The 42,554-nt window shown below is 71.7% G+C and carries 38 protein-coding genes, 1 tRNA gene and 1 pseudogene; 20 read left to right on the forward strand and 20 right to left on the reverse strand.

Annotated elements, in window-relative coordinates:
* The first annotated feature begins 276 nt into the window (after positions 1–276).
* Together AC0AIB_RS23475 and AC0AIB_RS23480 are read left to right on the forward strand one after the other, a co-directional pair.
* A complete protein-coding gene (locus AC0AIB_RS23475; RefSeq protein ID WP_328340505.1) occupies positions 277–891 on the forward strand; it encodes a superoxide dismutase in 615 nt (204 codons plus the stop codon).
* Positions 892–896: 5 nt separating this feature from the next.
* On the forward strand, positions 897–1,157 hold the full coding sequence (locus tag AC0AIB_RS23480; protein WP_328340503.1) for a superoxide dismutase: 261 nt from the start codon (positions 897–899) through the stop codon (positions 1,155–1,157).
* Here the strand turns inward: AC0AIB_RS23480 and AC0AIB_RS23485 are convergent.
* Positions 1,114–1,322: pseudogene (locus AC0AIB_RS23485) on the reverse strand (hypothetical protein); the annotation flags it as partial. The gene AC0AIB_RS23480 and the pseudogene AC0AIB_RS23485 sit on opposite strands and share 44 nt — an antisense overlap.
* A 480-nt stretch (positions 1,323–1,802) precedes the next feature.
* On the opposite strand from AC0AIB_RS23485, the gene AC0AIB_RS23490 reads away from it, so the two are divergent.
* Positions 1,803–3,188 (forward strand): glycoside hydrolase family 6 protein, encoded by a 1,386-nt coding sequence (locus AC0AIB_RS23490; protein ID WP_465097495.1) that lies wholly within the window; start codon positions 1,803–1,805, stop codon positions 3,186–3,188.
* Positions 3,189–3,315: 127 nt separating this feature from the next.
* On the forward strand, positions 3,316–3,990 hold the full coding sequence (locus AC0AIB_RS23495) for a formylglycine-generating enzyme family protein (protein WP_465097496.1): 675 nt from the start codon (positions 3,316–3,318) through the stop codon (positions 3,988–3,990).
* 81 nt (positions 3,991–4,071) lie between these two features.
* Here the strand turns inward: AC0AIB_RS23495 and AC0AIB_RS23500 are convergent, their stop codons facing one another.
* The 4 genes from AC0AIB_RS23500 to AC0AIB_RS23515 all read right to left on the reverse strand — a co-directional run bounded on the left by AC0AIB_RS23500 (position 4,072) and on the right by AC0AIB_RS23515 (position 10,802).
* Positions 4,072–5,178 (reverse strand): serine hydrolase domain-containing protein, encoded by a 1,107-nt coding sequence (locus AC0AIB_RS23500; protein ID WP_328340497.1) that lies wholly within the window; start codon positions 5,176–5,178, stop codon positions 4,072–4,074.
* A 183-nt stretch (positions 5,179–5,361) separates the two neighbouring features.
* Positions 5,362–8,988: a methionine synthase gene (gene metH / locus AC0AIB_RS23505; protein WP_328340495.1), complete on the reverse strand. Its 3,627-nt coding sequence runs from the start codon at positions 8,986–8,988 to the stop codon at positions 5,362–5,364.
* 135 nt (positions 8,989–9,123) lie between these two features.
* Positions 9,124–10,494: a cytochrome P450 gene (locus AC0AIB_RS23510; protein ID WP_328340493.1), complete on the reverse strand. Its 1,371-nt coding sequence runs from the start codon at positions 10,492–10,494 to the stop codon at positions 9,124–9,126.
* Positions 10,495–10,520: 26 nt separating this feature from the next.
* Positions 10,521–10,802, reverse strand: coding sequence for an acyl carrier protein (locus tag AC0AIB_RS23515; protein ID WP_328340491.1), 282 nt, complete (start codon positions 10,800–10,802; stop codon positions 10,521–10,523).
* Positions 10,803–10,887: 85 nt separating this feature from the next.
* Between AC0AIB_RS23515 and AC0AIB_RS23520 the strand changes: the two genes are divergently transcribed.
* Complete coding sequence (locus tag AC0AIB_RS23520) at positions 10,888–12,174, forward strand: type III PLP-dependent enzyme domain-containing protein (protein ID WP_328340489.1); 1,287 nt, start codon at positions 10,888–10,890, stop codon at positions 12,172–12,174.
* On the opposite strand, the gene AC0AIB_RS23525 is transcribed toward AC0AIB_RS23520, so the two are convergent.
* The gene (locus AC0AIB_RS23525; protein WP_328340487.1) at positions 12,146–12,880 is read right to left on the reverse strand and encodes a formylglycine-generating enzyme family protein; all 735 of its coding nucleotides are present in this window, start codon (positions 12,878–12,880) and stop codon (positions 12,146–12,148) included. The genes AC0AIB_RS23520 and AC0AIB_RS23525 overlap by 29 nt on opposite strands.
* Positions 12,877–13,707: a formylglycine-generating enzyme family protein gene (locus AC0AIB_RS23530; RefSeq protein WP_328340485.1), complete on the reverse strand. Its 831-nt coding sequence runs from the start codon at positions 13,705–13,707 to the stop codon at positions 12,877–12,879. The genes AC0AIB_RS23525 and AC0AIB_RS23530 overlap by 4 nt, the downstream gene beginning before the upstream one ends.
* A gap of 265 nt (positions 13,708–13,972) precedes the next feature.
* On the opposite strand from AC0AIB_RS23530, the gene AC0AIB_RS23535 reads away from it, so the two are divergent.
* From AC0AIB_RS23535 to AC0AIB_RS23555, 5 genes are all read left to right on the forward strand, one after another.
* Positions 13,973–14,926, forward strand: coding sequence for an LLM class oxidoreductase (locus AC0AIB_RS23535; protein ID WP_328340483.1), 954 nt, complete (start codon positions 13,973–13,975; stop codon positions 14,924–14,926).
* A gap of 230 nt (positions 14,927–15,156) precedes the next feature.
* Complete coding sequence (locus AC0AIB_RS23540; RefSeq protein WP_465097497.1) at positions 15,157–16,185, forward strand: radical SAM protein; 1,029 nt, start codon at positions 15,157–15,159, stop codon at positions 16,183–16,185.
* Positions 16,185–16,652 carry a methylaspartate mutase subunit S gene (glmS, locus tag AC0AIB_RS23545; protein ID WP_465097498.1) on the forward strand — a complete coding sequence of 156 codons (468 nt, stop codon included), beginning with the start codon at positions 16,185–16,187 and terminating at the stop codon, positions 16,650–16,652. Before AC0AIB_RS23540 ends, glmS begins: the two co-directional genes overlap by 1 nt.
* Positions 16,639–18,042: a hypothetical protein gene (locus tag AC0AIB_RS23550; protein WP_328340477.1), complete on the forward strand. Its 1,404-nt coding sequence runs from the start codon at positions 16,639–16,641 to the stop codon at positions 18,040–18,042. Before glmS ends, AC0AIB_RS23550 begins: the two co-directional genes overlap by 14 nt.
* Positions 18,039–19,292 carry a glutamate mutase L gene (locus tag AC0AIB_RS23555; RefSeq protein WP_328340475.1) on the forward strand — a complete coding sequence of 418 codons (1,254 nt, stop codon included), beginning with the start codon at positions 18,039–18,041 and terminating at the stop codon, positions 19,290–19,292. Before AC0AIB_RS23550 ends, AC0AIB_RS23555 begins: the two co-directional genes overlap by 4 nt.
* 3 nt (positions 19,293–19,295) lie before the next feature.
* Here the strand turns inward: AC0AIB_RS23555 and AC0AIB_RS23560 are convergent, their stop codons facing one another.
* Positions 19,296–20,594 (reverse strand): ATP-grasp domain-containing protein, encoded by a 1,299-nt coding sequence (locus AC0AIB_RS23560; RefSeq protein WP_328340473.1) that lies wholly within the window; start codon positions 20,592–20,594, stop codon positions 19,296–19,298.
* 159 nt (positions 20,595–20,753) lie between these two features.
* Between AC0AIB_RS23560 and AC0AIB_RS23565 the strand changes: the two genes are divergently transcribed.
* A complete protein-coding gene (locus AC0AIB_RS23565) occupies positions 20,754–22,094 on the forward strand; it encodes an MFS transporter (protein WP_465097499.1) in 1,341 nt (446 codons plus the stop codon).
* A gap of 186 nt (positions 22,095–22,280) precedes the next feature.
* The gene (locus AC0AIB_RS23570) at positions 22,281–23,468 is read left to right on the forward strand and encodes an ATP-grasp domain-containing protein (RefSeq protein WP_328340469.1); all 1,188 of its coding nucleotides are present in this window, start codon (positions 22,281–22,283) and stop codon (positions 23,466–23,468) included.
* Between the two features lie 9 nt (positions 23,469–23,477).
* On the opposite strand, the gene AC0AIB_RS23575 is transcribed toward AC0AIB_RS23570, so the two are convergent.
* The 6 genes from AC0AIB_RS23575 to AC0AIB_RS23600 form a co-directional block, all read right to left on the reverse strand.
* On the reverse strand, positions 23,478–25,043 hold the full coding sequence (locus tag AC0AIB_RS23575; RefSeq protein WP_328340467.1) for an AMP-binding protein: 1,566 nt from the start codon (positions 25,041–25,043) through the stop codon (positions 23,478–23,480).
* A gap of 83 nt (positions 25,044–25,126) precedes the next feature.
* On the reverse strand, positions 25,127–26,287 hold the full coding sequence (locus AC0AIB_RS23580) for a GNAT family N-acetyltransferase (protein WP_328340465.1): 1,161 nt from the start codon (positions 26,285–26,287) through the stop codon (positions 25,127–25,129).
* 267 nt (positions 26,288–26,554) lie between these two features.
* On the reverse strand, positions 26,555–28,186 hold the full coding sequence (locus AC0AIB_RS23585) for a serine/threonine-protein kinase (RefSeq protein WP_465097500.1): 1,632 nt from the start codon (positions 28,184–28,186) through the stop codon (positions 26,555–26,557).
* 295 nt (positions 28,187–28,481) lie between these two features.
* Positions 28,482–29,042, reverse strand: a complete 561-nt coding sequence (locus AC0AIB_RS23590; protein WP_465097501.1) for a hypothetical protein — start codon at positions 29,040–29,042, stop codon at positions 28,482–28,484.
* Between the two features lie 106 nt (positions 29,043–29,148).
* Positions 29,149–29,685 carry an alpha/beta fold hydrolase gene (locus tag AC0AIB_RS23595; protein ID WP_328340459.1) on the reverse strand — a complete coding sequence of 179 codons (537 nt, stop codon included), beginning with the start codon at positions 29,683–29,685 and terminating at the stop codon, positions 29,149–29,151.
* Between the two features lie 9 nt (positions 29,686–29,694).
* Positions 29,695–29,883, reverse strand: coding sequence for a hypothetical protein (locus tag AC0AIB_RS23600; protein ID WP_328340457.1), 189 nt, complete (start codon positions 29,881–29,883; stop codon positions 29,695–29,697).
* A 433-nt stretch (positions 29,884–30,316) separates the two neighbouring features.
* Between AC0AIB_RS23600 and AC0AIB_RS23605 the strand changes: the two genes are divergently transcribed.
* Positions 30,317–30,820 (forward strand): DUF3159 domain-containing protein, encoded by a 504-nt coding sequence (locus tag AC0AIB_RS23605; protein WP_328340455.1) that lies wholly within the window; start codon positions 30,317–30,319, stop codon positions 30,818–30,820.
* Here the strand turns inward: AC0AIB_RS23605 and AC0AIB_RS23610 are convergent.
* The 4 genes from AC0AIB_RS23610 to AC0AIB_RS23625 are packed head-to-tail and all read right to left on the reverse strand — an operon-like array spanning position 30,817 to position 34,043.
* Positions 30,817–31,059, reverse strand: coding sequence for a winged helix-turn-helix transcriptional regulator (locus AC0AIB_RS23610; RefSeq protein ID WP_442930584.1), 243 nt, complete (start codon positions 31,057–31,059; stop codon positions 30,817–30,819). The two genes, AC0AIB_RS23605 and AC0AIB_RS23610, sit on opposite strands and share 4 nt — an antisense overlap.
* Positions 31,052–32,230: an SGNH/GDSL hydrolase family protein gene (locus AC0AIB_RS23615; RefSeq protein WP_465097502.1), complete on the reverse strand. Its 1,179-nt coding sequence runs from the start codon at positions 32,228–32,230 to the stop codon at positions 31,052–31,054. The genes AC0AIB_RS23610 and AC0AIB_RS23615 overlap by 8 nt, the downstream gene beginning before the upstream one ends.
* A 59-nt stretch (positions 32,231–32,289) precedes the next feature.
* A complete protein-coding gene (locus AC0AIB_RS23620) occupies positions 32,290–32,892 on the reverse strand; it encodes a response regulator (protein WP_465097503.1) in 603 nt (200 codons plus the stop codon).
* Positions 32,889–34,043, reverse strand: a complete 1,155-nt coding sequence (locus AC0AIB_RS23625) for a sensor histidine kinase (protein WP_465097504.1) — start codon at positions 34,041–34,043, stop codon at positions 32,889–32,891. Before AC0AIB_RS23625 ends, AC0AIB_RS23620 begins: the two co-directional genes overlap by 4 nt.
* A gap of 107 nt (positions 34,044–34,150) precedes the next feature.
* Between AC0AIB_RS23625 and AC0AIB_RS23630 the strand changes: the two genes are divergently transcribed.
* From AC0AIB_RS23630 to AC0AIB_RS23655, 6 genes are all read left to right on the forward strand, one after another.
* Positions 34,151–35,032 (forward strand): ABC transporter ATP-binding protein, encoded by an 882-nt coding sequence (locus tag AC0AIB_RS23630; protein WP_328340448.1) that lies wholly within the window; start codon positions 34,151–34,153, stop codon positions 35,030–35,032.
* Between the two features lie 26 nt (positions 35,033–35,058).
* Positions 35,059–35,778 carry an ABC transporter permease gene (locus tag AC0AIB_RS23635; RefSeq protein ID WP_328340445.1) on the forward strand — a complete coding sequence of 240 codons (720 nt, stop codon included), beginning with the start codon at positions 35,059–35,061 and terminating at the stop codon, positions 35,776–35,778.
* Between the two features lie 511 nt (positions 35,779–36,289).
* Positions 36,290–37,465, forward strand: coding sequence for a metallophosphoesterase (locus tag AC0AIB_RS23640; RefSeq protein ID WP_328340443.1), 1,176 nt, complete (start codon positions 36,290–36,292; stop codon positions 37,463–37,465).
* Positions 37,466–37,899: 434 nt separating this feature from the next.
* Positions 37,900–37,975: transfer RNA gene (locus AC0AIB_RS23645), tRNA-Arg, on the forward strand.
* Positions 37,976–38,200: 225 nt separating this feature from the next.
* Entirely contained in the window at positions 38,201–38,686 is a 486-nt protein-coding gene (locus AC0AIB_RS23650; protein ID WP_328340441.1) for a hypothetical protein, read from the forward strand.
* Between the two features lie 33 nt (positions 38,687–38,719).
* A complete protein-coding gene (locus tag AC0AIB_RS23655; RefSeq protein WP_465097505.1) occupies positions 38,720–39,694 on the forward strand; it encodes a zinc-binding dehydrogenase in 975 nt (324 codons plus the stop codon).
* Between the two features lie 62 nt (positions 39,695–39,756).
* On the opposite strand, the gene AC0AIB_RS23660 is transcribed toward AC0AIB_RS23655, so the two are convergent.
* Positions 39,757–40,353, reverse strand: a complete 597-nt coding sequence (locus AC0AIB_RS23660) for a ClpP family protease (RefSeq protein ID WP_328340437.1) — start codon at positions 40,351–40,353, stop codon at positions 39,757–39,759.
* Between the two features lie 136 nt (positions 40,354–40,489).
* On the reverse strand, positions 40,490–41,152 hold the full coding sequence (locus AC0AIB_RS23665; RefSeq protein WP_465097506.1) for a helix-turn-helix domain-containing protein: 663 nt from the start codon (positions 41,150–41,152) through the stop codon (positions 40,490–40,492).
* 172 nt (positions 41,153–41,324) lie between these two features.
* On the opposite strand from AC0AIB_RS23665, the gene AC0AIB_RS23670 reads away from it, so the two are divergent.
* A complete protein-coding gene (locus AC0AIB_RS23670; protein WP_328340433.1) occupies positions 41,325–42,341 on the forward strand; it encodes a potassium channel family protein in 1,017 nt (338 codons plus the stop codon).
* Positions 42,342–42,554: the final 213 nt, after the last annotated feature.

A 42,554-nucleotide genomic window follows, 5' to 3' on the forward strand; every position in this document is an offset into this window, starting at 1 on the left:
CCCCCCCCCCCCCCCCCCCCCCCCCCACGACGCTGTCTACCCACCTCCCGGTCCGCTGCCGGTCCCGGTGCGCCGTTCGCGCCGGTGTCCCTCGTGGCGGCGGAGCACCGGGAGCCGAGGCGACCTGTGCAGGCCCATCCGCGTCGGGCCTTATTGCCAAGATATGGCAACTGCGGAATAGTGGCAGCAGTGGCGGGCGTCCGGGCGCGCGATGATCCGACCTCGCCCGGGTGTCCGCCCCGCCCCGCCACCGACCGACGATTCCGAGGAGTTGCTGTGGGCCTCTACTCGCTGCCCGACCTGCCGTACGACTACGGGGCGCTGGAGCCGGCCATGTCCGGCGAGATCCTGGAGCTGCACCACGGCAAGCACCATGCGGCGTACGTGAAGGGCAGCAACGACGCCGTCGAGCAGCTCGCCGAGGCCCGCGACAAGGGTGACTTCGCGGCCTTGGTCGGGCTGGAGAAGACGTTCGCGTTCAACCTGTCCGGGCACGTGCTGCACTCGATCTTCTGGAACAACCTCTCCCCGGACGGCGGTGGTCGCCCCGACGGGGAACTGGCGGCGGCGATCGACGAGCACTTCGGCGCGTTCGAGGGCTTCGCCGGGCAGTTGTCGGCGGCGACCAAGAGCGTGCAGGGTTCCGGCTGGGGAGTGCTGGCCTGGGAGCCGCTGGGGCGGCGGCTGATCGTGGAGCAGGTCTACGACCACCATGGCAACGTCGGGCAGGGCTCGACGCCGCTGCTGGTCTTCGACGCCTGGGAGCACGCCTACTACCTGCAGTACCGCAACGTCCGTCCGGACTACGTCGACCGGCTGTGGGGTCTGGTCGACTGGGCCGACGTCACCGCCCGCTTCGACGCCGCCCGCGCCCAGCCGCCGAAGCGCTGACCGGCGTGACCGGTCCGGTCCCGGTCGCCGCCGACCTCGTCCAACGCGCCGCCGGGGTCATCGCCGCGCGCCGTCGCGGTGACCTCGCCGGCGCGGAGACGCTGCTGGCCTCCTTCGACTCCGAAGCGGCCCGCACCCTCGGCTTCTACCTGCTCGCCGACCTCGCCCTCGGGCTGGTCCGGGCGCACACCGGCGAATCCCTGGACGACCTGGTACGGCAGCTCACCCTGCTCGTGGCCGACCCGTCGCCACCGCCCGCCCCCTGAACCGCCCCGGTCGCGCCGGGGCGGTTCGTCGTGGGACGACCAGTCCCGCCGGTTGTACGAAGATCGATCGGCGGGCCACCGCGTTCCCCTCGGCGTCGAGCCGGTGGCCGTCGAGCCGGATCCAGCCGTCGCAGGTGGCCAGTCGAGCACGCGGATCACCCGGAACCGCTGGGCCGGGTGGCGACCAGCACCTCGGAAACTTGCCAAGGAAGCTTCAAGATCGCATTGCGATCAGTTGCACTCTCCCGGGGTGTCGTCTGCATTCCGGCAATTTGATCATGGCTGGGGCCGGGGGCGGACCCTCGGCGCGACGCCGGGCCGCTACCGGGCCGGGCCGGTGCAGCAGGTGGGTGAGGACCGCGAGCATCCGGCGGCCGGCCGGGGGCCTTCGACCCCGCCGGGATCAGGGGGCGGCCGGCAGGTCGGTGGTCGGGCGGCTGCTCGTGCGGGATCAGCCGTCGTGCCGCAGAGGGAGATCGGCAGGCATCCGCTGCTTCGGGTCGGAGGCCAACGGGAGTGCAGCGGAAACGTCCCCTGCCTATCGACAAGTCCACACACCTTGGCAGCAGCGTGTGCCTCGGCTACCGTCCATGGAAACGCTCCCATGAACTCAGACACATCTATGTGATGAGGAGGAAACACGACGTGGCTATCCTCTCCCGGCGTCGCAGATCGGTGGCCGCCAGTGTGGCCGCCGTCGCGGGCGCCACCGCTGCCGCCGTCTGCTTCGCCGCCGGCGGCGCTTCCGCCGGCACCATCTCCGGCCCGCTCTACCGAGACCCGAGTTCGGCGGTCGTCCGTTGGGTCGCCGCGAACCCCGGCGACTCGCGTGCCGCCGCCATCCGCGACAAGATCGCGAGTCAGCCGCAGGCCCGCTGGTTCGCCAACTTCAACCTGTCGACCGCGCAGGCCGAGGCCGCCGAGTTCATCGGCGCCGCCAACGCGGCGCAGCAGATTCCGGTGCTGGCGATCTACCAGATCACCAACCGGGACTGCGGCGGGGCCAGCGCCGGTGGAGCGCCGGACCTCAACCAGTACCAGACCTGGGTGTCCAACTTCTCCCGGGGGCTGGGCAACCGGACCGTCATCATCATCCTGGAGACCGACTCCCTCGCCCTGCTGACCTGCCTGAACAGCAACGAGATCAACGCCCGCAACCAGGCGATCTCGACGGCCACCCGGACTCTCAAGTCGGCCAACCCCAACGCCAAGGTCTACCTCGACGCCGGCCACTCCACCTGGAACAGCGCCAACGAGACCGCCAACCGGCTCCGGGCGGCCGGCGTGCAGTACGCCGACGGCTTCTTCAGCAACGTGTCGAACTTCAACCCCACCTCCAGTGAGGCGAACTTCGGCCGGGCGGTCATCTCCGCTCTCAACGGCATGGGCATCTCGGGCAAGCGCCAGGTCATCGACACCAGCCGCAACGGCGGTGCCAGCGGGGACTGGTGCGGCGACGACAACACCGACCGGCGCATCGGGATGTACCCGACGACCAACACCAACGACAACAACATCGACGCGTACCTCTGGGTGAAGCCGCCGGGGGAGGCGGACGGCTGCCGCTACACGGCCGGGTCGTTCCAGCCGGACCTGGCCTTCAGCCTGGCCAATGGCGCGCCCAACCCGCCCACCACCACGCCGCCTACCACGGCTCCCCCGACCACGGCTCCCCCGACCACGGCCCCGCCGACGACCGCTCCGCCGACCACGGCTCCGCCCACCACGCCGCCGCCGGCGGGTAACGGCTGCTCCGCGTCGGTGACGGTCAACCAGTGGTCCGGTGGCTTCACCGCGAGCGTGACGGTCACCGCCGGCGCCACCGCCCTCAACGGCTGGACCGTGACCATCACGCTGCCCGGCGGCGCCGCCGTCACCAGCGCCTGGAGCGCACAGTCCAGCGGCAACAGCGGCACCGTCCGGTTCACCAACGTGAGCTACAACGGCCAGGTCGGTGCCGGGCAGTCGACCAACTTCGGCTTCCAGGGCACCGGGACCGGCCCCGGCGCGACCGCCACCTGCGCGGGCTGACCCCGACCGGCGGGACGGGCCCGGCGCGGAGGACCACTCTCCGCGCCGGGCCCGTCCCGCGTTACCGGACGATGCCGTGGCAGAGCCCCGTACCGGTGGCGGGTGTCCCGGGTACGATCGTCCGATCATGAGCGATGGGCCGTACACCGAGATGGTCCGGATTCCCGCCGGCCAGGTCACGCTGTCGGACCGCCGGACCCAGCGTTCCTGGGAGGTGGGCCTCGGGGCGTACGAGATCGCCGCCTGTCCGGTGACCCAACGGTGCTACGCCGAGGTCACCGGCCGGTGGCCGAGCGTCGCCACCGGCGACTCGCTGCCCGTGGAGAGCGTGTCGTGGTGGGACGCCGCCGAGTTCTGCAACGCGCTGTCGGCACGCGACGGCCTGACCCCGGCCTACCGCCTGCGCGCCGCCGACGAGCATGCCGGCTGGGACACCGCCGCCGACGGCTACCGGTTGCCGACCGAGGCGGAGTGGGAGTACGCGTGCCGCGCCGGAACCGCCGGCCCGCGCTACGGCCCGCTCGACGACATCGCCTGGTACCGCGGCAACTCCGGCGAACGCCTCCACGAGGTGGGCGGCAAACTGCCCAACGTGTGGGGCCTTCACGACATGCTCGGCAACGTCTGGAACTGGTGCTGGGACGTCTACGACGCCGAGGTCTACGGCAGCTACCGGGTGCTGCGCGGTGGTGGCTGGTTCGACGAGCAGTGGAGTTGCCGGGCGTCCGTCCGTCGGCGCAGCCACCCGAGTCTGCGCATCGACGACGTGGGGTTCCGCGTCGCCCGGTCCGTCGGCCGCTGAGGCCACCGCCACGCCCTGCCCGGCCGGTGAGTGCACCGGAAGGACACCCTCCGCGGCGCCTGGCCCCGACGACCGTCGGGGTCAGGCGCCCTGCGGTGACTGGACCGCAGGCCGGTGGATTTCCAGGTCGGCGTAGACGGCCTCGACCAGGGCGTGCCGGCGGGTGACCGTCGGTACGTCGGCCAGCCGCCCGTTCCAGTACATGGCCATCACGAGCTCGGCGTCCGGATCCACCACCAGGCTGGAGGTGTTGCCGCCGGCGTGGCCGTAGGCGCGGAACGAGCAGGCGCGACCCAGCAGATGGGGCAGGGTCATGAACCCCAGACCGTACGCGAAGTCGGTGTCCGAGAGGGCGCTGCGGACCGTGCCGGGCCAGTGCGTCGCCGTCAACGCCTCGATGGTGGCCCGCCGGGCGACCTCGGTGCCGTCGGCGGCCCGGCCGGTGAGCAGCGCCTCGCCGACGCACCGCAGGTCGCGCATGCTGCCCCAGACCCCCGTGCCGGGCAGCGGCAGCCGGGCCGCCATGACCATCTTCTCCAGCCCGACGGCCTCCTCCGGCGAGGCGACCGGCGCGACCGGCGGCGCCACGTCCCCGTCGAGCCCGAGGGTCGCCGAGATGCCGAGCAACGAGAACATGGACCGGTAGCTGTCCCCCGGGGCGGTCCCGTCGATGGTGGTGAGCAGCCGGTCCAGCACGAACCAGTTCGTGATCGGGTTGTAGCTCATCGACGTGCCCGGCCGCTGCTGAGTCTCGGCGGCGCAGACCACCATCCAGACCAACGCCTGCGCCTGATCCCAGTCCGGCAGCTCCTGGCCGTCCGTGTCGAGCATGAGCAGGGGGTCCGGCACACCCGTGGTGTGGGTCAGCAGGTCCCGCACCCGGACGGCGTCCTTGCCGCCCTCGCCGTACTCGGGAAGGTGCGCGGCGACCCGGTCGTCGAGGCCGAGCAGGCCGCTCTCCCAGGCACGGGCGAAGGCCAGCGCGCCGAGCGGCTTCGACGAGCAGGTCCAGGGCACCCACGTGTCCGGGGTGAGCGGCGAGCCCAGCCCGTCGTCGCCGACGGCGATGTCGTGGCGGACGCCGGCGTGCGAGATCGACAACTGGACACCGGTCTCGACGCCGTCGGCGATCTCCTTGTCGAACAGCGTGCGGAGGTGGGGAAACGACTGGAGCGTGTCGTCGGACACGGCGGTTTCCTTCCGGACGGGAGGCTGTGGTCGACGTGTGGACATCGACGTGACCGGATGCCCCAGTCTAGACGTCGACAGCCCACCGGTTGAGGTCCACAGTAGGTCCGCCATCGATCACGGTGTACCCCGTGTCGATGATCGGACGATGATCGGCGTCGTTGCCGAAACCGTCCTGGCGGTTCACTCCGGCTCGTAGGCGAGGTTCGGTCGGAGCCAGCGCTCGACCTCGGCACGGTCGACGCCACGCCGGGCCGCGTAGTCGTCGACCTGGTCCCGGTCGATGCGGCCCACTGTGAAGTACCGCGACCCGGGATGCGCGAAGATCAGCCCGCTGACGCTGGCGGCCGGGGTCATGGCGTAGGACTCGGTCAGCTCGATCCCGAGGGCTTCGGCGTCGAGGAGCCGGAACAGGTCCCGCTTCTCGCTGTGGTCCGGGCTGGCCGGGTAGCCCAGCGCGGGCCGGATGCCCCGGAACCGCTCGGCGTGCAGGTCCTCGAGGAGCGGATCCGCGTCGGGCTCGAACCAGTCCCGCCGGGCACGCAGATGGATGTGCTCGGCGAACGCCTCGGCGAGCCGGTCGGCGACCGCCTTGACCATGATGGCGCGGTAGTCGTCGTTGTCCTTCTCGTAGCGGGTGGCCAGTTCCTCGGCGCCGTGGATGGCGACGGCGAAGCCGCCGAGGTGGTCGCCGGCCGGCGCGACGTAGTCGGCGAGGCAGCGGTTGGCGCGACCGGTCGGCTTCACCGTCTGCTGGCGCAGCATGGGCAGCCGTACGGCGGGGTCGTCGAGGACGATGTCGTCGCCCTCCGTGTGGGCCGGCCAGAAGCCGTAGCAGCCCCGGGCCTGCAGTGACCCGGCTGCGGTGATCTGGTCGAGCAGGGCGTTGGCGTCGTCGTAGAGCTCCCGCGCCACCGGCTGCTCCAGGATCGCCGGGAACTTGCCCTTGACCTCCCAGGCGAGGAAGAGGAACTGCCAGTCGATCATCGCGCGCAGCGTGTCGAGGTCCGGCTCGACGGTGCGCACGCCGGTGAACGCGGGCACCGGCAGATCGTCGAAGGGCACCTGCTCCCGGTTCTCCCGGGCCCGCGCCAGGCTCAGCAGTGGCTGGCGGCGGGCGGCGTGCTGCTCGCGCAGCCGCTCCTGTTCGGTGGCGTTGGTCGCTGCGAGCTGCCCGGCGCGGACCGGGTCGAGCAGGTTCGACACCACCCCGATCACCCGCGACGCGTCCAGCACGTGCAGGGTCGTGGCGTCGTACGCCGGGGCGATCCGGACCGCGGTGTGTTGCCGGGACGTGGTGGCCCCGCCGATCAGCAGCGGAAGCCGAAGGCCACGACGCTGCATCTCGGCGGCGACGGTGACCATCTCGTCGAGCGACGGGGTGATCAGCCCGGACAGGCCCACCACGGCGGCACCCTCCGCCACGGCGGTGTCCAGGATCTTCGCGGCGGGCACCATCACCCCGAGGTCGATCACGTCGTAGTTGTTGCAGCCCAGCACGACACCGACGATGTTCTTGCCGATGTCGTGGACGTCGCCTTTGACCGTGGCGAGCACCACCCTGCCCCGACTGTGCCCGGCGGAGACCCGCCCCTCGCGCTCGGCCTGCTCGCGTTCACGCTGCAGGTGCGGCTCCAGGAAGGCCACGGCCCGCTTCATCACCCGGGCGCTCTTGACCACCTGGGGGAGGAACATCTTGCCCGATCCGAACAGGTCGCCGACCGTCCGCATCCCGTCCATCAGCGGGCCCTCGATGACGTCGAGCGGCCGGCCCAGCGCCTGCAACGCCTCGTCGGTGTCGGCCTCGACGAAGTCGACGATGCCGTGCACGAGCGCGTGCTCCAGCCGGTCGGCCACCGGAGCGTCCCGCCAGCCGAGGTCCACCTCGCGTCGGGCACCGGACCCGCTGACCGTGGCCGCGAAGGAGACCAGCCGGTCGGTGGCGTCGGGACGGCGGTCGAACAGCACGTCCTCGACCATGGTGAGCAGGTCGGCCGGAATGTTCTCGTAGACCGCGAGCTGACCGGCGTTGACGATGCCCATGTCGAGCCCGGCGCGGACGGCGTAGAAGAGGAACGCCGAGTGCATCGCCTCGCGGACCACGTCGTTGCCCCGGAACGCGAACGACAGGTTCGAGATGCCGCCGCTGATCCGCGCACCCGGGCAGCGCTGCTTGATCAACGGAAGCGCGTCGAGGAACGCCTTCGCGTACCCGTTGTGCTCGGCGATGCCGGTGGCGACCGCCAGCACGTTCGGGTCGAAGATGATGTCCTCCGGCGCGGTCCCCACCTCGCTCACCAGTAGGTCGTACGCCCGGCCGCAGATCTCGACCTTGCGTTCGGCGGTGTCCGCCTGCCCCTGCTCGTCGAAGGCCATCACCACCACGCCGGCGCCGTGCTCCCGGATGAACCGGGCCTGCCTGAGGAAGGCCTCCGGACCCTCCTTGAGGCTGATCGAGTTGACCACCCCCTTGCCCTGCACGCAGGTGAGGCCGGCGGCCAGCACACTCCACCGGGAGCTGTCGATCATGATCGGGATCCGGGCCACCTCGGGCTCGGTGGCGATCAGGTTGAGGAAGGTCGTCATCGCCTGCTCGCTGTCGAGCAGATCGGCGTCCATGTTGACGTCGAGCAGGTTCGCCCCGCCGCGTACCTGCTCCAGGGCCACGGCCACCGCGCCCTGGTAGTCGTCGGCCTCGATCAGCCGCCGGAACCGGGCCGACCCGGTGACGTTCGTCCGTTCCCCGATCATCACGAACCCGGTGTCCGGCCCGACCACGAACGGCTCCAGGCCGCTGAACCGGGTGGCCGGTGCGCTCGTGGCCGGCTTGCGGGGGGTGAGCCCCTCGACGACCTCGGCGACCGCCGAGATGTGTGCCGGCGAGGTGCCGCAGCAGCCGCCGACGATGTTCACCATGCCGGACCGGGCGAACTCGCCGAGCAACTCGGCGGTCTGCTCCGGGGTCTGGTCGTACCCGCCGAACGCGTTCGGCAGGCCGGCGTTGGGGTGGCAGGCGACGAAGGTGTCGGCGAACCGGGCCAGCTCCGCCACGTGCGGCCGCATCTCCGCGGCGCCCAGCGAGCAGTTGACCCCCACCACCAGCGGCTCGGCGTGTTCGATCGACCGCCAGAACGCCTCCACCGTCTGGCCCGACAGCGTCCGCCCGCTCAGGTCGACGATGGTGACCGAGATCCACAGGGGCAGGTGCGGCGCCACCTCGCGGGCCGCGGCGAGCGCCGCCTTGGCGTTGAGCGTGTCGAAGATGGTCTCGATCAACAGCAGGTCGACGCCACCCTCGGCGAGCGCGGCGATCTGCTCCGCGTAGGCGTCCTTGACCTGCTCGAAGGAGACCGCCCGGTAGGCGGGGTCGTCGACCCGTGGGGACAGCGACAGGGTCACGTTCATCGGTCCCACCGAGCCGGCCACGAACCGGCCGCCGACCTCGTCCGCCGCCTGCCGGGCCAACTGCGCGGCGCGCAGGTTCATCTCACGGACGTAATCCTCCAGACCGTAGTCGGCCTGGCTGATCCGGGTCGCGGTGAACGTGTTGGTGCTGGTGATGTCGGCCCCTGCGGCGAGGTACCGGCGGTGCCCGTCCAGCACCACGTCCGGCCGGGTCAGGTTCAGCAGGTCCGGGTCGCCCGTGACGTCCCGCGGGTGATCGGTCAGCAGGTCGCCCCGGTAGTCGGCAGCGGTGAGCCCGGCGTCCTGGAGCATCGTGCCCCAGGCACCGTCCAGCACGAGGACCCGCTGGGACATCAGGTCGCGAAGGGCCGGGGTAACGCTGTCACGGACGGACGACTGACTCATTCGACACCTCGGTTGGTCGCAGACTCCGCAGATGGGGTCGGGCCCATCGGCGAGAGGCACCGCCGCCTGCCCGGCTGGCACGGGACGGGCGCGAACCGGGTCAGGCCCCGGGGGGCCCCGAACGGGGCAGCGGCATCAGCCTCTGGCGCATTCTACGCTCCGCACCGTGACCGGTACGCCTCCCCGGGGCCACATGGTGGCCACGCCGGTGGGCTCGACCGGTGGCCCGGCGAGCGACAACTGCGTACAGCGGGCGAGTTCCGCGATCAGTGCCCGTAACTCCAGCTCAGCGAACGCCCAGCCGATGCACTTGCGGTAACCGCCACCGAAGGGAACGAAGCTGAACGGGTCGGGCTCCCGATGGTCAGGCGCGTCACGATTCCATCTTTCGGGACGGAAGGTCAACGGGTCGGCCCAGTGCCGGGGTAACCGGTGGGTCACGTACTGGGAATAGAGGACCTTGCTGCCGGCGGGGATCAGCTCACCGGCGAACTCGACGTCGGTGATCGTGGAGCGCCCGGTCAGCACGCCGGGAGTGTAGAGACGCAGGATCTCCGACACCGTCCAGCCCACGTAGGTCAGGTCGCCCAGCAGGGCGGCCGTCAGCGGCTCGTCGCCGGCGACCCGGCCCACCTCGGCGCGCACCCGGTCGTACACCTCGGGATGGCTGAGCAGGGCGTACACCGCCCAGCCCGCGGCGGAACTGCTGGAGTCGTACCCGGAGGCGATCAGGCTGATCACCTGGTCGCGGATCTCCAGGTCGGCGAGGTGGTCGCCGTCGTCGGCGGAGGCGGCGAGCAGCGCGTCGAGGACGTCGCCCCGGTCCTCGGGCTCGGCGCGGCGCTTGGCGACCTCCGCCCGGACCAGCTCGTCGACCCGACCCCGGGCGGCCATCGCCCGGCGGTACGCGGTGCCGGGCAGGTCGTGGTCGAACCGGAGGAACGGCGAACGGTTGATGTATCGCAGCGCCGTCTCGAGTTCCCGGCCGATCTGGTCGGTGTGGGCCTGGAGCCGGTCACCGAAGAGCGACCGGATCGCGATCCGCCGGATGCAGGAGCGTACGGCGTCGAAGGCGTCGACCGTGCCGCCCACCTGCCAGCTCCCGATCATGCGATGGATCTCGTCGACCATCACCGGGACGTAGCCCTCGATCCGTCGGCGGACGAACGCGGGCCGCACCAGGGCACGTCGCCGCCGGTGGTCCTCTCCGTCGCTGACCACCATGGCGCGCGCGCCGACCACCGGGATCAGCAGACTGAGCACGTCCCGGGAGAGGAACCGGGGCCGGGCCGGATTGTCGGTCAGCAGCAGTTGATTGGCCTCGGCGCCGAAGAGCAGCACGTAGCGCTGCGGACCGAACCCGAAGGCGCACACCGGCCCGTAGCGCTGGTGCAGGTCGAGCAGGGCGTCGTAGGGGCGCCCCAGCAGGCCGCGGACGTACCGCAGGTGACCCGGCCCGCTCGGCCCCGGCAGACGCCGCCGTCGATGCTCGGTCGAGACGGCCACGCTCCCCGCTCCTCTCCGTGCTTCCGTTACGCCGACCGCACCATCGCGGTGACCACCGCTTCAAGAGCAGCGAAAGTCGCGAATGTCTCGCGGACGAGAAGATTGGCGGGGAACTCCGCGCCGAAGGTCTCCTCGATATCGATCACCAGATCGATTGCCGACAGTGAATCGAGGCCAAGATCTGGTAGGGGGACGCTGGTCCAGTCGGTGCCCTCGGGGATTTTTCGCAAATGATTGGCGAGCACCGCCTGAAGCCTGTCGCGGACTGCCGTCTCCGTCGCCTGCACGTCGCCCATGAGCTCCTGCATTTTCTCGCTCGTCGCCCGGGAAAACCGGCCGAACTGCCTGAAATCAGCCGTCGCGGCTCATGAACTCCCGGCTACAGTAACGCACGTGAGCGAGCCGCTGGAAGACCTGCGACCGTCGATCGACCATTCATCGGAGTCGGCTTTGCGGCACCTCGCGGCCGAACTGTCGACCCCGCTGCTCGTGCACGACCGGGCCGTGCTGCGCCGACGGGCCGAGGAACTGCGGCGGGTGCTGCCGGCCGACGCGCTCCTGCTCTACTCGCTCAAGGCCAACCCGCTCCCACCGGTCGTCGCCGCCCTCCAGGCCGCAGGCTGCGGCAGTGAGGTCTCCTCTCTCGGCGAGCTCTCCGTGGCGCTGGGCACCGGGGCACCACCAGGCCGGCTGCTCTACACCGGCCCGGGCAAGTCGATCGCCGAGCTCCGGGCGGCGGTGGCCGCCGGAGCCGTCCTGTCCTGCGAGTCGGCGGTGGAGGTGGCCCGGCTCCGCGAGGCCGTACGGCCCGGTCCGGCCGATCCCCTCCCGGTCGTGGTCCGGGTCCAGCCGCCGAGCCGTCCGGCGGCCGGCCTGTCCATGGCGGACGGTCGGCAGTTCGGATTCCTGCCGGACGAGGCGGTCGACTTCTGCCGGCGACCGGGCGCGGGGGTCGAGGTCCTCGGCTTCCACTGCTACCTGGGCTCCCAGCTGCCCACGCCCGACGACCTGCTCGCCGCGTTCGCGCACGTCGTGGACGTGGTGGGGGAGATCTCCGCGGCGTCCGGCGTGCAGCCCCGCGTGGTCGACGTCGGCGGGGGCTTCCCCTGGCCGTACGCGGCACCCGGCGAGGGGCCGGACCTGACCCCGCTCACCGTGGGCCTGCCCCCGGTGCTTGCCCCGTTGACGTCCACCGGTGCCGAGATCTGGTTCGAGTCCGGTCGTGGCCTGGTCGCGGCGGCGGGACGGCTGCTCACCACCGTGCGGGACGTCAAGGAGCGGGGCGGGAGCACCGTGCTGGTGGTCGACGCCGGGGTGAACGTGCTGGGCGGCATGTCCGGGCTGGGCCGGGTGCTGCGTCCGAGCACCCGGTTGCGCAACCTGTCGAACCCGGACGGTGCGACGACCACGGTGGACGTCGTCGGGCCGCTCTGCACGCCGCTCGACCGGCTCGCCGTCAACTCCACGGTCGCCGCCCCGCGCGTCGGCGACCTGCTCTGCGTCGAGAACGTCGGCGCGTACGCGACGACCGCCGCGCTGTCGGCGTTCCTCTCCCGGCCCCCCGCGGTGGAGGTGGTGGTCGACGGCGACGACGTGGTCGAGGCGTGGACGCTGGCGAGCGGCCACCTGCCGGTCGCGCTGGGCGTGCCGCTCAGCGCCGGGTCGGTGCGGGGGAGCTGAGCACCCGGAAGCCGATGTACGGCACCGCGCTCAGCTCGTCGGCGGTGAACACGGTGGCGTTGTCGAAACTCTCCGGGTTGCGGACGGTGTAGGCCCCGCCCTTGATGACACGTGAGCCGGGGTTCCCCGCCTCCGGGCCGTCGGGGGCGTCCAGCGCATCCTGGCACCACTCGAAGACGTTTCCGGTCATGTCGTGTAGACCGAAGCCGTTGGCGGGGGTACGGCCGACCGGCCGTGGACCGGTCGCCGCGGGGGCGTACACCGGCCGGTCGAAGTCGTTGCCGAGCGCCCAGCGGAAGCCGGCGGGCCCGGCGGCGGCGTGCCGCCACTCGGCGGCGTCGGGTAGCCGGCACGGCACGCCCGTCCGGCCGGCGAGCCACCGGCAGTAGGCGGTCGCCCCGTGCCAGGTGACCCAGGTGGCCGGCAGGTCGCCCAGGTCCGGGTCGATCTCCACGGTGCCGGCCGGTGTGCTGCGCAGACCCGTGCCGGGGGTGGCGGGAAGGCCGTGCAGGAACGGTGCGGGGGACCGGTCCAGCCCCAGGTCGACGAGGTAGTGCCAGTACTGCCCGACGGTGGTGGGCGTCGCGGCCAGGCGGAAACCGGCGACGGGCGTCGCCTCGTCGGGGCGTAACGGGGCCGGGGGCGGCACGTCGACGAACGTCGGCGTGACGGCGGCGGCGATGGTGCCGGACCTCTCCTCCGTCATCGCGACCGGGCCACCCGGAACCCGTAGACCTCGCACTTCGTGTCCTCGTACGCCGCCATCCGGCTCGCCGGGCCGACGTCCGCCGCCGGGTCGACGAAGGACCCGCCCCGCACCACCCGGAACGAGCCCTTGGTGACTCCGGTCGGGTTGCGTCGGGGCTCGGGACCGTAGGGGCCGTAACGGTCGTGGCACCACTCCCGGACGTTGCCGAGCATCCCGTACAGGCCCGCGGCGTCGGCGGGCAGGCCCGCCACCGGGACCGGCGCGGGCTGTCCCGGCAGGAAGTTGCCGGCGCGGCTCTCCCCCGCCCGCAGCCGTCGGCAGGCGGGGCCGGCGTCGGAGGTGTTGGCGGCGTCGCCCGGTGCCACGGTCTCCTCGGGGTGGCCGTCCCGGCAGGCGGCCTCCCACTCCGCCTCGGTGGGCAGCCGGTAGCCGTCGGCGTCGGGGTCGACCCCGCGGACGGGCAGGTCGTACACCGGGCGTCGGCCTTCCTGGCGGGACAGCCAGTTGCAGTAGGCCGCCGCACCCCAGTAGCTGATCTGGATCATGGGGAAGTCGGCGCAGCCCGGCCGGAGCTCGAAGCCACCGGGACGGTGCACGACGAAGCACGGGTCGATGCAGTCGACGTCCAGGTGGCTCACGTCGCCGGGGCGGTCGCGCAGGAAGGCGTGGAAGTCGGCCGCGCTGACGCACCTGTCACCCAGGTCGTACGCGTCGAGGTGGATCTCGTGCGGCGGGTGCTCCCGAGCGGTCAGCGTGGCGGAACCGACCACCAGCCGCCGGGCGGGAAAGGCCGTCATCGAGAAGTTCCGCAGATCGGTGAGCATGATGGCACCTCGGTCGGTGAGCCGTGCGTGGGGAACGGTTCGGGACGGGATCACGGTGCTACCGGATGGACGGTAGCGCCGACCGAGGTCGCTCGGCAACGCGTCCGGAGCCTGTCGGCCGGGGTCGGAGATCCGTCCCGCGCCCCGGTTGTCCTGCTCATGTCGGTCGATCCCGTCCGGGTCGGGGGCGGGGTCCGGCGGGGTGCCTGACGCATGGTGGACAGCGGCCTTGTCGGGGTCTGCCACGTCCGGCACACTCGGCCGGGTGGCTGACTGGCCGACGTCGCTGAGTTTCATCGTCCCGCCGCACTCCGAGAGCTTCGGCATCGGGCGACGACTGCCCACCCGGTCGTACCTGGAGCGGTTGGTCGGGTACGCGCGCGCCGCCGAGCGGGCCGGCGTGGTCGGCGCCTTCGTCTACGACTTCCCGGCCGCGATGGATCCCTGGCTGGTCGCCTTCGACCTGCTGGCCTGCTCGCCGACGCTCCAACCGGTGGTGGCGGTCCGGCCGCACCAGGAGAGCGCGGAGTCGGTGGCGCGGCGGGTGGCCGACCTGGAATACCGGTTCGGACGGCCGACGCACGTCAACATCGTGGCCGGAGCGACCCGGACGGCACGCGCCGCCGAGCCGGACAAGGTCGCGGCCCGGCGTCGGCTCGCGGAGTTCGCCGTGGAGCTCCGGGCCGGCCTGGACCGTGGGCGGTACGCCGAGGGGCCGTGCGCCCCCCTGCTGGTGACGCCCTCGTCGTCGACCGCCGGGGTGGTGCCGGTCGACGCTGTCCTGATGATGGCCCGGCCCCGGGCCACCCTGGCCGGGGACGTCGCCCGGGTCCGGGCGGAGCAGGGCGTCGACCGGGTCGCCATGCTCGTCGGTCTGGTGGTGCGGGAGACCGACGAGCAGGCCTGGGCGGCCACCACCCGGTGGTACGCGCCGGACCGGCGTCAGGAGGTGGCCGGCAGGATGTTCATGTCGCAGGTCGTCTCCAGCGAGCACACCGCCAGCTACGCCCTCGCCGAGGCGCGGGAGGTCCACGACGAGCGGCTGTGGTACGGCGCGCCGATGCGGGGGATCGACGCGCCGAAACTGGTCGGATCCGTGGCGGGTGTCGCCGACTGGCTGCGGTCGTGTCACGACCTCGGCATTACCGACATCATTATCGACCTACCTCCAGATCCCGCAGAATTCGGGCACATCGGTGGAGTTTTCGCCGCAGGATGACGATTCGCTGTTTCCCGGGCGTTTCGATAGCGGTGGTACGACGGGTTCCCGACATGGCCTTGCCTGCGGGAAGTGATGAGAGTTAATCTTTTTCGAGGTTGAGTGGGGGCGTTGCCGTCCTGGCCAGCGCGACCGAATCGCACCGAGGCGCAATTTTCCGATCTCGGCGGCACGTCGCCGCCCGGATATCTCGCTGCAGGGGAGCGAAAGTGACATTCAAGTCTCTGGAAATGGATCGCGTGGGCGGGGGCGCCCTGCGGGCAATCGAGATCGGTGTGACGTCGCGGTGCAACTTCCGCTGCGACTACTGCGGTGCGTACGACCTTCTCGAGCGGAAGATCCTCTCCGTCGAGGACGTGGCGAACGTGATCGACACGCTGCCCGATCTCCAGCGCGTCAAGCTGTCGGGCGGCGAGGTGCTGCTCGAGTTCGACATCTGCGAGGGCATCGTCCGGTACTGCACGAGCAAGGGCATCGAGACGCAGATCAACTCCAACGGCACCGTGCTCACCGAGGAGAAGTTCCAGCGTCTCGAGGCGGCCGGGCTGAGCGTCCTGCACTTCTCGCTCAACCACACCGACGCGGCCAGCCACTCCGCGTTCTACGGCGTCACCGAGAAGATGTTCGGCAAGATCGTCACGGCGATCGGCCGGTCGGTCGCCTCGTCCTCGATCGACACCGTGGTCGAGACGATCCTCTTCGACGAGACCGAGTCGCGGATGGCCGAGGTGCACCGCTTCGCGGCGGAGCTGGGCGTCCGGAAGCACGAGATCCAGATGGAGATCCCGAGCGTCCACCAGGGGTACGCGAACACCCTCGACGCCGACCGGGTCTGCACGGCGATCGCCAACCTCGTCGAGCAGCGGGATCCGCGGACGACCCTCTTCTTCAGCTGCCTGTCGGCCTACCTCCGGCCGGGCAGTGACGGGTGGAAGCGGCTGCAGCCGCTGCTCCGCGACCCGGGGGTGATCTACGCCAGCTGTATCGAGGGCAAGGCGCAGCTCCACCTCCACTCCAACGGCGACGTCATGATCTGCGAGCTGGGCAACCCGGACGTGATCGGCAACGTCTTCGAGACCGACATGCTCGCCATGTACGAGGAGAGCCCCAAGCTGAAGGCGTTCGTGCAGAGCAAGCACGAGGACCAGACCTTCTCCTGCTTCCGGCACTTCGACAAGCCGGGGCAGAAGACGGCCAACCCGGGTGGGGTGGCGCTGCTCGGGATGCCGACGCTCGCCGTCAGGTCCGCGTCGGAGTAGTGGACGCGTCGACGGGGTCGGTGGCCGGTCCGGACATCCTGCACGACGCGTCCGGACCGGGCGTCGTGCTCGGCGTCGTCGGCCACGACATCCACGTCGTGGCCAACCGCATCCTGACCATCGGGCTGGCCGAGGAGGGATTCCGCCCGTACAACCTGGGCACCAGCAACGACATCGTGGACTTCGCCGACGCGGCGTGGGAGACGGGCGCCCGCGCAGTGCTGGTCGCCTCGATCAACGGCGAGGGTGAGGGCGCCTGCGGGGGCTTCGGCGCCCACTTCGCCGCCGTCGGCCTGGCCGACGTCCTCCTCTACGCCGGCGGGAACCTCGTGGTGGGGGACCGCCCCTCCGCCGAGGTGGAACGGCTCTTCACCGGCTTCGGCTTCCACCGGGTGTTCCACCGGCCGTCGAGCTTCCGGCCGGTGTTCGACGCGCTGAAGCGGGACCTCGTCGATGTCCGATCCTGACGACCCCTGCCTGGGCGACCTCGACGACGAGCGGGCGCAGGTCATCCGGGCCGGCGGCTCGACCGAGCTCGACCTGTCGACCGCCCGCCGCTATCTGGAGTCACTGCCCCGCAGCCGCTTCGCCTCGGTCGCCTACCAGCGGGAGCGGGACCGGCCGTACATCCAGCCCCGGGGCGGTTTCCCCGGCTGGGACCAGCAGCGCGCACTGACCGTGGCGCTGCACCGGGCGGGCGCGGACTTCATCCCGCTGACGATCGACAGCTACACCCGGCACAACGACTACGCCACCGCCGGCAAGCTGCTGGAGGCCGGTCACGCCGAGGGGCACGACCTGCTGAACGGGTATCCGTTGGTCAGTCACGGCTTCGCCCGTACCCGTGACCTGTACGAGGGCGTCGACGTCCCGGTGAGTCTGCGCCACGGCACTCCCGACGCCCGGCTGCTCGCCGAGGTGGCCCTGGCCTCCGGCATCACCGAGATCGAGGGCGGCGGGCTGTGTTACTCCCTGCCCTACGCCAAGAGCTACCCGGTCGACCGGGCCCTCGTGCACTGGCAGTACGTGGACCGCCTCTGCGCCCTGGTCGGGCCCGCGGACGCGCCGATCCACCGGGAGTCGTTCGGTCCGCTGACGGCGACCCTGGTGCCGCCGGTGACGACCGTCGTGGTCCAGCTCTGCGAGTTGCTCCTCGCCGCCGAACAGGGCGTCCGGTCGTTCGCGGTCAGCTTCGGCCAGACCGGCAGCTTCGAACAGGACGTCGCCATCGCCCGGGTACTGCGCCGGCACGCCGCCCGGCTCCTGGCCCGCGCCGGCCGCCCCGACGTGCGGGTCGGCCTCGTCTACCACCAGTGGATGGGTGCCTTCCCCACAGAGCCGTCCCTGGCCTGGCAGCTCATCGCCGTCTCGGCCGCGCTGAGCCGCCTGGTGGGGGCCGACAAGGTGGTGGTCAAGACGCCGGAGGAGGCGATCGGCATTCCCCGCGTCGAGACCAACGCCGCTGCGGTCCGTGCCGTCCGGTACGTGCTCGACATGTTCCCCGGCACCGCCGCGCTGTCGAGCGAGGTCATCGACGAGGAGGACGACCTGATCGACGGCGAGGTCACCGAGGTGATGGAGCACGTGCTCCAGCAGGCGACCGGATCCCTGCTCGCGGCGGTGCACCGGTGCGTCGTCTCGGGGGTCCTCGACGTGCCGTTCGCGCCCCACGAGCAGAACGCCGGGCGGCTGCTCACCGACCGTGGACCGGGGCGGAGGATCCGCATCCTGTCGCCCGGTGCGGTACCGCTCTCCAGCAGCCACCTCCGCCGCGAGCGCGAGCTGCTGGGCACGCGTCACGACGACCGGAGCCCGCTCTGGGAACGCCTGCTGCGCGACGTGCGGATCCTCGCGTGACCTCCACCGGAACGCTGCTCGTCGACGTGGGCAGCACCGTGGTGAAGGTGTGCACCAGGTGGCGGGCCGACCGCTTCTCGGCGGTGCAGCGGATCCCTCGACTTCCCGGCATCAGCCCCGGCGACCAGGTCGTCGAGATCGCCGCCCGACGGCTGACGGACGCGGTGACCGGCGTGCGGGTGTGCAGCTCGGCCAGCGGGGGAGTTCTCGTCGGCGTACTAGGACTCTCCGGGCGGCACAGCGTGGCGGCGGCGGCCCGGGCGGCGGTCGCCGCGGGCGGGAACGTCCGTTACGAACGCGTGCTCACCGACCTGTCCGGCCCGCCCGCCCCGCCGGTGGACGTCCTGATCCTCACCGGCGGGGTCGACGGCGGGGACCACCACCGGTTGCGCGCCGCGCTGGCCGGCGCGCGGCTCGCGGACCATCCGCACGAGATCCTGGTCTGGGCCGGAGTGGACGCTCCCGAGGTCACCGCCCTGCTGCCGCCGCACCGCAGCGCCAGCAACGTCCTCGACCGTCACCTCCGACCGCGTCCCGGTGGGCTCACCGAGCTGGTCCGAGACATCTACACGAGTGATCTCGTCGGTCGCAAGGGTCTGGGCGCGCTGGCCGACGTCACCGAGACGCCCATCTGGCCCACCCCGGCAGTCGTCGGGCTGGCGGCGGAGCGGATGAGTCGACGAGGTCTCCTTCTCCCCGGCGTGACCGCACCGTTCGTCCTGATCGACGTGGGCGGCGCGACCACCGACGCCTTCGCCTGCACCGAGCTGCGCCGGGCGCATCCGGCGCGCGGCACCGGGCCGGACAGCTCCGTCGTCCGGCATGTCTTCACCGACCTCGGTGTCGTCGCCTCCGGGCCCGCCCTGCTGGGCCGACTCGCCGCCGATCCGGACCTGTTCGACCTGGTCCGGGCGGTGGCACCGGAGCGGTCCCGCGGTCTCTACCACGACCTGTGCGCCGGTCGTCAGGCGGCGCTCAAGCCTCCGGTGGGCTTCCTGTGCTGCGTCTTCCTGGCCCTGCGCCGGCTCGCGGCACCGGACGGCCCACACCTCGTGGACGTCGGTCGGGCGGCCAGCGTCGTCGTCACCGGCGGTGCCCGCTGCGGTGCGTCGACGGCGCAGATCCGCCGGGTCGTGGAGGCCGCCGCCGGCCGGGTGGAACCGCCGCGCGCCGTGGTGGTCGACCACCGCTACCTGCTGTGGGCGTACGGCCTCCAGGACGTGCCGGCACGGAGCCCGGCGCCCTGCTGACCCTCAGGCGTCGGCGGGCTCGTCCGTCACCTCGAAGAGCTGGGCGGACAACTGGTCGGCCACGTCCAGGTGGGCGCGGGGCGGCACCGACTCAGGGGTGGCGTCCGGCCAGAAGCACTCGACGTACCCCTCGCGGGTCAGGTAGTTCGCCGACACGGCGGCGGAGACGTGACCGGGGGTGGCGAAGACCTCGTAACTCGACACCGCGGGAGGCACCGTCGTGGGCGTGGCGATGCGGGTCATCCGCCCCGGACGCGCCTTCAGGGTGGCGATGGCCGCCACTCCGACAGCCGGCCCGGGCAGCGGCAGCTCGTCGAGCTGGTCCAGGTAGGAGCGCACGTGCAGCTCGTACGGTGAGATCCCGAGGGCGCGTTCGACGAGGTCGAGGATGCCGTCGCCGGCGGTGCGCGCACCCACCTCGATGATCTGCGGATCCCGGCCGTCCTCCAGCCGGATCTCGACGTGGGCGAGCCCCCGGTCCAGGCCGATCGCGGCGCACGAGGCGATCGCCAGCTCCCGTACGTCGGCGCGGTCGGAGTAGCGGCTCGGCACCCGGTGCCCGATCTCGGCGAAGTAGGGCTCCGGCCCGAGCGACTTGTCGACCACGGCGAGCGCGACCCGGCGGTCACGGTGGTTGAGCACCTCGACCGAGACCTCGTCGGTCAGGGTGCAGAACTGCTCCACCTGGATCGACCGGTTCTTGACGGTGAACGTCGCGGCGGTCTGGTCGATGATCGTCCGGACGTACCCGTACGCCTCGGGCACCTCGGCGGCCGACCGGATCAACCGGACCCCGAGACTGCCGCCGAACGCCGACGGCTTGATGACACACGGCAGGCCGAACTGCGCGATGGCCTGGTGGACCTCGTCCACGCTGTCCACCTGGCGGTACCGCGGCGTGTCGAGGCCGGCGGCCAGGAGCCGGTCCTTCATCAGGTTCTTGTTGATGGAGGAGGTGACGACCGCGTCCCTGCTGAGGTAGGGCACGCCGTAGTGCTCGGCGAGGGCCAGGCCGGCGACGAGCACACCGTCGATGAACGGCACCACGGCGGCCGGGGTGCAGCCGGTCTCCTTCTCGAGGTCGCGCACCGCCTCCAGGGCCGCCACCGGGTCACTGCTGACGCCCCGGACGACGTGGTCGAAGAACTTGCCGGCCCGGGTGGCCGCGGTCGGTGCGATCGTGACGACCGGCCCAGGGAAGCTCCGGACGGCTGCCACGATCGCGCGTTCACGCAATGCCATGGTGGCACCGAGCACCAGGAGATAGCGGGAGTTGGCGCGCAGTGCCGACGCGGTGCTCACCGGTGCAGGCTAACAGTGGCCGTGGTCGATCGGCGACCCCGACGCGCCCGGCACCCGGACGGTCGCCTCCGTGTCACAGGGCGACCATGCGGGAACGAACTGTGATAGAAAAATCGCCGAGTGCCTATCCGTTTCGACTCGTGCGAGAGGATCCCGCGCATGGCCGACGACGGGTCGCCCGAGACTCCCGGTCCCGACCCGTCCGCCGGTGCAGTGGCGACCGACGCCCCTCCGAGGGCCGACGACCGACCGGCGGCTCCGGCCGGGATGCGCAGCCGTGCGGTCCGCCTCGCCGTCGGCTGGCTACCGGACGGGACGGCGGTCCGGCGGATGCTGGCCGTGTCGTTCATCGACTCCCTGGGCACCGGCATGTTCCTCACCGGGTCGGCGCTGTTCTTCACCCGGGACATCGGGCTCACCGCGGCGCAGGTCGGCCTGGGCCTGTCCCTGGCCGCCGTCACCGGCTTCCTGTGCTCGGTGCCCGTCGGCCGCCTCTCGGACCGGTACGGCGCACTACCGGTCCTGGTGGCCCTCCAGTTCTGGCGGGCGACCTGGTTCTTCGCCTACCCGATGGTGGACAGCCTGCCCTGGTTCCTCGTGGTGTGCTGCCTCGCCGGTGCCGGCGAGTGGGCGGCAGGCCCGGTCGTGCAGAGCCTGCTCGGCTCGCTCGTCGCCCCGGCGGCGCGGGTACGCACCATGGCCGCGGTGATGCTGGTCCGCAACATCGGCTTCGTCCTCGGCGCGGCCTCCGCGACGATCGCCATCGCCGTGGGCGGCGGCGACGTCTACCGGGCGCTCGTCGTCCTCGACGCCGTGTCCTTCCTCGTCTCCGGCGCTCTGCTGCTGCGGTTGCGCGGCCGGCTGGCCGTCGTCCGGCCACCGACCGACGACCAGGAGCAGGCCGGGCTTCGTACCCGGCCCAGCCTCCGGTTCCTCGTGCTGGCTCTGCTCAACGGCGTGCTCTATCTGCACGCCGTGATCCTGAGCGTCGGCCTGCCCCTCTGGATCACGATCAGGACGGACGCGCCGGTGGAACTCGTGGGCGCGGTCGTCGTGCTCAACACCGTGCTCGCGATCTCGTTGCAGATGCGGCTGAGCCGGGGCGTCGACGGGTTGCGACCCGCCGCGTCGCGCCAGGTGTACGCCGGGCTCGTCCTGGCCGTGTGCTGCGGGCTGGTGTCGGTGACCGGCTCGGGCGCGCCCGCCGTGGCGGCGGCCCTGATCCTGGCGGCGACCGTGGCGCTGACGGTGGGCGAGATCTACCAGTCCGTCGGTGCCTGGGGCGTGTCCTACGGCTATGCGCCCGACGCCAGCCGCGGCTACCACCTGTCGCTCTACAGTCTCGGCTCCACCGGGGCGATGATCGTGGGTCCGGCACTGCTCACCTCGGTCGTCCTGCCCGCCGGGGCGGTCGGCTGGCTGGGTCTGGGGGCGGTGCTCGCCGTCGCCGGGGCGCTCGTGCCGGTCGTCGTGGGACGCCGTCTGTCCCCGGCCGGGTGACCGGCGGGCCGACAGCGTCGCCGCCGGGCGCCGGACGGAGGATGCCCACGGGCAGTGACGAAGGATGCCCACGGGCAGTGACGAAGGATGCCCACGGGCAGTGACGGGGGCAGCCGACGGGCAGTGTCGGGGGCTGCTGGCAGCAGTGACGGAGTTCGCCGGTCGGAAGTGACGGAGGAGGACGGGTTGGGAGAGTTGTTGCTGATCGGGGTCGGCCTCATGGGCCGGCCCTACCTGGCCGCGGCGCGTCGGCTGGGCCTGAGCGTGCACGTCGTGGAGACGGCCGCCGCCGCAGCCGCGCTGCCGGAGCAACCCGATCACCTGACGGTGACCAGTGGCGACAGCGACGAGGCCTGGGCGGCGGCCGCCGCCTCGGCGACCGCCGCGCGGACGCCCGACGGAGTCGTCGCCTTCACCGAGCCGCAGGTGCTGGCGGCCGCCCTGGTGGCGGAGACCTTCTCGTTGCCCGGCCCGTCACTGGGCGCGGCGGTGCTGTCGCGGAACAAGGCGCTGCAACGGGGCCGTTTCGCCGCTGCCGGCATCCGGCAGCCCGAGTACCTCATCGCCACCGACCTCAACGCCGCGGGGCAGTGGGCGGGCGCCCGCTTCCCGGTGGTGGTGAAGTCGTTGTCGTCGGCGGGCAGCGTCGGCGTCGAACTGGTGGCGGGCGAGCGCGGGTGGACCGACGTCGTACGCCGCCGTGCCGGCGAGACGCCGCTGCTGGTGGAGCAGGCCGTCGAAGGGTCGGAGTACAGCTGGGAGGCGCTGGTCCACGAGGGTGCCGTCTGGTTCTCCACCGTCACGGCCAAGGCGACGACCGGTCCCCCGTACTTCGTCGAGACCGGTCACCGGACGGCTGCGCCGGTCGACGACGTGACGCGCGCGGCCGTCGACGGCTTCGGCCGGTCCGTCCTGGCCGCGCTCGGCATGGGCAGCGGCATCGTGCATCTGGAGTTCCGGCTGGCCGACGCCGGTGCCACGGTGATGGAGGTGGCCGTCCGGATGCCCGGCGACTACCTGATGGACCTGCTCGGCCTGACGTACGGCATCGACTGGTTCGAGATGGTCGTCCGGCTGGCGATGTCGATGCCGCTGCCGGAGCGACCGCCGCGGTGGGTGGCCCACGCCGCGGCGCACTTCCCGCTCGCGGAACCCGGCGTCGTCACGGCGATCGAGGGGCTGGACGAGGTGCGGGCCCACCCGGCGGTGCGACGCGCCGGCGTGTTGGCGGGGGTCGGCGACGTCCTCGCCCCGGTGGTGTCGTCCGCACAGCGGCGTGCCTACGTCATCCTCTCGGCCGACGACCCGACCCTGGTCGACGACGGGCTCGAACTGGCCCGTCGGAGCTTCGTCATCCGGACCCGGCCGGCCTGACCGGTAAAGTCAGGGCCGGTCGCCGTCGGTGGCGGAGGCGGGGCTCAGCAGCGAGTCCCGTACCCGTTGCCTGTCGATCTTGCCCTGGTTGCCGGTGGCCGGCAGGGACGGGCGCGGCACCAGGCGGTGCGGCACCATGTGGGTCGGCAGGTGGTCGACGAGGAAGCGCCGGAACTCCCCCGCGTCGACCGGCGCGCTCACGGTGTAGACGAGGGCGACGTCCTCGCCGATCTCGACGTTCGGCACGCCGACCGCCACGCACGCGTCGACGCCGGGGAACCGGGCGGCCGTCTCCTCCACCTCGGTCGGGCTGACCCGGAACCCCGAAGTCTTGATCATCGCGTCGCGCCGGCCCTGGAAGTACAGGTAACCCTCCTCGTCCCGGGTCACCATGTCGCCGCTGAACACCACGGTCTCGCCGGGGTACGCCGGCAGGGTCCGGAACCGTTTCGCGGTCTCCTCCGGGGCCTCCCAGTAGCCCTTGGCGATGCAGCCCCCCCGGTGGACGAGTTCCCCGGGCTCGTTCGGGCCGACCTCGCGGCCCTGCTCGTCGAGGACGAGGATCTCCACGTCCGGAATCGCCCGACCGATCGACGTGGGACGGCGACCGAGCTGGTCCGGTTCCAGGTAGGTCGAGCGGAACGCCTCGGTCAGCCCGTACATGAGGAAGACCTCCGCCACCGGAAAGGCCCGGGTGAGGTTCTCGATCATGCGGTGCGACACCGCGCCGCCGGACGACGAGACGTAGCGCACGGCGGAGAGGTCCCCGGTCGGCCATTCCCGGAGCAACCGGGGGTTGAACATCCGGGTGACGATGACCGGCATGACCGGCAGGACGGTGATGCGCTCGGCGGCCAGGAAACGGAACAGGTCCGCGGGGAACACCAGCTCGTGCAGATGGAGCTGGGCGCCGGTGTACAGCGCCTGCCAGAGCTGGTTCAACCCGTAGTCGAAGTTCAGGGACAGGACGCTGCCGATCCGGTCGTCGCGGCGGGTGCCGAGGTACCGGACGGTGATCCGGGCGCCGTCGCAGACGTTGCGATGGGTCACCATGATGCCCTTGGGTCGGCCGGTGGAGCCGGAGGAGTAGATGATCCCCGCGAGGTCGTCGCCGATGGCGCGTTGCGGCACCGCACCACCGTCGGTCCGCGCAGCCGCGTCGCCCGGCTCGACGCAGACGTCCCCGGCGAGCAGCAGCGGAAGCACGGGGACGGAGGTACGCAGCTCGTCGGCGCGTACGTCGTCCGTTATCGCGGTGCGCATCCCGGAGTCCCGGACGATGTGCCGGATGTTGTCGCCCTTGAGGGTGGGCAGGATCGGCACGATCACCGCGTCGGCCGTCGACACGGCGAGGATCGCCACCACCTGGTCGACCGACTTCGCCATGCAGATCCCCACCCGGTCGCCCCGCCGGACGCCGTGACGCGCCAGGACTGCCGCGGTGGCCAGCGCCGCGTCCCGCAGCTCGGCGAAGGACAGCGACCGCGTGCCGTCGCTCACCGCGAGGTCGTCGCCGAACGTCCCGGCCGCGTCGTGCAGCAGGGCGTGGACCGTGAACAGATGCCGGGTCGTCATCGCACCACCCATGCCGGTCGACCTCGCCTTCCTCGTCGTGTGTGAGCGCTGCGGGCGGACCGGCGGGCGATCCGGCCGCCGGATCAGCAGAAGGTCTCCCACTCCGCCGTGCCCAGGGCCGCCGCGACCGCCGGCGAACGCCCGGCCAGGTCGGACCGCAGGGCCGCGTTGTGGTCCCGGATCTCGTCGCGGTGCTTGTCCAGCACGCTGGTCGCCGAGAGGTCCAGCAACCACAGTGGACGAAGCTCGGCGCCCCGCAGCGCCTTGCCGTCCGGGGTCGCGACGCCGGCGTGCAGCCACCGCACGCCGGGCAGCCGGGCGGGAAGGTGGTAGGCCAGGTTGAAGTACTCGGCGGCCCCCCGGAGCCGCTCGTAGTCGAAGCCCACCGCCCGCAGGTAGACCGTGTCGCCGTCGCGGTAGTAGAGGCAGCAGCCGACCGGCGGTTCGTCGTCGTAGGCGCAGAGCAGGACCTCGGCCCGTGGCCCGGCCAACTCGCCCTGCTTGCGGAACCCGTCGTAGTAGACGGACGGGTCACCCGCCCGGCCGTAGCGTTGCTCGGTGTGGATCGCGAGCCGGGCCACGTCCGCCCAGGCCTCCCGGAGGGTACGCCGGGTAACCCGGTAGCCGGCCTGTGCGAACCGCCGTACCTCGGCGCGGATACGACGGATCCGGTGCCGGGAGCCCAGCGACTCCAGCCACTCCTCCCACCCGCCGGGCGGAATGCCGATCCAGGCGTCGGCGGCCAACAGGACCGGTTCCGCAGTCACCCCCGCCTCCCGGAAGGCCAGCACGTCCGGGGTGGTCAGGTGTACGGCGACCTGCGCGGACGCCGACGCGGGCGGCACCGGTGGGCGCGCCGACCGGACCTCCTCGAGGATCCTTCCGGCGGCCGCCACCGGGTCGGCTCCCGGCGAGGTCAGCAGGTTCGCCAGGTAGCCGCGGCGCTGTCCGACGTAGATGCCCTGTGGTGGAGGGCTCGGCAGGTGGTGGGCGGCGAGAATGGTGCCCCACCGGCAGTTGGGGTGTGGATCCGCGCCGACCGCGATCACCGGCACGCCCGCCCGCCCGCCGTCGGGCAGTGTCACGTGGACGCCGCCGGAGGCACCCCCGCCCTCCAGCGCGCACAGCCGCAGCCAGAACGCCGAGGAGTAGAACCGGTTGCCGGCCATCTCGTCCCACTGCTGGTCGGCGAGCCCGCCGAGCGGGTCGCTGAAGTAGTCGGTGCCGCCGTCGAGATGGCCCATGTCCCGCCTTCCGCCGCGTATGTCATGATCGTTTCTCCGCCGGGGGCCGGTCCGCTCCATAGATTGCCGTGCGCGTCGGCGACACGCCAGACCCCGCGACGCCCCCGACGGCTTGTCTCCAGGTCCGCCGCCAACACCCGGCCGGCTGGCTGGCGGCGGCGCTGCGGGCGTCCGCCCTGCCGGCTCCCTGTCGTGGGTGCCCAGCGGGTCGGGGCCGTCGGGGGGACGCTCGTCTGTGGTGCGCGTGTTCCTTCGGGGGCGCGCGAGTCAGACCGCGCCCCGGTCGACCAGGCTGAACGTGGTGGGGACCGGGGCGTCACCGAGGAACTCCACGCGGATCCCCTTCTTGCTCGGGCTCCACTGCACCACGCCGTACTCGTCGCTGATGATGGAGTAGGAGGTGCGTCCCTTGTCGTCCTTGCCCTCGCGGGTTATCCCGAACACGGTTGCGGCTGTGGCGTAACAATCGGCTCCCACGAGCGACGCGTACCCCTTCGCGTCGATCTTGACGCCGAGGCAGGGTCGGTGGGCGATGTCCGGGTTCACCGACCTGATCATGTAGTCGACACCGACCGGTTCGAGCACGAAGAGCGCATCCTTGCCGGTCCCGTCACCGACCTCGAGTTCCCCGTGGAACGGCAGCGACAGGTCACGGTCGATCTCCACCACGTGCAGCAGGATTCGCCGCTGGCCTGCCAGGATGGCCCGGGTAGGGTCCGCACCGGTCGACGGTGGCGGCTTGCCCGATGCGGGTGTGGACCCGGCGGCCGCCGGCCCGCTCGCCGTCGGGCTGCCGGTCACCGCCGGGCCGTCCCGGTCCGACGTGGACCGCCCACTCAGCAGTTGCGGGCCGAACAGGGAAGCGGGCACCAGCACCGCGACCACCGCGGCGGTCGCCGCCAGGGCGGTGAGCCAGCCGCGCCGACGGGAGCCCGCTCGGCGGACCGGGGCCGGATCCGGATCCGGGGCCGGAGCCGGTGGCACTGGCCGCCGGCCCTGCTCGTCACCGCCGGCGGCGGGCGACACACCCGCCGTCGGCGTCCCGATCAAGGGTTGGGCCGGCTCGCCGACACCCACCGGGTACGCAGCGGTCAACAACCCGTCGAGCAGTTCCCGGGCGGTGGGCCGGGCGGCGGGATCCTTCTCCAACGCCCGGGAGACCAACTCCCGCAACGGCCCGTCGAGCCCGGTCAGGTCCGGAGGTTGAGTGAGGATTCGCATCGCGATGGCGGTGGGCGAGTCGCCCCCGAACGGGTTGCGGCCGGTGGCGGCATGGGCGACCACCGCACCCCAGGCGAAGATGTCCGCGGCCGGGCCCACCGGAGGGCCGGACGTCGTGTCGAACCGCTCCGGAGCCATGTACGAGACGGTCCCGACCATCTGGTTGGTCCGGGTGTGCCGGCTCGTAGCCTCGAACGCTCGGGCGATACCGAAGTCGATGACCTTGATCCCACCCGGTGCGACCAGGACGTTCGCCGGTTTCAGGTCCCGGTGGATCACCCCGGCGCCGTGGATGGCGGTGAGCGCGGTAGCCACCCCGACCGCGATGCTGTGCAGTTGGGCAGGCCGCAGCGGCCCCTGTTCCCGGATCACCCGGGCCAGGCTGGGGCCCTCGACGTACTCCACCACCAGGTACGGCGGGTCATGGTCCGGGTCGGCGTCCAGGACCTCGGCGGTGCAGAACGGCGGAACCTGACGGGCGCGGTTCACCTCGCTACGGAAACGACCACGGAACTCGTCGTCGTGGGAGAGCTCCGCGCGGACGACCTTTACCGCCACCCGCCGTCCCTGCGGTGACCGGGCCAGGAAGACGCTGCCCATGCCCCCCTCGCCGAGCCGGCCGAGCACCTCGTACCCACCGAGGCGGGTCGGGTCGCCGGGACGCAACCCGTCGTTCATGCCGGATGCCCGTAGACCGCGACCAGCGCGCGAACCGTGCCGCCTGTCACCCGTACCCCTTAGGTCAGTCGTACGCCGCCCGCAGCCTATCGCCCACCCACCCAGCGTCATCGATGCCGTCCGCGGGCGGGGTGGGCCGCCACGATGAGGCCGCGCGGGGGCGGCACGATCTGCGCGTCGTCCCGATGTCCCTGGCCGATCCGGCGGTGGCCATCGAGCGGGGCTCCTACTCGACGACGGCACGAGGAGACGGCGGCCACCGTCGGAGGCTCGCCCCGACTACGGGCGGCGGTCGTCACTCGCGGGTCAGTCCCGGTGGCAGCGCGTCCTCGTCGGGTCGGACCCGGCGGGCGTTGACCAGGGGGTCGCGCGCGAGGGTGTGGATCAGTGGTGCGGGGCCGCCGACGCAGGTCCAGGTGTCGTCCCAGAGCGCGGAGACCAGCCACGACCGGTCGGCGGGGAAGAACAGGTCGGGTAGCGCCCCGAGGCCGTGGCGCATGTGGCCGCCGGTGCGCCAGGTCAGGGCCTGCTCGGGGCCGGCCTCGACGAGCACGTAGGACCAGTCCCAGTAGAGCGACACCCTCGGGGCGTGGGGGAAGACGACGTCGTGGGCGCCGGTGTCGAGGTAGGCCAGCCACCACGGCTGTTCCGGGGTGTGCGTGCTGAGGTCCTCGACCAGGGCCTGCTCGTAGACGGCGGCGGTGACATCGTCGGCCTGGTACGTCGTGGCGTAGGCGTCGAAGGTCTGCGGGACGGCGGTGGTGATCGAGAAGCCGGCAGTGGTGTGACGAGCGATCCATGCCACGTCGTCGGCGGTGCCGATGCGCCAACTCCGTCCGTCCCTGCTGACCTGCACACCGCCATTCAAGCAGGTGCCGCGACGGTTGGCGGGGGAGTCGGACCGCCACCGAACGGCGGCCGGGGCCGGCGATCCCCGGTCACGGTCACCCCCACTACGACCTTCACCGCGTCGATGGAAGCTCCGACGCGGCGGGCACCCGCTTCACCGCATTAGTGGACTCCCATCGGCGTCGACAGGAAGCGTCTGCTCCTGCGCTGCCGCTTCCCGCCAGCAGCTGCCGGGTGTCGTCCTGGCTCCACTCACCCGACGACGCCAGCAACGTGGTCTGGTCCTCGCCGCGATCGCGTTCGGCGTCGGTGAAACAGCTGATCGCGGGCGTCGACGACCCGACCCCACGCGGATCGAACCCCACCACGTCGAACCGCTGCAGCACCGGGCTCTTCGCGTATGCGGCGACGAAGCTCGTCGCCTGGGTCATGCCCGAACCGCCCGGGCCGCCCGGGTTGAGCACCAGTGACCCGTTGCGCTGTCCGGGATCACCCTGGGCAGGGAGCCGGAGCACCGCGACCTGAATGGTCCTGCCCTTCGCGTCCTGGTAGTCCAGCGGCACCTTGAGCCGGGCGCACTCGAAAGGCTTGACGAAGCTCTTCTTCTCGTTCGGCGTGGTGCCGTAGCCCTCGCACGAGCCGAACGACAACTTCTGCCCCTAGTACGCCGTCAGGTCGGCTGCGGACGGCTGCGGGTCGGAACCCGCCGAGGTCGGGATGCTCGTACAGGCCGCCAGCAGGGCGAGCACCGCGGTCGCCCCGGCAGCGGCGCGGAAGCGACCGGTGGTACGCCCCTGAGCTGGTGAGCTGGGCCGGTCCGCTGGCGGGCCGGTGTCGAACAAGGTCATGGGAGCCTCCGGGATCGAGTCGTTCAACAGAGTGCGCGTCCGAGGGAACACCCGACCGTAGCGGCACACTCAACTCGGTAGGGGGACTGACGGCCCGGGCGGTCGGAGCCGCCCTGTGGGGCCCCGGAATCGTCAGCGGAAGAGCTGCCCAGCCGCCGTTTGACTGTGACCCGAGGGCACAGGTTCGGATGGGGGCGAGTCCGCTGAGGGCGGGTCGGACAGGAGGCGAGAGTGCTTCCCCCACGCGGTCGTCGAACTGCACAACCCGTGCAGATCGACGTCCTACAGCGCGTCAACGTCATCCTCGACCGGGACGAACCCGTCGGCTGAACCTGCCCGGCCGCGAGGCGGCCGGCTCGGTTGCCGTGAGGTCGGCCACACCGGGCCGGGCCGGCTTGAGTGTGCCGCTGCGGCATACCTGCTTATTGTTTCGGTGCATATCGACGAGGGATCACCGCAAGTGGTGCCGGAGCGTCATCGCGGTTCCGCCCGCCCCGACGACGCCGGCCAGGCCACCAGCCCGACCATCCTGGACCAGGTGGGCGGCGTCTCCGGGTTCGTCTACTCGACGATCCCGGTAGTCGTGTTCGTGACGGCGAACGCGTTGCTGCCGCTGCTGATCGCCGTCGCCGTCGCCGTCGCCGTCGCGACCGGGCTGGCGTTGGTCGTCTTTCGGCTGCTGCGCGGAGAGCGCCTCGTCTCCGCGGTCGGGAGCCTGCTCGGGGTGGCGGTCGCCGTCGGGATCGTCGCATGGACCGGCTCCGCGCGGGTCGAAGACAGAAATCGCGGGATTCATGCCGATCGGGCATCAGCGGCGCGGTGCGGACTGACCGCGGGTGGATCAGGAGCGGCGTTCCGCGAAGGGGCGGTCGGCGGCGATCGCCCGACCGGGAAGGCTGCCGGGCGCGAGGCGGTGGCGCTCGGAAGTCCGGCCTAATCGAACCGGCGACGCGAGGTCAGGACCTCATCCAGTTGGCGGCGGCTCCACCGGCAGAAGTCATTGATCGTGTCGTGCAGATCCCGGCCGGCGGGGGTAAGTCGGTACTCGGTGCGTGGCGGAACGGTGGCATGAAGCGTCCGATCGACAACCCCGTTCCGCTCCAACTGCCGCAGGGCCGCGAGTTGACGGGTCAGTTCATCCCGCCTCCACCGGGTCTCCCCGGCCCGATCAGGCAACAGGGCCCGCGAAGGGGCCGTTGGTGTCGAACACCTGCGGCCCGAAGCGTTCGGCGATACGCCGGTGGGCGGCGGTGTCCGGGTGCAGGTCGTCGGGGAGCGGCAGCTCGGCGAAGTCGGCCTCGCCGTAGAGAGCGAGACCGTCGAGGTGATGAAGGTTCGGGTCGGCGGCCGCCCGCTGGACGGTGATCCGGGCCAGCTCCTCCCGGTCGACGCCGAGGGTGAGCTTCCCGGTCGCCTTCTCGGCCGGATCGCCAGTGGCCCGGAACCGCACCTGCCCGGTGGCGAGGGCGGCGAGGTCGAACGAGCCGGGGCCGGGCGTGTCCTCGTGGATGGGGCAGTAGATCGGGGAGATGACCAGCAGCGGCGTGTGGGGATGGCCGTCGCGGATGGTGTCGAGGAAGCCGTGCACGGCCGGGCCGAGGGCGCGCAGCCGCATCACGTCGGTGTTGACCAGGTTGATGCCGATCTTCACGCTGATCAGATCGGCCGGGGTGTCGCGCATGGTGCGGGCGGTGAACGGGTCGAGCAGCGCGCTGCCGCCGAAGCCGAGGTTGACCAGGTCGACGCCGCCCGAGCGGGCGGCGAGGGCCGGCCAGGTGGTGGTGGGGCCGGCGGCGTTGGAGCCCTGGCTGATGGAACTCCCGTGGTGCAGCCACACCCGGCGACCTCGGATGGGCGCCGGTGTGACGGGGGCGTCGGTGCGCAGGGCGACGAGTTCGGTGGTCTCGTTGTGCGGTAGCCAGATCTCGACGTGCTTCATCCGGTCGGGCAGGCCGGTGAAGCGGACGGTGCCGGGTGGACCCGACCGGCGCTGCGTGGTCCCGCTGCTCATGTCGATGGTCACCGTGTCACCACCGGCGACGCTGGCCTGGTCGATCAGCTGACCGTCGACGAGCAGGTCGTACACACCGTCGGGGCGGGACGGCAGGCCGGTGTAGGTCCATCGGGTAGGCAGCGCGTCCAGCTCGATCGCGGTGGCGCGGGTGCGGATGGCCAGCCGTACGCCGGCGGGCTGGGCCTCCACCATGGCGAGCTGACTGTCGGTGTTCTGGGCGCGCGCCCAGGCGGGCAGCCGGTGCGGCAGCACACCGCGCGCGGTGTGCTGCACGTCGAGCGCGCCGGGTAGGAGGTCCGCGGTGATCGGGGTATCGATCCAGGTGGAGGTCATGCTCTCAATCCATCGAGTGTTGTGGTCTCGCGCCTCGGCGAGGACGCCCGTACCGCCGGTTACAGCCAGTCGTGTTCGCGGGCATATCGGGCCGCTTCGTGGCGGGTCCGGGTCTGGGTCTTGCGCATGGCGTTGGAGAGGTAGTTGCGGACGGTTCCCGGTGCGAGGTGCAGTCGGGCGGCGATGTCGGTGACCGAGTAGCCCTCGCCGGTGACCCGTAGGACGTCGGCTTCGCGGTCGGTGAGGGGGGAGTCGTCGGTGACGGCGAGCGCGGAGACGTCCGGGTCGATCCAGCGTCTGCCGGCGTGCAGGGTGGCGATGACGGAGGTGATGTGGGCAGGCTCGGCGGACTTGCTGACGAAGCCCTGGACGCCGAGTTTCAACGCCTTGCGCAGCACCCCGGGGCGGGCGTGCCGGGTCAGCATGAGGACCACCTGCTCGGGTCGAGTCCGGCGGATCTCAGCGACCGCGCCGAGGCCGTCGACACCGGGCATCTCCAGGTCGATGACCAGCACGTCGGGGCGGTGCCGCAGGGTGGCCTCGATGGCCGTCACGCCGTCCTGCGCCTCGGCGAGGACGGTGATGTCACCCTCCATGGGCAGCAGCGCGGCGAGGGCCGTACGCAGCAGCACCTCGTCGTCGGCGAGCACGATCGTCGTCATCGACGGCCCTCCTTGCGGGCCGGTGGGCTCACCGCGCCACGGGCGGGCGGGAACGTCGCGGCCGTCTGGAAGCGCCCCTCGTGCTGCTCCACGTTCAGCTGACCTCCGTCACCCGCCACTCGCTGCCGCAGCGCGGATAGTCCCCGCAGCTGCGGTGGGGTGTCGGCGGTCGCGCCGTCGTTGACGATGGTGATGCCTGATTCGGAGAGTGTGATCTGTACCTGGGTGGCCTGTGCGTGGCGCAGGATGTTGGTGGTGGTCTCGCGCAGCACCTGACCGAGCAGTTCGCTGACGCGGGCGTCGACCTCGGCCTCGCGGGTCACCCGGACCCGGATGCCGGCGGCCTCGAACAGGTTCTTCGCGTTCTCGATCTCGGCGGTGAGGTTGAGCCGCCGTTGGGCGTACGCGAGCTCCTTGGTCTGCGTGATGGTGTCGCTGACCAGCGCGTACGTCTCGCGCAGCTCCTTCTCGGCCCGCTCGGTGTCGCGGCCCAGCAGCCGCTGGGCCAGCGCGATCTTCAGCTTGACCACGTGCAGGGTGTGTCCCTGGATGTCGTGCAGGTCGCTGGCGAACCGCACGCGCTCGCGGACCACGGCAAGTTCCGCCTCGCGTTCCCGGGTCTGTTCGAGTTCCCGGATGAGGTCGTAGAACCGCTCGCCCACGATGGTGAAGACCGTCACGACGACGGTGAGGGCGGTCGGGACGAGGACGTAGGTGACGAGGACGTGACCGACGTCGTCCCGCTGCACCATCAGCCGCGTCGCGCCGACGGCGGCGACGTAGCTGAACAGTCCCGCCACCGCCAGCCGGCGGTGTCGCCGGACCTCGCGCAGGGCAAGCGAACCGACGGCGCAGAACCCCCAGTAGGCGTTGGGACTGCCGGTCACCAGGACCCCCAGCGGCCACACCGCTGCCCCGACGATCACACACGGGACCGCTACCCGGGCCAGGTCGTTGGCAGTCCACCGCTCGAAGGCCACCACGGCCGCCACGGCCCCCGGCACAAGGATGACGAGATGCCACCAGGTGCGCGCGTCGATGTAGAGCAGGACCACGGCGGCGAACACGACCGGCGGTAGTGACGTGGCGAGATTGAGCCGGCGCAGCCTTCCCTGCGTCGACTCGGTGAAGCGCGGGGATGTCGCGGTCACCACACCAGTATCCGGCAGCCGAGGGCCACGACCAGTGACACCGCGTCACATTCGGCGGTGACATGGTGCCACTGACGGGAAGGTGGCGCCCGCGCTGTGATGGGTGCATGTCCACCTCACCCGTCATCGAAGTCGACCGGCTGAACCTCACCTACGGTGACTTCCACGCCGTTAGGGACCTCTCCTTCGAGGTGCAGCCCGGAGAGCTGTACGCGCTGCTGGGCACCAACGGGGCCGGCAAGACCTCGACCCTGGAGGTTGTCGAGGGACACCGCAGGCCGTCCTCCGGCGCGGTGCGCGTCTTCGGGCACAGCCCGCAGGACCGGCGTGTGGTCCGTCCCCGGATGGGCGTGATGCTCCAGGAGAGCGGTTTCTCCCCGGACCTCACGGTCCGCGAGTCCGTCCGGCTCGTCGGCCGGCTCAGCGGGCGCCCCGACAACGTTGACCGGGTCCTCGACCTCGTCGATCTCACCGGCCGGGCCGGCCGGAGGGTGTCGCAGCTCTCCGGCGGGGAGAAGCGTCGGCTGGACTTCGCCACCGCCGTCTACGGCACCCCGGACCTGATCTTCCTGGACGAGCCGACCACCGGCCTGGACATCTCCGCCCGCGACGCCGTCTGGACGACCGTCGACCGGCTCCGCGAGAACGGCGCGACCATCGTGCTCACCACCCACTACCTGGAGGAGGCGCAGCAACGCGCCGACCGCATCGGACTGATGCACCAGGGCACCCTGCACCGCGAGGGAACCGTGGCCGAACTGACCCGCACCCTGCCGGCCGTCATCCGCTTCTCCCTCCCGGCCGGCGCGCCGGAGCTGCCGCTGCAGGCGGTGGCCGACGCCGAGGGGAAGGTCGTGGTCGAGACCTTCGGACTGCAGGAGGACCTGCACCTCCTGCTCCGGTGGGCGCAGGACCACGCCGTCGAGCTGCAGGGCCTGGAGGCCGGACCGACCCGCCTCGACGACGTCTTCCGCGCCATCAGCAACTGACCCGCCATCCCGACAGGAGTTCCACCGTGTGGTCCATCGCCGCAGGCGAACTGATCCAGATCTTCCGCAACCGGCTGGTACTGATCACCAGCCTCATCATCCCGGTCGTCGTCAGCGCGTTCTTCGTCCGCCAGCACGAGACCTACGCCGCCCTCGGCAGCCTCGGCTACATCGCCGCGGTCGTGATATTCACGATCACCGCGTTCGGGCTCTACGCCACCGCCGTCACCACGCTGGCCTCCCGGCGGCAGAACCTCTTCCTCAAGAGGTTGCGCTCCACCGCGGAAAGCGACGCCGGCATTCTCGCCGGCCTGCTGCTGCCCGTACTGGTCCTCGCGGTCGTGCAGGTGACCGCGATCCTGACCGCCCTGGCCGTGGTCGCCGGCGCGCCGGCCAACGTCGCTCTGCTGGTCGTGGCGTTCCTCGCAACCCTGGCCATGATGGTCGGCCTGGCCCTGGCCACGGCCGGGCTGACGAACTCCCCGGAACACGCGCAGGTCACCACCCTGCCCGTCACTCTCGGTGTGATCGCCATGGCCACCTGGGTCGGCATCTCCGGCACCGAGAACCTCCCCTGGCTCAAGCGACTGCTGCCCGGCGGTGCCGCCACCGAGCTGACCATGAACGCGTGGAACGGCGGCGTCGCCGTGACCGACTCCCTGCTCCTGTTCGCGCCCACGCTCGGCTGGGTCGTCATCGCCGTCGCCCTCGCCACCCGACTCTTCCGCTGGGAGCCCCGCCGATGACCACCGAACGCCAGCCAAACACAGGGTCCACCGCGCGGCCCGAATGCAAGCACATCCATCAATGCGGTACGAAGGGGCACGGAACGACTTCGTGGAAGCCATGAACGAAACACCGAAGGAGACGACCGTCATAGCACCCGAGATCACATCCTGATAAGCACGGACGTACTGCCGACATCCGGCCGAGACAGCGCCGATCGGTACGACGGCCTTCCACACTGGTCCGCATAGGCCCGCCGCCGGGAAGGAGGCACCGAGCACCGGCTCTCGCCACCCGTACGGGGGCGGTGAGCCTGCTACCAGCCCTCTATAGCCGACCCTCCGGCAACCCTGAGATGTCAGGCGCAGGCTCTCGGCCAGGGCGTCGTACGCCACCCGCTGACCGTATCCGAGCCGAGGCACTCCCAGGTCGCGGATCGATCACCTACGGGCCGGATCCGTCCCGGCTTCCGGGCGTGGTCGATCTGGCGCGGACCGTGTCATGCTGCATGGACCCGACGGGAGGACGACGATGGCTGCTGGCGATGCCGTACAGGTGCGGCCGGCGCGAGGGTCGCTGCGACCGCTGGTGTCCGGGGCGACGCTGGTCGTGGTCCTGGCGTTGCTGTTCGGGCTGCCATGGTGGACGTTGACGGTGGCGGCGCGGTGGCCGGAGCCGGTGGTGGCCGCCGGCACGAGCGTGTTCGTGGTCGCGGTGGTCGCGCTCCCCGTTCTGATGTATCTCGGGCACGGCCGCCGGCGGCTGGACGCGGCGGCCCGCGCGGGGGACACGCTCCTTGGCCTGGTCTGGATCCTCTTCGTCTGGGCGCTGCTCGGCAACGTGGCTCGGCTCCCGCTCGCCGTCGCAGGGGTCGCCGACCCGGTGCGGTCCCGGGCTGTGGCGGTCGGTGCGGCGGTCGTCTCGATCGTCCTGGCCGTCTGGGGGTACGCCGAGGCGATGCGGGTGCCCCGGGTCCGGCGGGTGGACGTGACCATCGACCGGCTGGGTGCCGGTCTCGACGGAGTCCGGGTGGTGCTGCTGACCGACACCCACTACGGCCCGATCGACCGGGCCCGCTGGTCCGCCCGCACGATCGAGGTGGTCAACGGCCTGGCCCCCGACATCGTCTGCCACACCGGCGACATCGCCGACGGCACCGTCGACCAGCGCCGGGCGCAGGCAGCGCCGCTGGGCACTGTGCAGGCCCGGCTGGCCCGGGTGTATGTGACGGGTAACCACGAGTACTACGGCCAGGCGCAGGGCTGGGTCGACCACATGCGGGCCCTCGGCTGGGAGCCCCTGCACAACCGGCACCTCGTGGTGGAGCGGGGAGGCGCCCAACTTGTCGTGGCCGGGGTCGACGACGTGACCGCCGCTTCGTCCGGCGTGGCCGGTCACCGCGCCGACCACGCCGCGGCGCTGGCCGGCACCGACCCGCGGCTGCCGGTGCTGCTGCTGGCGCACCAGCCGAAGCAGATCGACGACGCGGTCGCGGCCGGCGTGGATCTGCAACTGTCCGGGCACACCCACGGCGGCCAGATGTGGCCGTTCCACTACCTGGTCCGGCTCGACCAGCCGGTCGTGCAGGGCCTCAGCCGGCACGGCCGGACCCAGCTCTACACGAGCCGGGGGACCGGTTTCTGGGGCCCGCCGTTCCGGATCTTCGCGCCGAGCGAGATCACCCTGCTCACCCTTCGGACGGGTTAGCCCGACCAGGCCCTCACCCACGCCCCCACCTGACCGTGGTCGGGGATGCCTCGGTCAACTCTGTTGGCTATCCCGGGCCCAGAATCCGCCCGCATGTACCCGAGTCCATCAGGACCTCGCCGGACAGGACACGGCGCGAGCGACCCCGAGGTGAGCGCTCCGTGCTTCTCTGGTGACGACGCCAAGGGCGGCTACATGGACGGAACGTCGTTGATCTTCGATGATGTGCTCGACGTGTGTTCGCCAGCGGATGCCAGCCCGGGTCAACCGGTGCCGACGCGGGTCACCGCAGCCGATTGTGGTCGCAAACGGGGGTTCGTGTGCTCGAGGTGTGGGCCTGGGCTGGGCGAACACGGGTCCGGGTGCTGCGGGTGGACGTGGGCCGCTCCCTGCCACCCCAGGTGAACCCGCAGGTCGCTAGACTAGGCGCTCGCGCCCTCGTAGCTCAGGGGATAGAGCATCGGTTTCCTAAACCGTGTGTCGCAGGTTCGAATCCTGCCGGGGGCACCAACGCGGGGCCGTGACCAGCAGGAAGCCGGCCATGGGTCGACCTCACCCTCTCCGTCGCGGTTGACTTCGAGTTCCCGTACGGCGCCAGGACGCGCCGGATCGAGGTTTCCGCGGACGGACGGCATTGTCCGAAGCGAGCCGGGGCACCTGAGCACCGGACCCACCGCTCCGGTGGTCCGAAGCGCGGTCCGGGCAGAGCCGACCGGTCGCCGAGGAGGAACCGACGTGTCGAAAACCGACGAGCGACAGGTGACCCGGGAGAACCTGGGCGCCTGGCTGATCAAGGGCAACGCGGACACGGTCGACCTCGCCGGCCGGTTCGCCCGGGATCCCCGGGTGACGAGCTGGTGCGTACGCCCCGGCTACCGGGCCCGGCTGATGCGGGCCGGTCAGCCCATGCTCTTCTGGGCCAGCGGTAGCCGGGGACGGTTGCCCTACGGCGTCTGGGGGATCGGCCGGCTCATCGGCGAGCCGGTGCCCGGCGAGGAGGCCCACGCACCCTGGTCGGTGCCGCTGGAGCTGACCATCCTTCCTGAGCCGCAACGGCTGCGCCGTGACCGGTTGCGCGCCGACCCCCGGCTGGCTGGCCTGGAGGTGTTCCGTCAGCCGCAGGCGGCCAACCCGTCGTACCTGACCCGGGCGCAGTTCGCCGCCCTCGCCGCCCACCTGCCCGAGGGGGCGGTGCGCACCGGAAACTGTGGAGACCATTGACCTCACGTCCGGTGCAGGTTGTCGGATGGGGGCATGCGTGCGATTCGCCTTCACGAGTTCGGTCCCGCCACCAATCTCGTCCTCGACGACCTGCCCGACCTCACCCCCGCCCCCGACCAGGTACGTATCGCCGTGGCGGCCAGCGGGGTGCACCTGCTCGACACCACGCTGCGTCGGGGCGAGGGCGGCGGCCCGCTGCCGCTGCCGGAGCTGCCGACCGTGCCGGGCCGGGAGGTCGCGGGGACGGTCGACCTGGTAGGGGACGAGGTGGACGAGACATGGCGGGGTCGACGGGTCTTCGCCCACCTGGGCATGGTCCCGGGCGGGTACGCGGAGCAGGCGGTCGCCGCGGTCGGATCGCTGTTCGCCGTACCGGAGAAGATGGGGTTCGCCGACGCGGTGGCCCTGGTGGGTACGGGCCGGACCGCGCTCGGCGTGTTCGAGGTGGAGCCGCCGACGGCGGACGACGTGGTGCTGGTGCTGTCGGCGGCCGGCGGGATGGGTTGGTTGCTGGTGCAGGCGGCCCGGTCGGTCGGCGCGACGGTGGTCGCGGCGGCGCGGGGCGCGCAGCGGACGGCCCGACTGGGTGAACTGGGTGCGGACGTGGTGGTGGTCGACTACGACCGGCCGGACTGGACGGACCTGGTCCGGGCACGGGTCGGCGGGCCGACGCTGGTGTACGACGGGGTCGGCGGGGCGCTGGGCCGGGCCGCGCTGGAGTCGACGGCGACGGGTGGACGGTTCGTGATGTTCGGCTGGTCGGCGGGGGAGCCGACCCGGATCGGCACGGATGATCTGGTGGGGCGCAGCCTGACCGCCGGGTGGCTCGGGCAACGGCTCCGCACCAGGCCCGGGGGGATCGCCGGGTTGGCGGCCCGGTCGGTGGAGTTGGGCGGCCGGGGCTGGTGGCGTCCGCTGGTGTCGACGTACCCGCTGGCGGAGGCGGCTGTCGCGCACGCCGACCTGGAGGGCCGGCGGGCGCTGGGCAAGGTGGTGTTGACCGTCTGAAGACCGTCGATGTGGGTCACGCGTTCCGCCGCCGTCGTGCGCGCCGGGGGTGACGTCGACGGTCAGCCGGGAAGCTGGTCGGCCCGGGTGAGCACCTGGTCGATCAGGCCGTAGTCCCTGGCCTGCTCGGCGGTGAACCACCGGTCCCGGTCCCAGTCGGCCTGGATCTCGTCGAGGGTGCGCCCGCTGTGCTCGGCGATCAGCTCCTGCATGGTCCGCTTGACGTGCAGCATGTTCTCCGCCTGGATGGTGATGTCGGCGGCGGTGCCACCCATCCCACCGGACGGCTGGTGCATCATGACCCGCGCGTGCGGCAGGGCGAACCGCTTGCCCGCCGCCCCCGCGCAGAGCAGGAACTGCCCCATCGACCCGGCGAGCCCCAGCGCCAGGGTGGCCACGTCGTTGCTGACGTACCGCATGGTGTCGTAGACGGCCATGCCGGCACTTACCGAGCCACCTGGCGAGTTGATGTAGAGGTAGATGTCCCGCTTGCTGTCCTCGGCGGCCAACAGCAGGATCTGGGCGCAGATCTGGTTGGCCGAGGCGTCGGTGACCTCGGTGCCGAGGAAGATGATCCGTTCCCGCAGCAGCCGCTCGAAGACCTGGTCGCCGAAGGCTGGCTGCCCGCCGTCCAGCATGCGCACGTCGTACCCGATCATGGTGACCACCCTCCGCGTTGCCGGCGGGCGACCTCGCTCCACCCGGGGACCGGCGGGTCCAGCCTGCGCCGTCGGGCGGCCGCCACCCCAGCCTTTCTGCCCCGGGCAGATCTGCCCTCGGCAGAACCCGGCCGGCCTAACCGACCAGCAGCCGCCGCTGGCCCGTCCGGGCCCGCCGCCGCGCCAGCATCCTGGCGGTACGCGCAGCGGGGCGGGCGGTCGACAGGACGGCCGGCACCCGGACGGGCGCGACACCGGCCACCACGGCGAACCCGGACGTACCGCCGACGGGTGCCGGCGCACCACCGCCGGAGCGGAAGCCCGCGCCGCTGGAGCGGAAGCCCGCGCCGCCGACGTGGAACATCGGCGCGAAGCCGGTCGGCCCGCCGGCCCGTACCGTGGATGGGCCGCTGTTCGCCCTGGACGGACCGACCGCCGCCGTGGGTCGGCCGAATCCTGCCGTGGGTCGGCCGACCTGGAGGTGCGGACCGGTGCCGGCCCGGCGGGCGGTCGGCACCCGGCCCGGCCCGGCCAGGGTGCCGCCCGGCGGGACGGGCACCCGACGCTCGACCCGCCGTAGCTCGTCGCGGGCCTCTTCGAGCAGGTCGGACAGGTGGATCCCGAGGGCCCGGCAGATCGCCGCCAGCACCTCGGAGGAGGCTTCCTTGCGCCCGCGCTCGACCTCGGAGAGGTAGGGCAGGGACACGCCGGCGGCGGTGGCCACCTCGCGCAGCGTGCGGCCCTGGCGCAGCCGTACCCGGCGGAGCACCCCGCCGATCACCCGACGCAGCAGTGACATGCGGGCCTCCTCGTGGCCGGTGTCCCGGGACCCTCCCATCATGCCCGGTCGCCCGGCTCGGCACCGGCCCCCGGCGTCTCCCGCTGGTCCGACCGGCGGCCCGACCTGCCGCCCCACCCGTCACCCGCTATGTTGTGCTCGTGCAGGTGACCCAGGGGGAGCAGGACCGACGGTGATCCATTTCCCGGCGCAGCGGCGGGGACCGCTCAGCGCGTTGAGTCTCCGCCTGGCCGCCGCCCTGGGCCTGGTCCTGCTCACCGTGGCGGTGGTCTACCTGGACCGCAGCGGTTACCGCGACGTGGACGAGAACGGGCTGACCCTGCTCGACTGCTTCTACTACGCGGTGGTCACCCTCTCCACCACCGGGTACGGCGACATCACCCCCTACGAGCAGTCGGCCCGCCTGGTGAACGTCCTGTTCATCACCCCGGCCCGGGTGATCTTCCTGATCATCCTGGTCGGCACCACCCTGGAAGTCCTGACCGAGCAGTACCGGACCGGCCGTCGCCTGGGTCGATGGAGGAGAACCGTGAAGGACCACGTCATCATCTGCGGCTACGGCACCAAGGGTCGCAGCGCGGTCTCCGCCCTGCTGGAGAACGGCCTGGACAAGTCCCGGATCGTGGTGGTGGAGCGCAGCGGCACCGCGCTGCGGCAGGCCACCTCGGCCGGGCTGGTCGCCATCGAGGGCTCCGCCACCCGTTCGTCGGTGCTGGAGGAGGCGCACGTCCGCAACGCCAAGTCCGTCATCATCGCCACCGACAGTGACGACGCCTCGGTGCTGGTGGCGCTCACCACCCGGCAGCTCACCGCCGGTCAGGTACGCATCATCGCGGCCGTCCGGGAGGCCGAGAACGCCCCGCTGCTGCGCCAGAGCGGCGCGCACCACGTGATCGTCTCCTCGGCCACCGCGGGCCGGCTGTTGGGCCTCTCCACCTCCGCCCCGCCGCTGATCGACGTGGTGGAGGACCTGCTCACCCCCGGGCAGGGCATGGCGCTGGCGATGCGTTCCGCCGAGCGGCACGAGGTGGGCAAGTCCCCGCGTGAGCTGGAGTCCCTGGTCATCGCCCTGGTACGCCGGGGCAAGGTGGTCACCCTGGCCGACAAGGCCGGTGCGGTGATCGAGACCGGCGACATGCTCGTGCACGTCCGCGACGATCGACCCACCGCCAACACCACCGCCTCCTGACACCGTGTAGCCCGCCGAAACGGCGAGTGGCCGGCCCCTGCGTGGGGAACGGCCACTTCGACGTGTCGACGGGCGACTAGCTGATGGTCCAGGTGTCGCCGGTGTGGAGGAGGTCGGTGAGTTGTTGTTCGGGGGTGTGGGTGGTGGTGGCTTTGGCGGTGGTGATCTGTTGTTGGACGAGGTTGTCGTAGGTGGGGCGGTTGGTTTGTCGGA

The sequence above is a fragment of the Micromonospora sp. DSM 43699 genome (genome assembly GCF_055517075.1).

What these genes read in the sequence shown, in the direction of transcription:
- AC0AIB_RS23495 (WP_465097496.1), top strand. Translation starts at nt 3,316, where the DNA reads ATGAGCGATGGGCCGTACACCGAGATGGTCCGGATTCCCGCCGGCCAG.
- metH (WP_328340495.1), bottom strand. Translation starts at nt 8,988, where the DNA reads ATGAGTCAGTCGTCCGTCCGTGACAGCGTTACCCCGGCCCTTCGCGAC.
- AC0AIB_RS23515 (WP_328340491.1), bottom strand. Translation starts at nt 10,802, where the DNA reads ATGCAGGAGCTCATGGGCGACGTGCAGGCGACGGAGACGGCAGTCCGC.
- AC0AIB_RS23525 (WP_328340487.1), bottom strand. Translation starts at nt 12,880, where the DNA reads ATGACGGAGGAGAGGTCCGGCACCATCGCCGCCGCCGTCACGCCGACG.
- AC0AIB_RS23530 (WP_328340485.1), bottom strand. Translation starts at nt 13,707, where the DNA reads ATGCTCACCGATCTGCGGAACTTCTCGATGACGGCCTTTCCCGCCCGG.
- AC0AIB_RS23540 (WP_465097497.1), top strand. Translation starts at nt 15,157, where the DNA reads ATGGATCGCGTGGGCGGGGGCGCCCTGCGGGCAATCGAGATCGGTGTG.
- AC0AIB_RS23550 (WP_328340477.1), top strand. Translation starts at nt 16,639, where the DNA reads ATGTCCGATCCTGACGACCCCTGCCTGGGCGACCTCGACGACGAGCGG.
- AC0AIB_RS23565 (WP_465097499.1), top strand. Translation starts at nt 20,754, where the DNA reads ATGGCCGACGACGGGTCGCCCGAGACTCCCGGTCCCGACCCGTCCGCC.
- AC0AIB_RS23575 (WP_328340467.1), bottom strand. Translation starts at nt 25,043, where the DNA reads ATGACGACCCGGCATCTGTTCACGGTCCACGCCCTGCTGCACGACGCG.
- AC0AIB_RS23580 (WP_328340465.1), bottom strand. Translation starts at nt 26,287, where the DNA reads ATGGGCCATCTCGACGGCGGCACCGACTACTTCAGCGACCCGCTCGGC.
- AC0AIB_RS23585 (WP_465097500.1), bottom strand. Translation starts at nt 28,186, where the DNA reads ATGAACGACGGGTTGCGTCCCGGCGACCCGACCCGCCTCGGTGGGTAC.
- AC0AIB_RS23600 (WP_328340457.1), bottom strand. Translation starts at nt 29,883, where the DNA reads ATGACCTTGTTCGACACCGGCCCGCCAGCGGACCGGCCCAGCTCACCA.
- AC0AIB_RS23615 (WP_465097502.1), bottom strand. Translation starts at nt 32,230, where the DNA reads ATGACCTCCACCTGGATCGATACCCCGATCACCGCGGACCTCCTACCC.
- AC0AIB_RS23620 (WP_465097503.1), bottom strand. Translation starts at nt 32,892, where the DNA reads ATGACGACGATCGTGCTCGCCGACGACGAGGTGCTGCTGCGTACGGCC.
- AC0AIB_RS23630 (WP_328340448.1), top strand. Translation starts at nt 34,151, where the DNA reads ATGTCCACCTCACCCGTCATCGAAGTCGACCGGCTGAACCTCACCTAC.
- AC0AIB_RS23640 (WP_328340443.1), top strand. Translation starts at nt 36,290, where the DNA reads ATGGCTGCTGGCGATGCCGTACAGGTGCGGCCGGCGCGAGGGTCGCTG.
- AC0AIB_RS23655 (WP_465097505.1), top strand. Translation starts at nt 38,720, where the DNA reads ATGCGTGCGATTCGCCTTCACGAGTTCGGTCCCGCCACCAATCTCGTC.
- AC0AIB_RS23660 (WP_328340437.1), bottom strand. Translation starts at nt 40,353, where the DNA reads ATGATCGGGTACGACGTGCGCATGCTGGACGGCGGGCAGCCAGCCTTC.
- AC0AIB_RS23665 (WP_465097506.1), bottom strand. Translation starts at nt 41,152, where the DNA reads ATGTCACTGCTGCGTCGGGTGATCGGCGGGGTGCTCCGCCGGGTACGG.